We start from the raw sequence: 56207 nt of genomic DNA on the forward strand, positions 1-56207 counted from the left end.
ACTCAACGACCGACCCCGCAAAACCCACGACTGGCATACTCCAACCGAGAAGCTCAACGAACTACTTGATGTTGCGATGACCGCATGAATCCGCCTAGCTGCAGCTACCAGAAAGGCGCACGGGTGCTACGCGCCTACCGCGATCTCGATCACCGGACGCTTCGCCGGGTCGAGCCTCCCGAGGAGGTAGGTCAGCGTGTCGCGGTCGGTGGCAACGCAGCCCTCGGTGGTGGTGCCGTCGGTGACGTGCAGGAACATCGCCGAACCCGCTCCGGGGATCCGGGCGGCGTTGTAGCCGATCGCCACGGCGTAGTCGTACAGCGGACCCGCGTCGTAGAGGTTCTCGCTCATGCCGCCGGGGGTCGCGTCCTGACGGACGTGCGTGTTGTACGTCGGCGAGAGCGGGTTCGAATCCCACCAGTCACGCCGGTCCGATTGGAAGTACGGCATCGCCGTCGCCGGTGCGGGCTGGCGGCCGAACGCCTGCGTCAGAGGAAAGACACCGGCCGGCGTGCGGGTGGAGAACTCGTTGGCCGCGCCGATCCCTTCCGCGCCGAGGTCGGCGGCCACGGGACCGGCGAACACCCGCCATGCACCGTCGGCGCCGCGTTCCCAGCCGGTCAGCCGACCGACCACCGCTCCCGCGGATGGGACGTGCACCGTGACCACCTGCTCGGCGTCACCCGAGAAGGCTGTACCTTCCGGAGCCGCGGAGGCGACCGGAGCGAGCACCATCCCGCTCAGAGCCGTCATCAGTCCCAGCACGCACGATCGACCCAGCCGCAACCTCGTCATGGGCCGAGTGTTCCATCCCCGGGTATTCGTCGCGGGATGTTCGAAGGGGGTCCTACACCCGGCACAGGATCTCGCTGTGCAGGAGCGCGAACCAGCCGTCGTCCTCCCGCACCCACGCACGCCACCCGGCAGCGATGCGCGCGAGGTCGTCCTCGGTGGCGAGTCCGAGTTCGAGCGCCCGTTCGGCGTAGGTGGACCGAAGTGTGCGGTCGGCCCAGGACCCACCCCACCACTCGCGTTCGTCGACGGACGAGAAACACCAGGTGCTCGCGGTGTTCTCGACGTCGCCGAGACCCGCCTCGTGCGCCCAGGCCCGCAGGCGCCGGCCGGCATCCGGTTCGCCGCCGTTCGCCCGGGCGATGTCCTGGTAGAGCACCAGCCACTCGTCGAGTTCGGGTGTCACCGGAAACCAGGTGAAGGTGCCGTAATCCGCGTCACGGGCGGCGACGAGTCCGCCGGGCCTGCACACTCGCTTCATCTCCCGCAGCGCCTGCACCGGATCGCCGACGTGCTGCAGTACCTGGTGTGCATGGACCACGTCGAAACTGTCGTCGGGAAAGTCGAGTGCGTGCGCGTCCGACACGGCGGTCTCGACATTCGCCACCCCGCGTTTCGCGAACTCGTTCCTGGCCAGGGACAGCGCTTCGTCGTTCATCTCGACGGCGGTGACGACTCCGGGGGCGACGACTCTGGCGAGGTCGGCGGTGATGGTGCCGGGTCCGCATCCGACGTCGAGCAACGTCATCCCTTCGCGCAGATGCGGGAGCAGATACGCGGCGGAGTTCTCCGCAGTGCGCCACCGGTGATTGCGCAGTACCGATTCGTCGTGTCCGTGGGTGTAGACCGTGTCCTCGCCGCTCACCCTTCCGACGCTAGCAACACTTGTCACCTAATGGGATGACCATCTCAACTGTCGAGATATGACGATCGCGGCCCGCGGCGGTTCGTGGGTGTTACGTTGGTGCACAGCAACACGGCTACCGAGGGACTGCCATGACTTTCAGCCTCGCTCTCACTCCGGCTCAGCGAGATCTCGTCGAACGGACGCACGCCTTTGCGGAGAACGTGATCCGCCCGGTGGCGGGCGAGCACGATCGCGCGCAGGAGTTTCCGTGGGACGTCCTCGAGAAGGCCGCGCAAGAGGGCTTCTACAGCCCGCTGTTCTACCGCGACCTCATCGGCGACCCGACCGGTCTGTCCCTCCCCCTGTTCATGGAGGAACTGTTCTGGGGTTGCGCCGGCATCGGGCTCGCCGTGGTGATGCCCGCGCTGGCGTTGTCGTCGATCGGGCAGGCCGCGACGCCGGAGCAGATGCTGCGCTGGGCACCCGAATGCTTCGGCGAGCCGGGCAACCTGAAACTCGCCGCCCTGTGCATCTCGGAACCCGAGGGCGGCAGCGACGTCCGCAATCTGCGGACCACCGCGACGCGCGACGGCGACGAGTGGGTGATCGAGGGGCACAAGATGTGGATCGGCAACGGCGGCATCGCCGACGTGCACGTCGTGAACGCGACCGTCGACCCGAATCTGGGCCACCGCGGGCAGGCCCTGTTCGTGGTGCCCGGCGGAACTCCGGGGATCGAACTCGTCCGCAAGCTCGACAAGCTGGGCTGCCGTGCGTCGCACACGGCGGAGCTGAAGTTCCATCAGGTGCGGGTGCCCGCGGACCATCTGCTCGGCGGCGACGAAAAGCTGCAGAACCGAATGCGGAAGGCCCGCGAGGTGCAGGAGGAGGTGGCCACCGGCGCCCCGCGGCGGAAGTCGGCGACGCTCGGCACCTTCGAGCAGACACGTCCGATGGTGGCCGCTCAGGCGCTGGGTATCGCCCGCGCCGCACTCGAGTACGCCACCGAATACGCGAATCGTCGTGAGGCGTTCGGCGGTCCGATCATCGACAACCAGGGCATCGCGTTTCCCCTCGCCGACCTCGCGACACAGATCGACGCCGCGCGGCTGCTCACGTGGCGGGCGTCGTGGATGGCGGCGACCGGCGTGGAATTCCGCCACGGCGAGGGCTCGATGGCGAAACTCGCGGCATCCGAGGTCGCGGTGAAGACCACCGAACGGGCACTGCAGACGATGGGCGGGTGGGGCTACATCAGCGACCACCCCGTCGAGAAGTGGTACCGGGACGCCAAGTTGTACACCATCTTCGAGGGCACCAGCGAGATTCAGCGAATGGTGATCGGGCGCGCTCTCGGCGCCGCGGACGGCGCCCCACCTCTCCACTTCGATCAGCCGACCGAGGGGTCCGCCCTCAACCGGCGGTTCGGCCGGGGCACCTCGGTACGCACGAAGGCCGGCGAGTTCGCGCTGTCCGTGAAAGACCGGATGCCCGAGTCCGTGCAGCGGCTCGCGATGAAAATCCTTGCTCCACCGAAGAAGTGAGCTACGGCGGGATCAGGTCCAGAGTGCGGCCACCAGCACGGTGACGATGCCCAGTCCCCCGACCACATGGACGAGCGTCGGGTTGTCCTGTCCCTTCTTCTGCCTGCCGCGGACGATCTCGGCGAGCGCGACCACCACGAGCGAGAGCACGAGCTTCACGGCGATCTTCACGTGGTTGTAGTCCTTGTCGAGGGCGGACTCGCCGAGCCCGACGAGGATCAGCCCGGTCACGAACTGGAGGCGCGCACCCCACACCATCACCTCGGAGATCCGCGGCGACCCGAGCACGGCGAAGTAGCCCCCGACGAGGGCGGCCATACCGAGCAGATGGCAGACGAAGAGGAGGTTGTAGACGACGGTCATCTCCGCAGCCTAGCGACCTGTCCGGTCAACCGGAGACGATTCCCGCCCGGGTCGCCGCCTCCCGGTACGACGCCGCCAGGGTGGCGACCGTCTCGTGGGCGTTGAGCCCACTGGGATTGGGCACCAGCCACAGTTCCGCGCCCTCGAGATCACTCGGTTGCCTGCCCTTCTTGGCCGCACGCTCCCCGAAAGCCGTGCGATAAGCGGTGATCCCGGCGACGGCGACCACCCGCGGCGCGGTGTCACGGACCACGCCGCGCAGGCGCTCGGCTCCCACGGCCAGTTCCTCGCCAGTCAACTCGTCCGCCTTCGCGGTGGCGCGCGGGGCCAGGTTGGTGATGCCCACGCCTCGTCCGATCAGGTGATCACGATCCTCGTCGGACATGCCGGACGTGGGATCGATCGCCCGCTCGATGATCCCGGCGGCCAGCAGTGCCGGATAGAAGCGGTTGCCCGGCCGCGCGAAATGCGCACCGGTCGCGGCCGTCCACAGTCCTGGGTTGATACCGACGAACAGCAGGCGGCATCCCGGTCCGATGAGATCTGCGACCTCCGCGTCCCGGAACGACTCCAACTCCGCCCGCGTGAAACTCACAGCCGACCCGCGTCCTTCAGCCCCGCGACGGTATCCGCCAGTGTCTCGGCGGAATCGCGGTACTTCACACCCAATTCACGCTCGCTCGGTCCGTCGTCCGTGTCCGGCATCCGCGTGTAGTACTCCATCGCGGCCTCCGAGACGGGTGAGTCGAACGGAATGAACCGGTCGACCGCGTCCACCAGCCTGCCCACCAGACGCAGAGCGGTGTCCGGCACCGGGAGCACACCCATCCGTTTGCCGGTGATCGCGCCGAGCATGTCGGAGATCCCGGCGATCGGAACCCGCGGACCGCCGAGCATGTATCGCCGGGCGCGATGCCCCGGTTCCAGCAGGGCCGCGTGCGCGCTCGCCACCTCCCGGACGTCGACCATGGTCCACGCGGCACTGCGACCGGGGAGAAAGCGCAGACGGACAGCGGCCTCGACGCCCTGGGCTGCTTCACCGAACTGATTGCCGGCGGGCGGACCGACGACCATGCCCGGGTAGGTGATGGCGAGCGGGGCTCCACCGGCCTGCAGGTTGCGCGCGTAGTGCTCGACGCGCGCCTTGCTCCGGCCGTAGGCGTCGGGCGGTCCGCACACCGGCAGTTCCGGGGTGAGCACCCCGACTCCCGGCTGGAACAGGGCGGCGATGCTCGAGACGTACACGATCGGGTCGAGACCCATCTCGACCGCGGTTCCCAGCACGTTCCGCGCGCCGGCGAGGTTGGTCTGCAGCATCTCGTCCGCGCGCCGCGGGTCGACCGCGACCACGGCGGCGGCGTGGATGACGGCGTCGCAGCCGTCCAGCGCACGCCGCACCGATTCCGCGTCCGTGATGTCACCGACGACGTGATCGGACGTGTCGAGTCCGAGCGCCGCCGCACTGGTCACGAGGCGAGCCGGATCCCGGACGAGGAACCGCACCCGGTGGCCGGCGTCCGCCGCCGCCTTCGCGCTCCACGCCCCGATGAAACCCGTTCCCCCCGTGACCAGGACCAGCAAGGGTTCTACACCGTCCTGGCGAGGCGGTTGGCGAGCATCGTGGTGAACCGGGCCGGATCGTCGAGTTCGCCGCCCTCGGCCAGCAACGCCATGCCGTAGAGGAGTTCCGCGGTCTCCCCCAGCGCCGGATCCTCGTCGCGCGCGCCGTGCGCGTCCCGCAGTCCGGTGACGAGCGGGTGGGTCGGGTTCAGCTCGAGAATGCGCTTGGTGGTGGGGACGGGCTGCCCCGACGCGCGGTACATCCGCTCGAGCGCCGGCGACATGCTGAACGCGTCGCCGACGATGCAGGCCGGAGACGTCGTCAGCCGGGACGACAGTCGCACCTCCTTGACCTGCTCGCTCAGCGCGTCGGCCATCCAGGAGAGCAGGCCGGCGAAGTCCTTCTCCTGCTCCTCCCGCTCGGACTCGTGCGCTTTCTTGTCTTCCTCGGTGTCGAGATCGACCTCGCCCTTGGCGATCGACTGGAACGACTTCCCGTCGAACTCCGGAACGGCACCGACCCACATCTCGTCCACCGGGTCGGTCAGCAGCAGCACCTCGAAGCCCTTCGCACGGAACGCCTCCATGTGCGGCGAGCTCTCCAGCAGCTGCCGGGAGTCGCCGGTCGCGTAGAAGATCTGCTCCTGGCCGTCCTTCATCCGTGCCACGTAGTCTTCGAGGGAAGTCAGTTCCTCATCGCTGTGCGTGGACGCGAACGACGAAATGCCCAGGAGCGCATCCCGATTGTCGGCGTCCGACATCAGGCCTTCCTTGACCGCGCGGCCGAACTCCGCCCAGAACGTGCGGTAGTCGTCGGGCCGTTCCGCCTTCAGATCCTTGATCGTGGTGAGGACCTTCTTGGTGAGCCTGCGCCGGATGGCGCGGATCTGCCGGTCCTGCTGGAGGATCTCACGCGACACGTTGAGGGAGAGATCCTGCGCGTCCACGACACCCTTGACGAAGCGGAGGTATTCCGGCATCAGCTGGTCGCAGTCGTCCATGATGAAGACGCGCTTGACGTACAGCTGCACACCCGTCTTGCCGTCCCGCATGAACAGGTCGAACGGCGCGTGCGAGGGGATGAACAGCAGGGCCTGGAACTCGAACGTGCCCTCCGCTCTCATCGGGATGACCTCGAGCGGCTCGTCCCAGGCGTGGGCGATGTGCTTGTAGAACTCCTTGTACTCGTCCTCGGAGACGTCGTCCTTCGAGCGCGCCCACAGCGCCTTCATGGAGTTGATCGTTTCCGAGGTCGTCGTGACCTCGTCCTCGCCGTCGCCCTCCGCGGGGACTCGGCGTTCGACGTCCATCCGGATCGGCCACGCGATGAAGTCGGAGTACCGCTTGACGAGTTCCTTGATCTTCCGTTCCGACGTGTAGTCGTGGAGGTGATCCTCGGCGTCCTCGGGCTTGAGGTGCAGGGTGACGGAACTGCCCTGTGGCGCGTCGTCGACCGCTTCGATCGTGTACGTCGCCTCGCCGCTCGACTCCCAGCGCGTGGCCTCGCTCTCGCCGGCCTTCCGCGTCAGCAAGGTCACCTTGTCGGCGACCATGAAAGTCGAGTAGAAGCCGATGCCGAACTGTCCGATCAATTCCTCGGATGCGGCGGCGTCCTTCGCTTCGCGCAGCTTGCGACGCAGATCCGCCGTGCCGGACTTGGCCAGCGTGCCGATGAGGTCGACGACCTCTTCGTGCGACATGCCGATGCCGTTGTCACGGACGGTGAGTGTGCGGTTCTCCGCGTCGGCCTCGATCTCGATGTGCAGGTCCGACGTATCGACGTCGAGGTCCTTGTTGCGGAACGCTTCGAGCCGCAGCTTGTCCAGCGCGTCCGAGGCGTTGGAGATGAGCTCCCGCAGGAACGAGTCCTTGTTGGAGTACACCGAGTGGATCATGAGGTCCAGGAGCTGGCGGGTCTCCGCCTGGAACTCCAGTTGTTCGATATTCGTGCTCACTTCGATTCCCTTCGACAGCAGAACCCTCGACACCAGATTCGTCGTCGGAATGATAGCCCGCGCCGACAACCCGGATTCCGTGCGGCGACGGGTCCGGGATCTCGGTGCACCCGCCGTCAGCCGGCGGCGTCCTCCTTCAGGGTGTACGCCACCAGTGCGTTGGCATGGCCGTGACCGAGCCCGTGCCCGGACTTCAGCCAGCTCACCAACTCCATGTGCCCGGTCAGCTCGGACGAACGGATGAGCGTCTGCCACTCGCTGATCGGCCGGCCGTACTTCTCCTCGATCGACGGGAAGTACGACGCAGGGCCCTTCACTGGTTCAGCCATGCGCCGGAGACTATCGGCACCCACCGACACGTACTGTCCGACAAGCACCTTCGAGGCGTCGGCACTCGGACGACGGAACCACACCGTCACCGCGCAAGGCGGTCCAGCAAGGATGCATACCGGACGCGGCCGTGCTCAGGGCCATGCCGGACCGACGTGATTGTTCTTCATCGCGCAGAAGCGTCCTCGAAGTCGTGCCGGGATCCGTAGGCTGATCGCATGTATCGGTCACGCGTGAATGTTCCGGCCTGGTGACGTCGTGGCGGAGTTGATTCTGGGGCCGCTGCTCAGGCATGTCGGCACGTCCGATGCGACGGTGTGGGTCGAGACCTCCGAGGCGTGCACCGTGAGGGTGCTCGGCCACGAGGAACGTACGTGGAACGTATCGGGCCACCACTATGCGCTCGTCGGCGTGGAGGGGCTGGAGCCCGGGTCGAGCACGCCGTACGAGGTGACGCTCGACGGCCGCCCGGTGTGGCCGCTGCCGAACGCGGTGCCGTCCCGCATCCGCACCCTCGACGAGGACGACGACACGCTCGTGCTGGCGTTCGGGTCGTGCCGGTTCGCGACGATGTCGTCGACGGAGGACAACCGGCATCTCGGCGCCGACGCCCTGGACGCGTACGCGGTGCGGATGGCGGAACAGTCCCCGGAGCAGTGGCCCGACGCCCTGTTGCTGCTCGGCGATCAGGTGTACGCAGACGAACTGTCCCCGGAGACGGAGGCCCGCGTCGCCGAGATCCACGACGTGAACGAGCCGCCGGGACCACAGGTGCGCAATTTCGAGGAGTACACCTGGCTCTACGCCGAGTCGTGGTCGGACCCGCAGGTGCGGTGGCTGATGTCGACGGTGCCCACGTCCATGATCTTCGACGACCACGACGTCCGGGACGACTGGAACACCTCCCAGTCCTGGCGCGACGAAGTCGAGGCCACCGCGTGGTGGGAGGAGCGCATCGTCGGCGCCCTGTCCTCGTACTGGGTCTACCAGCACCTCGGCAACCTGGCCCCGAGCCATCTCGCCGAAAACGACCTGTACCAACGTGTTCGGAAGCATGGCGGCGACGTCGAACCGATGCTCCGCGAATTCGCGTCCGCCGCCGACGAGGAGGCGGACGGGGCCAAGGGCACGCAATGGTCGTATCGCCGGGACCTCGGGGTCGCGCGGCTCCTCGTCATCGACTCACGGTGCGGTCGCGTCCTCGCCGGCGGTCGCCGCGAGATGGTGTCGGATGCCGAATTCTCGTGGATCGAGCGTGAGACCGAAGGCGACTACGACCATCTGCTCGTCGGAACGTCGCTGCCGTGGTTGCTGCCGCGCGCGCTGCACGACCTGGAATCGTGGGACGAACGCCTCGCCGGCGGATCGCGTGGTCCTCGCGTGGCGGCCCTGGCGGAGAAGATTCGGCGGGGCGCCGACCTGGAGCACTGGGCGGCGTTCCGTGATTCGTTCGACCGCCTCGCCCGCCTCCTCGCCGAGGTCGGACGAGGACGGAAATCCGGCCCCGGCGGCCGGGCGCCGTCCACCATCTCGGTGCTGTCCGGCGACGTCCACCACGCGTACGCCGCGCAGGCCCACTACCCCGAGTCGGTGCAGTCGCGGGTCTATCAGCTGACGTGCTCTCCCCTGCACAACTATGTTCCGGCCGCGATGAAGGTGACGTTCCGGATCTCCTGGCGGCGCGCCACCGAGCGGACGGTGCGTTTCATCCTCGGCCGGGTCTCGCGGGTACCGCCGGTCCCGCTCGACTGGTCCAAGCTCGCCGGACCCTTCTTCGGCGATCAGGTGGCGACCCTCTATCTGAAGGGGCGGTCCGCCCGCCTCGTGATGGAGCAGGCCACCGACGGCGGCGACGGCACACCCCGATTCAGGACCATGACCGATCTGAACTTGGCGACCGAGTAGGACGTCTACCGTTCCTCGGCCGTCGCCTTCAGCCGCGCGAGGCCCTTCTCGAAGTCCTTGCCCACCATCTTGTCCATCGAGAAGAACGCTCCGAGGAGCTTGAAGAATCGGTTGTTCTTTCCGGTCATCTGCCAGCGAACGGTGGTCCCGGCGCTGTTCGGCTCGAGGAGGAACGTCGTGACGTTGTCCGCCTTGAACGGTTTGAGGAACTTCAGGTCCAGCACGACCTTCGAGCCCGGCACCGACTCGGTGATCACCATCGATCCCGCGCCCGCCTTGCGGTTGCCGTCCCACGCGTAGGCGGCGCCGACCCCGGACGCGGGGCCGGTGTACGTGCGCTTCAGGTCCGGATCGACGCCCTCCCACGGCGACCACGACTGCCACTGCCGGAAGTCGTCGAGAAGCGGTTGAACGACCTCGGGGCTCGCATCGATGACGGTGGAACGTTCGACGAGGAACTCGTCCGGTGCCATGTCGGTCTCCGTTCGGGTCTCGGGGGTCTGCGGACAGAAGATAACGCCTCATCGCCGGTGGCGCGCGCGGTATCGTCGGGGACGACCCATAGACAGTGCTGCGGTGGGGGTAGCCGTGACGACCGAGACCGATCTGATCCGCAATATCGCTCTGGTGGGACATCAGGGCAACGGCAAGACGACGCTCGCGGAGGCGATGCTGTACCGCGCCGGAGTGGTCACGCGGCCGGGCCGCGTCGAAAGCGGCAACACGGTGCTCGACACCCAGCCGGAGGAGCACGACCGCACCCAGTCGCTGGCGCTCGGCCTGGCGTCGTTCTCGTGGGGCGACTACCGGATCAACCTGCTCGACCCGCCGGGGTACGCCGATTTCGTGGGCGACGCGACGACCGCGCTCCGCGTCGCCGATGTCGCCGTGTTCGTGATCGACGGCGTCAGCGGTCTGCAGGTGAACGACGAGTTGCTGTGGCAGGCGGCCGGTGAGCGTTCCATCCCGCGCATCTTGTTCGTGAACAAGATGGACAAGGAGCGGGCGTCGTTCGATGCCGTCCTGTCGGGGATCCGCGACCATTTCGGGTCCGGGGTCGAGCCGGTCGACCTGCCGGTGGGCGAGGCATCGGCGTTCACCGGGGTCGCCGACCTGCTCACCGAACACGTCATCCTCTACGACACCGGGTCGGCGAACACGAGCGACGAGCTGCCCGCCGACATCGCGGACCGCGAGCACGAACAGCACGAGCACCTCGTGGAGGACGTGGTCGAGATCGAGGACGATCTGCTCTCGAAGTATCTCGACGGCGAGGACATCTCCGTCGCCGAACTCGAGCACGCCCTCCGCGCGGGTTTCGCCGGGGGCTCGCTGTGGCCGGTGCTGTGCGGGTCCGCCGTCGACGCGATCGCCGTCGACCGGTTGCTCGACTTCGTGTGCCGGATCGCGCCGGCGCCGTCGGAGGCTCCGGGCATCGAAGTGGACGGTGACGGGGTCACCACGGTGACGTGTGACCCGACCGGCGATCCGCTCGCGTACGTCTTCAAGACGCAGACGGACGAATATGTCGGGCAGGTGGCGCTGGTGAAGATCCTGTCCGGCACCGTGCACGCCGACGACGTCCTCGTGAACCAGCGCACCGGCGCGAAGGAGCGTCTGCACAATCTGCTGCGCGTCCTCGGCAGCAAACACACCGCGATCGATACGGCGGAGGCGGGCGACATCGTCGGGGCGATCAAACTCACCGACGTCGCGACGGGTGACACGCTCGCGCCGATCGGTGCCGCGCTGACCGTGCCGGCGATCGAGCACCGACGTCCCGTGTACGGGATCGCGGTGGCCGCCGAAAGCGCGGGCGACGAGGACAAACTCGCGACCGCCCTGGCCGAACTCGTCAGCGACGACCCGACGCTGGAGGTGAGCCGCGACAGCGAAACCCACCAGACGGTGGTCCGGGGCGCCGGCGACGTGCACGTGCAGGTCGCGCTGACCCGGTTGAAGCGCCGGTACGGCATCACGCTCCAGACCGAGCCCGTGAAGATCGCCTATCGCGAGACGCTGCTCGGTCCGGTGGAGACGGAGGGCCGGCACAAGAAGCAGAGCGGCGGGCACGGCCAGTTCGGGGTGGCGACGGTCCGCTTCGAACCGCTCCCCCGGGACGAGGGCTACGACTTCGTCGACGAGACCCGCGGTGGGGTGATTCCCAAGTCGCTCATTCCGGCGGTCGGCAAGGGGATAGCGGAATCGATGGGACGCGGAGGGCGGCACGGGTTTCCGCTCGTCGACCTGCGGGCCACCGTCCTCGACGGCAAGCACCACTCGGTCGACTCCGACGACTTCAGCTTCAGGATGGCGGGGGCGCTCGCCCTTCGCGCCGCCATCGACAAGGTCGGCACACTCGTCCTCGAACCGGTCGACCACGTCGAGGTCACGGTGCCCGCGACACTGCAGGGTGACGTGATGGCCGATCTCGGCCGGCGGCGCGGCCAGATCGAGGGCACTGAACCGGCAGGTGACGGCGAGATCACCGTCATCGCCTCCGTCCCGACGAGCGAGATCACCGACTACCCCGTCGCCCTGCGCTCCATGACGCACGGGCGCGGCCGCCTCGCACTCGAATTCAAGTGTTACCAGGAGCGGCCCGAACCGCGCTGACAGTCGCCTTCCAGCGTGCACGCAGTGTTCTCCCAGCCTCCCGCGGTGTAGTGGTGTCTCACTCACAGAGGGAAGGGCATCGATCATGCGTTCACAATTGGTTCGCGGCCTCGGTGGAGCGGCGATGGCGGTAGGCCTCGCGTGTTCCGTCGTCGCGTGCAGTTCGGGCGAGTCTTCGTCCGGCACTTCGTCGACGGGCACCGGCAGCACGGTCGTGCAGGACGGCACCGCGCCCGCGGCGATGAGCGACGAACTCCAGGCCTGCCTGGAGGAGAACGGCGTGCCCGCGCCACCCGACCAGGCCGCCGGCGGCGCACCGGGCGGAATGGCCCCGCCGAGCGGCGAGATGGCACCGCCCGGTGGCGGCGAGGGTTCCGCCCCGCCGCAGGGGGGCGCGCCGGACGCGTCGGCCGCACCTCCCGGCGTCGACAGCACGACATGGGCGACAGCGCAGGCGGCGTGCTCCTCGCCGGCAACCGGCACCACCGGGTCGTGAGCCGTCGCTAGTTCTCGCGACCGGTCCGCAGCCGTGCGGCGAGTTCCGCGCGGCTGCGGACCCCCGCCTTCGCGTAGACCGATTTCAGGTGGTCCTGGACGGTGTTCACCGTGATCCCGCGGCGGTCCGCGATCTCGGACGTCGCGTAGCCGGCCAGCACGTCCGCACACACGTCTCGTTCGCGGGCCGTCACCGCATAGGCCGCGAGCAGCAGCCCGGTGAGCTCACCGTCGCCCGCAGGTTCGACGGTCACCACCGTCTGCGGTTCGCCGGCTCCGATCAATGCCGTGGCGCGCACCAGAACCCAGCCGCCCTCGGCATCGCGGATCCGCGCCTTGAAGATTCCCGTGCTGCTGGAACGCGCACCGAAGGTCGCGGCCCGCAGCACCAACGCCAGCCTGCCCGGAGCGACTTCGTCGAATCGGTCCTTCCAGCCGTGAGCGGCGGCGGTCAGGGCAACCGGGTCGCCCGCCGCATCCGTGAGCACCACTGCCGGACCCTGATCGCAGGCGCGGGACACCGCCGGGGCGTGCACGGATGCGGACCGAGTCGCGGCCGCCAACCCGGGGGCCGCAAGCGTCAGGAACTCGAGGTCGCGGTCGGTAAAATCCGGCCCGGACCGCACGAATCCGGCTGCGCCCCAGCACACACCGTCGACGCGGAACACCATACGGACCTCGTTGCGCAGCCCCAGCGGCCCCCAGACTGCAGCGTGCCGGAGGCTGTGCGCGACCTCGGCAGCGGGCAGGTCGGAGGCACGGGCGACGGTGCGGCCGCTGCGGGCGAGTTCGGCGAACGTCCCCGGATCGTCGCCGTTGTACTCCGATTCAGCGAGCAGAGGTTCGTACCGCTGCGCGATCCGGCAGCGTCCGCTGGTCATCGAACTGATCGCGAGTGTCTCGGGGTCGAGCATCGCCCAGCACGTCAGGTCGCTGCGCACCGTGTCACCGACCAGTTCGATGGCCCGCTCGTGGAGTTGCGTGACACCGGTGCCCGCTCCCGCGAAGGCGAGCACCTCGCGGCGCAGTTTCCCCGCCCGAACCTCCAGCATGAACACAGTATGCGCTGGTCACAGACGTACCACCATCCCAGATTTCGGGGATGGGCTGCGGCATCGGGCGGTCATAGCGTCGCAGTATGTCCAGCAACGTTCACGTAGTCAGAGCAGGCGACGGCCGGCGCCTCACCGTGCCGGACGCCGACATCACGGTCCTGGTCGGCGGTGGTCGCGCCGGTGGTGCATACGAAGTGTTCCTCGTCGAAGCACCCCGCGGAGCGCCCGGCCGGCTCCACGCCGAGCCGTGGTCCAAGTCGTATCACGTGCTGCGCGGCCGGATCCTCGTCCAGGCCGGCGACACCGGATACGAACTCGAGCCCGGTGAAACCATCGTCATCGAGGCGAGGACGATGAATACGTTCACGGTCCTCTCCGAGGCAGCCGGCTTCCTCCTCGTCGTCGCCGGGACGGCCAACAGCGGTTTCTTCGCCGAACTCGACGCGGTCGGGCACGGCCACGCGCCGGAGGAAGCGGCCCCACTGCTGCGCGACGTCGCCGACAGATACGGCGTCGCACTCGCGACCGGGTCGGGTGCGTCATGATCCTCGTCGGTCAGATCGCCACCCTGGTCGCCGCGGGAGTGCACCTGCTGGCGTTCGTGTGGGAGTCGTTCCTGTTTCGCAGGCCATCGGTGCACGAGGGCATCTTCCGCATTCCGGACAGCGACGTGCATGCCGCCCATCTCTGGGCGTTCAACGTCGGTTTCTACAACTTCTTCCTCGCGGCCGGAGCCGCCGCCGGCGTGGTCCTGTGGTGGGCCGGTCAGGACACTCCGGGCCGCACCCTCGTCATCTACGTATGCACGTTCATGTGCCTGGCGGGCATCGCGCTGGCCGTCTCGGACCGCATGGCACTCAGCCGCCGGCGTGGCGACGGCGTCGTCGGCGCACTGGCCCAAAGTGTGCCTCCGCTGGTCGCACTGATCGCGCTGGCGATCGGGTGACAACCTCGGCCGTTCGATTGCCAGGAACTTCTCAGGATCGACCGAACGGATCCTTACTCCCGGTCGGCATGATGGAAGTCATGCCCCAGGTGACCGTTCTCGCCGTCGGTGGTACCGGAGAATCCCACCCCGACGACCACCGGCGCCACGTGTCCGGACTGCTGCGCGAGGTCACCGACGCCCTCGACGACCGTTTCGCGTCCCGGTGGGTCGGCTATCCGGCGTCGTACGGGCCGGTCGCCGCCGGCGGACTCAGTTACCGTCACAGCATCGAGGTCGGGGTGCGCCGGTTGATCGACGCCATCGACGACGCACCCGGACAGGTCATGCTGGTCGGGTATTCGCAGGGATGCACGGTGATCCGTGAGGTCCTCGGGCAGATCGCCACCGGCGCCCTCCGCGCCGGCAACCTCTGCGCGGTCGGTCTGGTCTCGGACCCCGAGCAACCGGCGGGTGCGGTCCCGGGATGCGGTGGACGGGGTGTCGCCGGCGTGGGGCCCCCGCTTCCCGACACCGTGCCGGTCCAGTGGATCGCGCACCCCGACGACATGATCTGCAATGCCAGCGAAGACAGCTATGTGCGCGACATCGCGGACCTGACCCGGTGGATGTCTTTTCGCACGCGGCGGACGTGGCTCACGCAGACGTGGGAGTTGCTTCGGCACAACAGCTTCCAGAACGCACACAAGACGCGGGTCAGCCCCCGGCAATGGCGCACCGACCTGCGACGTTGCCGGACCGCCGTGAACGAGGTGCTGGGCTACCTGCCGCCGCGCCTGGCCTGGCGCGGCATGCGCATCGTCAATGCGCGGGGCGGTCGGCACATCGCGTACGCCAGCGAACCACTGGACGCGAGCGGGCTCACCGGATGCCAGATCCTCGCCCAATGGCTGCAGGTGCGGGCCACGTTCGAACCGCCCGTGCGCATCGCGGCGTAGGACTCACGCCCGTCAGTCTCACGCCACGGTGCGCGGATGCAGCGGGGTGAGCATCCGGCGGGGCTGACGCAACACCACGGCGACGGCGTCGCTGCGAGGATGCACCGCCTCCCCCGGCCCGGGCGCGACCACCAGGTCTTCCGGCCCCGGGATCGTGCCGCAGTCGGGGCACCGCCCGAAACGGTCGAGCCGGGTGCCGCACTCCGCGTGCGAGAATACCCGGCCGGGGTAGCTGCCGGGCGACGCATACTGCTCACCCCACTGCGAGAGCGCATAGATGCTCGGCCACAGCGCCTTTCCGGCCTCGGTGAGTTCGTACTCGGGATGACCGCCGTCGACCACGCGGACGAGCACTCCGGCGTCGACGAGAGCAGCCAGTCGATCGGTCAGGACGGCGCGGGAGATGTCGAGGTGGGCGAGCAGATCGCTGAAGCGGCGGACGCCGTAGAAGCAGTCGCGGAGCACGAGCATCGTCCACCGCTCACCCACCACTTCGAGGGCGCGAGCGAGGTTGCAGTTCTGCTGTGAGTACCCGGTTCCCAGTGCCACTCCCACATGCTAGCGCAATTCAGTCTTGTCATCAGACCAAAATAGTTCTAAGTTCAGTCTTGTGAACAGACCAACTGCGGTTGCCTCGCCGATCCCCACACGCTCACCCCGCCCGGGGACCACGTTGTCCGTCGCGTCCCTCGGGACGTTCGTCGCGCTCGTCGCGTTCTGCGCCCCGCTCGGCAACATGCCCACAGTCGCCGCAGCACTGTCGGCGGGCCCGGCAGCGCAGACATGGATTCTCAGTTCGATGAGCGTGGGCCTCGCCGCGGTCCTGCTGACCGCGGGCGCGCTCGCCGACGACTACGGACGGCGCCGGGTGTTCCACTGGGGTGCCTGGCTTCTCGCCCTGGGCGCGGTGATCGGCGCGGTCAGTCAGGAACCCGTCCTGTTCATCGTCGGGCGACTGATCCAGGGTGTCGCTGGCGCAGCCCTGATCGCGGCCAGCCTCGGCGCCGTCGCGCACGCCTTCACCACACCGGCGGCCCGCGCGACCGCGAGCGGAATCTGGGGCGCGAGCGTCGGCGCCGGAATCGCCGTCGGCCCCGTGCTCGCGGGCCTCCTCGACCTCGCCGGATGGTGGCGCGGCCTGTACTGGGCGCTCGCCGTCGCGTCTCTCGTGATCGGACAGGTCGCCACCCGTTCGCTGGCGGAGTCACGCTCCGCCGTCCCGAAGCGGATCGACGTGCCGGGCGCGGTCACACTGTGCGCCGCGATGGTCCTGGTGCTCGTCGCACTCGTCGAGGGCAGGCAGGGCAACACCACCGCCACCGTGTTCTGCGGCGTGGGCGCGGCCGTGTTCACGATCGCCTTCGTCGCGGTCGAGCGGCGACGGCCCTACCCGATGCTCGATCTCGCGTTGTTCCGCCGACGCGACTTCCTCGCCGCCACTCTCGCGGCCCTTGCGACCGGGGCCGGCATCATCGGGCTGATGTCGTTCGCGTGCACGTTCCTGGTCAAGACGATGCACGTCAGCACGCTCGCGGCCGCCGGCGTGATCGCGCTGTGGTCGGGCACGAGCGTCGTCGCGTCGCTGCTGGCGCGGAACCTCCCCGCGCGGCTCGCCGGGTCACCGCAACTGGTCATCGGGCTCGCCGGCGTCGGCGTCGCCATGCTCACGATGACGGGCCTCTCCCCCGACTCGTCCCTCCTGCGACTGGTCCCGGGACTACTGCTCGCCGGCGTCGCCAGCGGACTGCTCAACGCCGGCCTCGGACGCCAAGCCGTCGCCGGCGTCCCCGCCGACCAGGGCGGACTCGGCAGCGGCGCCAACAACACCGCCCGCTACCTCGGCTCGTCGATCGGCGTCACCGTAGTCAGCATCATCGCCCTCGACCCGGCAGGCACCGTCGACGGCATGATGTCGGGCTGGAACCACGCCGCCGTCACCACCGGGCTGATCTCGCTCATCGGCGCAGCGCTCGTCGGAGTACTCGTGCGGGGAAACGCGTTGCGACGGTGAAGCGGAACACGGTGCCGGTGTTTCGCGTCACCATGTCGGCTCCCCGGCTGAATCGGCGGGTCACCCACGTGCCGGGGCCAAGTTCAGTATCTTGAGCTAGTCACTATATGTTTCACGAAGGGTAGGCCCATATGACCCGCACCATCGCAGTGGTCAACCATAAAGGTGGCTCCACCAAAACCACGAGCACGGTCAACCTCGCCCAAGCCCTCGTCGAAGCCGGTTACACCGTCCGCGTCGTCGATCTCGACCCACAATGCAACGCCACCACGTGGCTCGGGGCCACACCCGAAGCCGTCGACAACGACGTCCTGTCAGTACTCATGATGGTGGCGAGCATCGAAGAAGCCACCACCATGACCGCGTCCGGGATCCACCTCGTTCCCGGAACCAAGGAGCTCGATTCCGTCGGTCCCTATTTCCTCAAGAAGCCCGGTGCACACGGCATTCTGCGCAAGACCCTCGCCGGCGCCGACGACGTCGACTTCAACCTCCTCGACTGCCCGGGTGACTTCGACCACCTGACCATCAGCGCACTCGTCGCCTCCACCGAAGTGCTCGCCGCCGTCATGACGGGAGCCATGGAACTCGAAGCGCTCATGCGGATCGAGAACTACATCACCCAGCAGGTCGAGCTGCTCAACCCCACTGCACGGCTCAATCACATTCTGTGCGGCCGTGTCGAACTCGGCCAGATCATCGACCAGCAGGTCCTGGCCGCGCTCCGCGAGACCTACCCCGAGCAGACGATGCACACCATCATCCCGAAGTCCGTCCGCGTCAGCGAAAGCTACAGTGCCGAAGAACCCGTCGTCAGGTGGGCACCGTCCTCCTCCGCCGCACGCGCCTACCGCGACGCCGCCCAAGAACTCGTCGAAAGGGACCCCCGATGAGCGCGACTCGTAAAGCCGGACTCGCCAACAACCCCCTCGAACGCCGGCAGCCCCGCACAAGCGCCCACCAGGACGAGACGTACTCGAGAACCCGTCGCAAGGACCTCCTGACGGGTGTGACACGTAAACCTGGACTCGTCAACAACCCCCTCGAACGCCGCAAGCCGCGACTGCCGAACCTCATCGAACAGTGCGCGGACATCGGACAGGACGCAGCCGCCATCGCCGAAACCCAATCCGGGTCGGTGGCCCTCCGCGAGGACAAGAGGACCACCAGACGGGTCGCCGCGGACAAGAGACAGGAATCCGTCTCCATTACCCGCGCCAAGGCCGAGAACGGCAAGAATGCCGTCGCCGCCATCGGCCACATCACTGGCGCCCCCGACAGTTGGACCAACCTCGTCGACGAAGCCCTCACCCACTACCTCACCGTTCTCGAACACAGGTACAACAACGGCGAACCCTTCCCGCCGCGCGGCGCCGAGCTCGCCCGGGGTTCACGCATCACGTAGCGCGCTCAGGAGTAGCCACGACGACATCGAGCGCGACCCACCGGCTCGGCGGTGGGTCGCGGCGGGTACCCGGCTACGGACGATCAGGCCAGTTCTAGACGTTGAAGCGGAACTCCACCACGTCGCCGTCGGCCATGATGTAGTCCTTGCCCTCCATGCGGACCTTGCCCGCGGCCTTGGCGGCGGCCATGGATCCGGCGGCGACGAGGTCGTCGAAGGACACGATCTCGGCCTTGATGAAGCCGCGTTCGAAGTCGGTGTGGATGACGCCGGCGGCCTGGGGGGCGGTGTCGCCCTTGTGGATGGTCCAGGCGCGGGATTCCTTGGGACCTGCGGTGAGGTAGGTCTGCAGGCCGAGGGTGTGGAAGCCGGTGCGGGCGAGGGCGTGCAGTCCGGGCTCGGACTGTCCGATCGAGTCGAGCATCTCCTGCCGGTCCTCTTCGTCCAGCTCGAGCAGCTCCTGCTCGACCTTGGCGTCGAGGAACACGGCATCGGCCGGGGCGACGGAGGCGCGCAGTTCGGCGACCTTCGCCTCGTCGGTGAGCACCGACTCGTCGGCGTTGAACACGTACAGGAACGGCTTGGTGGTGAGCAGGCTCAGCTCGCGCAGCAACGAGAAGTCCAGCTTGTCCTTCGCGCTGAAGAGGGTCTTGCCCTCGTTGAGGATGTCCTGCGCCTTCAGCGCCTCCTCGTGGAGGGGCTTGAGTTCCTTGTTCTTCTTCGCTTCCTTCTCCAGCCGCGGCAGGGCCTTCTCCAGCGTCTGCATGTCGGCGATGACGAGCTCGGTCTCGATCACCTCGATGTCGGATGCCGGGTCGACGCGCCCGTCGACGTGCACGACGTCGTCGTCGTTGAATACGCGAACCACCTGGCAGATCGCGTCGGCCTCGCGGATGTTGGCGAGGAACTTGTTGCCCAGACCGGCGCCCTCGGAGGCGCCCTTCACGATGCCGGCGATGTCGACGAACGACACCGTCGCGGGCAGGATGCGCTCGGAACCGAAGATCCCGGCGAGCGCGGACAGCCGCGGATCGGGCAGTTCGACCAGGCCGACGTTGGGTTCGATGGTCGCGAACGGGTAGTTCGCGGCCAGCACGTCGTTGTTGGTCAGCGCGTTGAACAAGGTGGACTTGCCGACGTTGGGCAGTCCGACGATTCCGAGGGTAAGGCTCACGGTCGTTGGATTCTACGGCGTCGGGGCCGTATCAACGACCATCGCCCTCACCAGCTGTTGGTATTGCTGTTCGCGACGAGGGCGACGATCAGGATGGCGTACCCGATCACGAACACGACGATCAGCGCCACCCAGATCCACAGGGCGATCTTGCCCAGGGCCTTCGCGCGGTCGGACGCGTACTGAGCGCCCTGGTAGTCGCCCATCGCCCACTTCGGGTAGACGTCGTGGACGTGGTTGAACGCGGCGAACGCGAGCGGCCAGAAAAAGAGGACGGCCGCCACCGCCCACCCGGCGTTCGAGGGCGGCAGAGGCGGTGGCCCGTACTGGCCCGGGTAGGGCTGCGACTGCGGCTGTTGCTGCGTCGGGTACTGGTATCCATACGCGCCCGTGTCGCCCGGCTTCGGCGGAACCGGATTGCTCGACGATTCCGGATTGTTCGGTGACTCCGTCATGACATCCCCCGGTCGTGGCAGTTGACCTCGTGCGTCCACTATCCCACCCGTCCCCCATGTGAGTGGGAAAGTGCGCCGGAGTACACGTCGGCACTCACGTGAGGTTCTAGTCTCAGCGAGTGACCCGCTGGTTGATCGTCTTCGCGACAGGGATCCTCGGACTGGGCGCTCTCGCCCTGGCCCTCGGTGTGGCGACCGGGTGGTGGTTCGCCGCGGTCCTCCTTCTCGCGACGGCGGCCCTGGGGACGTGGGATCTGCTGCAACGGCGGCACAGCATTCTGCGGAACTACCCGGTGCTGGGGCACGCGCGGTTCCTGCTCGAGAAGATCCGCCCCGAGATCCAGCAGTACTTCGTCGAATCGTCCACGGATGGAACGCCCTTCGACCGCGACACCCGCGACCTCGTCTACGAGCGCGCCAAGGGCACCCTCGCCGAGGAGCCGTTCGGCACCGAGCGGGACGTGCACGCCGTCGGCTACGAGTTCATGGTCCACTCGTTGCGAGCGAAGATGGCACCGCCGGAGCAGCCCACCGTGCGCCTCGGCGGCCCCGACTGCACACGCCCCTACGACATCGCCCTCCTCAACGTGTCGGCGATGAGTTTCGGCTCACTCTCCGCCAACGCCATCGAAGCGCTCAACGCCGGCGCGGCGCGGGGTGGGTTCGCGCACGACACCGGCGAGGGCGCCATCAGCCCGTACCACCGCAAGCACGGCGGCGACCTGATCTGGGAGATCGCGTCCGGCTACTTCGGCTGCCGCACCGACGACGGCCGCTTCGATCCCGCCAAGTTCGCCGAACACGCAGCACTCGATCAGGTGAAGGCAATCTCGATCAAGCTCTCACAGGGCGCGAAACCCGGGCTCGGCGGCGTGCTTCCCGGGGCGAAGGTGTCGCGCGAAATCGCCGAGACGCGCGGCGTGCCGGTCGGGAAGACGGTGATCTCCCCGCCCGCCCACACCGCGTTCGCCACCCCGAACGAGCTGATCGACTTCATCGTCACCCTGCGAGAGCTGTCCGGCGGCAAACCCGTCGGGTTCAAGCTGTGCGTCGGATCGCGCATCGAGTTCCTCGGCATCTGCAAGGCGATGCTCGAACGCGACATCACCCCGGACTTCGTCATCGTCGACGGGTCGGAGGGCGGAACCGGTGCAGGTCCAGTGGAATTCGAGGACAACATGGGCATGCCCCTCACCGAGGGACTGATGCTGGTACACAACGCGCTGACCGGCACCGGCCTGCGGAACCGCATCAAGATCGGCGCGTCCGGGAAGGTCGCCAGTGCTTCCGACATCGTCAAGAGAATCATCCAGGGAGCCGACTTCACCCTCGCCGCCCGCGCCATGATGTTCGCCGTCGGATGTATCCAGGCCCAGATGTGCCACACCAACCGCTGCCCCGTCGGCGTGACCACCCAGGACCCGGCGCGGACCCGCGCACTCGACGTCCCCGACAAGGCGGCCAGAGTGTTCCGGTTTCAGAAGTCGACGGTGGCCGGCGCCCAGCAGATGGTGGCATCGATGGGTCTGGACAGCTTCGACCAGCTGACCGCGGCGATGCTCAACCGTCGCATCGACGGCGTCACCACCCGCACCTACGCCGAACTGTACGAGTGGCTGATGCCGGGCGAACTGCTCGACGATCCGCCGTCCGATTGGCTCACCGACTGGATCGATGCCGACTCGACTCGCTTCTGACGTCGTTTTTTCGTCGAACGGAACGTCGGCGCAATAGGGTGACGGGGGCCACAAAAGATGTGGCATCTGTCGACAGCGTTCCTCCTGGCACACAATGAGTACGGGGACGTTGGGAAGGAGTTCGCGATGGCCCTGAGAGCCGCCCCCGAATCCGAGGTCGAATACCTGAAGACGGATCCGGATCTGCCCCCGGTGGGCATCGTGGACCGCACTCCCATCTCTCCGACCGCCAAAATCGTGTTCGCCGTCCTCGGCATCCTCGGCGGCATCGCCTGGGTGATGATCGCGTTCGTGCGCGGCGAGAACATCAACGCCGTCTGGTTCGTGGTCGCCGCCGTCTGCACGTACCTCATCGCGTACCGCTTCTACGCGCGGCTGATCGAACGCAAGATCGTCCAACCACGCGACGACCGCGCCACCCCCGCCGAGATCCTCGAGAACGGCAAGGATTACATGCCGACGGACCGGCGGGTGCTGTTCGGGCACCACTTCGCCGCCATCGCCGGCGCGGGACCCCTCGTCGGCCCGGTCCTCGCCGCGCAGATGGGATACCTGCCGGGCACCCTGTGGATCATCATCGGCGTCGTCTTCGCCGGAGCCGTCCAGGACTTCCTCGTGCTGTGGATCTCGACGAAACGCCGCGGACGCAGCCTCGGACAGATGGCCCGTGACGAACTCGGCGTCGTCGGCGGAGTCGCCGCCATGATCGGCGTCTTCGTCATCATGATCATCCTCATCGCGGTGCTCGCCCTCGTCGTCGTCAATGCACTCGCGGAGAGCCCCTGGGGCGTCTTCTCCATCGCCATGACCATCCCGATCGCACTCTTCATGGGCGTCTACCTCCGCTACCTGCGTCCCGGCAAGGTCGCCGAGGTGTCGCTGATCGGCGTCGTGCTGCTGCTCCTGGCCATCGTGTCCGGCGGCTGGGTGGCCGACACCGGATGGGGCTCCGACTGGTTCACCCTCTCCAAGGTCACCATCGCCTGGCTGATGATCGCGTACGGTTTCGCCGCATCCGTCCTCCCCGTGTGGCTGCTGCTGGCACCGCGCGACTACCTGTCGACGTTCATGAAGATCGGCACGATCCTCCTGCTCGCCATCGGCATCCTGGTCGCCCGGCCCACCATTCAGATGCCCGACGTCACCACGTTCGCGATCCAGGGCAACGGTCCCGCGTTCGCCGGATCGCTGTTCCCGTTCCTGTTCATCACCATCGCGTGCGGCGCGCTGTCCGGCTTCCATGCCCTGATCGCGTCCGGCACCACCCCCAAACTGCTGGAGAAGGAGAAGCAGACCCGCCTGATCGGCTACGGCGGCATGCTCACCGAGTCGTTCGTCGCGATCATGGCGCTCGTCACCGCGTGCATCATCGACCAGCACCTGTACTTCGCGCTCAACGCGCCGGCCACCCTCACCGGGGGCACCCCGGAAACCGCGGCCGCGTACGTGAACGGGCTCGGGCTGTCCAGTCCCAACATCACCGCGGACACCCTCTCGCAGGCCGCGGCGAGTGTCGACGAGGAGTCGATCATCTCGCGCACCGGCGGTGCCCCCACCCTCGCGTTCGGCATGTCGCAAGTGCTCAGCCAGTTCCTCGGCGGCACCGCCCTCAAGTCGTTCTGGTATCACTTCGCGATCATGTTCGAGGCGCTGTTCATCCTCACCACCGTCGACGCCGGAACCCGGGTGGCGCGGTTCATGCTGTCGGACTCGCTCGGCAACTTCGGCGGCGCCGCCCGCCGGTTCAAGGATCCGTCGTGGCGGGTCGGAGCCTGGGTGTGCTCGCTCGCCGTCGTCGGCCTGTGGGGAGCCATCCTCCTGATGGGTGTCACCGACCCGCTCGGCGGAATCAACACGCTCTTCCCGCTCTTCGGGATCGCGAACCAGTTGCTCGCCGCGATCGCCCTCACCGTGGTCCTCGCCGTCGTCATGAAGAAGGGTCTCTTCAAGTGGGCCTGGATTCCCGGTGTGCCCCTCGTCTGGGACCTCATCGTGACCATGACCGCGTCGTGGCAGAAGATCTTCTCCGCCAACACGTCCGTCGGCTACTGGTCCCAGCACGCCGCGTTCAAGGACGCGAAGGAAGCCGGAAAGACCAGTTTCGGCTCGGCCAAGACACCCGAAGCCATCGACGCCGTCATCCGCAACACGTTCATCCAGGGCACTCTGTCGATCGTGTTCGCCGGGCTCGTCCTCGTCGTCGTCGTGGCCGGAGCACTCGTGTGCATCAAGGCGTTCCGGGCCGGTGGACTCCCGACCACCGAGTCGCCGGAGGAACCGTCGAAGATCTTCGCCCCGGCCGGGTTCGTCCCCACGTCCGCCGAGAAGGCGCTCGACAAGGAATGGAACGAACTGATCGCTTCGGGCGCGGTGCGCGCGCCCGGCGCGGCGCACACCCACACGGACAGGGCGCATCACCATGATGAATAGGGTCGTGGCCGCGGTGCGGACCGCGTGGTGGTGGACGGGATCGCTGATGGGCGACCACGACTACAGCCGCTACGTCGAGCACCTCCGCCGGAACCATCCGGAGGCGGAGGTGCCGACCGAACGCGAGTACTGGAAGGCGCGCTACGCGGACGCCGACGCCAACCCGGGTGCCCGCTGCTGCTGACCTCACCGCGCCTCCCCGCCGACCCCCAGTACTGTCAGTACTGATCGGCTGAGCAGACACGGTAGGGAGGACCATCTGTGACGGAGAAGGAAACCCCGGCACCGTCCGGGACCACAGTCACGAAACCGGACCGCGGCCACCTCATCGGGGTCGGCGCGATGTGGCTCGCCAAGTGGTCGCTGGTCCTGGTCGCGATCGCCCTGGGCGCGTTGCTGTTCGGGTGGATCATCCAAAAGCTGTGGGTGATCGTCCTCCCCGTTCTCCTGGCCATCGTGGTGTGCACGGTGCTGTGGCCGCCGACGCGGGCGATGACGAAGCGTCGCATCCCCCCGGCTGCGGCCGCCGCGACGACGCTCGTCGTGTTCATCGCCGTCGTGGCGGGAATCATCGCGGGCATCGTGCCGTCGGTCGTCAGCCAGGCTCCCGAGCTGGCCAACAAGGCCACCCAGGGCATCAACCAAGTACAGGACTGGTTGAAGGGCCCGCCGATCAATCTGCAGGACGATCAGATCGACCAGGGCATCCACACGATCATCGTGAAGGTCCAGGAGAGTGGAACGGTCATCGCCTCCGGGGTGTTCACCGGTGTCAGCACCGCCAGTTCCCTGCTGATCACGCTCGGCCTCGTGCTCGTGCTGTCGTTCTTCTTCATCAAGGACGGACCCCGCTTCATCCCGTGGCTGCATTCCGTCAGCGGCGGCCGCGCCGGCCGTCACCTCAAGGTGGTTTTGGGCCGCATGTGGGACACGCTCGGCGGATTCATCCGGACGCAGGCGCTGGTCGCCCTCGTCGACGCCGTCTTCATCGGCGCCGGACTGCTGATTCTCGGCGTGCCGCTCGCACCGGTCCTCGCGATCCTGACGTTCATCGGTGGCTTCATCCCGATCGTCGGTGCGTTCGTCGCCGGTGCCCTCGCGGTGCTCGTCGCGCTGGTGGCCAACGGTCTCACCACCGCGGTGATCGTGCTGATCATCATCCTCGTGGTGCAGCAGATCGAGGGCAACGTGCTGCAACCGGTTCTGCAGAGCAAGAGCATGAAACTCCACGCCGTCGTGGTGCTGCTCGCCGTCACGGCCGGCGGTTCCGTGTTCGGGATCGTCGGCGCATTCCTCGCCGTGCCCGCCGCCGCCGTCGCTGCCGTGGTGGTGCGCTACATCGGTGAACAGATCGACAAGCACAGCGCCGAGAGCAACATCACCGACTCCGCCGCCGCCGGCGAAGATCTCGGCGACGCCGAACAGGAAGGCGTCACCGTCGACCAGTCCGCCGTCGCCCCGACCGCGGACTGACCGCCGGTCAGCCGGCGACGACCTCCACCGTCGACCCGGTGCGTCCGCGAATCACGTGCAGCCTGCTCGGGATTCGCTGACGCATCTCGTCGACGTGACTGACGATCCCGACCACCCGGCCACCGTCGCGCAGCTCGTCGAGAACACCCATCACCGAGTCGAGAGTGTCCGCGTCGAGGGTGCCGAACCCCTCGTCGATGAAGATCGTGTCGAGCACGACTCCCCCGGATTCCGCCGCGACCACATCGGCGAGACCGAGCGCCAGCGACAGCGACGCCAGGAACACCTCGCCGCCGGACAGGGTCTTCGCCGACCGCACCACCCCCGTGTAGTCGTCGCGGATGTCGAGCCCCAGACCACCGCGGCGGCCGCGCGGACCGGCCTCGTCGCTGTGGACGAACTCGTAGCGCCCGGCGGACATCCGGCCGAGTCGCGCGGACGCCGACACCGCGACCTCTTCCAGCCGGGCCGCGAGCACATACGACCGCAGCGACATCTTCCTGGCGTTCTGGCCACGGCCCGCGATCACCTCGGCGAGCGCAGCCAACTCTTCGTGCGCGGCCTGTATCGGGGCAATCGTCTCGGCGGTCTTGTCGAGCTGACCGACGTACCGTTCCAGATCGAGCAGTCGGCGCTCGGCGTCGGACGCCGCCGCGACGGCGACGTCCACGACCTCCGCCGCCGCGTCGTGGGCGTGCTGGACGGCCGCCAATTCCACGGGTTCCGCGTCGGCGACAGCGGCGACCTCGGGGTCGTCGAGCACTCTGCGCGCCCACACCTCCGCGTCCCGCGCCGCCGTGAGGGCGGCCTCGATCTCATTGCGGCGGGCGGCGGTGCGGACCGCGGCGACAGCGTCGTCGACACTGCCGAAACCGGCATCCCCGGCGAGCACCTCGGCCTTGGCCGCGAGTTCACGGGCCGCCGACTCGGCACCGGCGCCGGCGTCCCGCGCGTCCAGCAGTTCCGATGCCGCCTCGGCGAGGGCGTCGAGTCGTGCGCGGCGATCCTCGACGCTGGGGTCGTCGCCCGCGGCCGCGGCGACGCGGGCCCGGATCTCTCCGAGTTGTGTCGTGCTCGCCGCGATCTTCTCCGCGACGGTGGCGGCGTCGACTCCCACCTCGCGGAACTGCTCCTGCAGCCGGTTCTCCCGGTCCCGCAGTTCGGCGAGCGATCCGGTTCGGCGTTCGACCTGATCGGCGAGCGCCGTCGCCTCCTCCACCGCCTCCTCCGCGGCTGTCAGTGCCTGCGCGAGTTCGTCTGCGGCGCCGTCGCCGCCGCGCTGGATCAAGACGTCGATCGCCCGCTCGACCGCGCCCAGCTTTTCGGTGGCGGCGGTCAGGGCCGTCGCGGCCATCTGCTCCGCGACACGTGCCGCGTCCTCGTCGGCCTTCGTGACCGACAGCTCGGACGGTTCGGCAGGCTGCGGATGCTCGAGTGAACCGCAGACCTGGCACGCCGCACCGTCCTCGAGCGTGCCCGCCAATTCTGCTGCCATGCCCGCGATCCGCCGTTGCAGCAGGTCGAGCCAGTGCTCCCGGGCGTCCTGATGCTTCTGCCGGGCATCGAGCACGCCACGGTCGCGCCGACCGTGCTCGGCGCGGCACGTGCGGAGATCCGTCGCCGCGGAGGCGGCGTCGGACGCACGATCGCGAGCGTCCACCAGGGCGGGCAGTGCGGCGCGGGCCTTCTCGGCAGTGTCGAGGGCCTTCTCGGCTTCCCGGAGCGCGAGGGGAAGTTGTTCCCGTTCCCGGGACAGCGTGGCGCCGGTCTCGGTGAGTTCGGCCTGCCGGGCCCGCAGCCGATCGAGTTCGACGGCGAGCCGGTCGGCGGCCGCGGATTCTGCGAGTGCGCCGTCGAGCCGCACGATCTCGTCGCGCCAGCGCCGGATGCTCGACCGGATGTGCTCCCGTTCGTCCGGGGCCGGTGGCCACGACAGTCCAGCCACGAGATCGGCGCCGCCCGCCGTGGAGCGCAGGCCCTCGGTGATGGCCTCGACGGTGCGCGCGGCGGCCGCAGCCTTTTTCCGCGCGGAGTCGGCGTCCCGTGCCACGGCCGCCACCGGTTCGGCCCGGCGTGCGTCCGCCAGTTCGGCGACGAGAACGGCCCGTGCGTCCGCCCCCGCGGCGTGGGCGTCGAGTTCCGACTCGGCTCGACGTTTGCGGTTCTGCAGTTCCAGGACCCGGCGCGCCTCGGTCAGCGCGTCGCGGGTGACGTTCGCCCGCGCCTTGGCCTGCTCGAGGTCGTCCGCTGCCAGGTCGCGGGTTTCGCGCGCCTCGTTCTCGAGCTTGTGGGCCCAGGTCACCGGATCGGCGTCGGCGCCGCCCTCGATCCCGGCGGCGGTCGCGACCCTCGCGAGCAGCACGTCGACGGCCCGCTGGTGCTCGTCCAGTTCGTGGGCGCTGGTGCGCCTGCGGTCGAGGAACCATTCCTCCACCGTCTCGAATCGCGTGGTGTCGAACAGCCTCTCCAGCAGCTGACCGCGCTCCTCGGTGTCGGCGCGCAGAAACTTCGCGAACTCGCCCTGCGGCAGCAGCACCACCTGGAAGAACTGGTCGGCGCTCATGCCCATCAGCCGCCCGACCTCGTCGGCGATGTCGGGAATCCGCGACAGGTTCTCGCCGTGACCGTCGAGCCAGGTGAGCGTGGCCTTCGCGTTCTCCTTGATCGTCCCCGACCCGCGACGCTTGCGTCGTTCGAACTCCGGGCTGCGGACGAGCCGCAGATGCCGGCCGGCGATCGTCGCCTCGAGCGTCACCGTCGGAACGGCACCGGCGGGTGCGTGGTCGGACAGCAGGCGCTTGCCGTCCTTCCGCGCCCCGGGCACGGTGCCGTACAGCGCGAACGCCACCGCGTCGAGGACCGTCGTCTTTCCGGCGCCGGTGTTACCGTGCAGCAGAAACAGCCCGTCGGCACCGAGCCGATCGAAGTCGACTTCCACGGATCCTGCGAACGGCCCGAAGGCTTCGACCTCCAGTCGATGCAGCCTCATGCGGTCTGTTCCAGCGCGACGACCGCGGCGGTGTTCTCGCCGGCCCGGTCGGCGTAACCGAGGGCGGCCTCCACCAGCCGGATCTCGCCTGTCGACGGTGCGTTGCGCACATCGGTGAGGAAGCTGCGCGTGATCTGCAGATCACTGCGCCCGTGCACCTTGTCGCGGTAGCGCAGATCGTCCGCGCCGTCCGGGCGTTGCCACTCGAGATGGACGGCGAACGGAAACCGGGCCTGCAGCGAGCGCATGGCGTCGACCGGACGTTCCGGGTCGGTGAGCACCGCCGACACATAGCAGTCCTCGGCGTCGCGGAACGCGTCGTCCTCGAGCAACTGCTGCACCGTCCCGGTCAGTTGCCGCAGACCGCGGACCACGGGCAGGTCGACGCGTTCGACCGTTCGCAGTCCGTCTGCGTCCAGATCCACGAGGTACACGGCCTTGCCGTGGGTGCGCTCACCGAAGGAGTACGGCAGCGGCGAGCCCGAGTAGCGGATGTTTTCGGCAAGGGTCTGCGGTGAGTGAAGGTGGCCCAGCGCAACGTAGTCGACATCGCCGAAGGCCGACGCCGACACCGTCTCGACACCGCCGACGGAGATCGACCGTTCGGATCCGGTGGCCTCGGCTCCCACGACGAATGCGTGGGCCAGCACCACGGACCTGGTGCGCGGACCGGTGTCGTTGCGCACGTCCAGGTTGGTGCGGACGCGACTCATCGCGGCGTCGAGGATTTCGGCGTGCGAGCGGGCGGCCGGCACGTCCAATTGCGCGCGGGTGATCTCGGGTTCGAGGTAGGGGATGCCGTAGAACGCGACGGGACCGTGCGCGTCCTCGAGCACGACGGGTGAGCCGATGCCGGCGACCGTCGTCATGAGGTGCAGTCCGCCGGCCCCGGAGAACGCCGCGCCCGCGCCGAGTCGTGCGGCGGAGTCGTGGTTGCCGGACGTAGCGACGATGACCGCGCCGGCGTCCCGGATCGCCTCGAATCCGCGGTTGCACACGGTGACGGCGTCGGCGCTGGGGATGGACCGGTCGTACACGTCTCCGGGGACGACCACGACGTCGACGCCGTGGTCGGTGACGAGCTCGGCGATCGCGTCGAGCACCCGGGCCTGGTCGGCGAGCAGGTCCACCCCGTGGAACGTGCGTCCAATATGCCAGTCCGAAGTGTGCAGGATCCTCATGTCCCGAGACCGTAGAGCACCCCGCCGACAACCTCGAATACCTCCGCCGCGTGGCGTCGGGCCGATTCGACCTGTCGGTGGGGCGGTGCACCATGAGCCCCACGAATGCACTCGCTGCACTCGGCATCCTCTCGGCGCCGGCCGCGGGCACTCGGGTGGCTGCTGCACGTGGCGCGGAGCGGCGTCACCGTCGCGGCGATGGAGTCCCGGGTCACAGTTACCGCGCGCAAGTTGCACGACCTCGACGTGTTCGACGGCGACGTCACCGAGGTCAGCGCCGTCGATTCGTGGCCGCAGCGCACAAATCTCGAGGTTCTCTCAGGCTCCACCGGTCACGCCAACGAGGCTAGTTAACAAGTTGCCGCTACTGTCGTTGTGTGTCTGCAACCCAACGTGCTCGCTCTGGGGTGCCGCTCGACAGGCGGTCGATTGTCCCTACGGTTCCCGGTCTCCCCTGGTGGGGTGTCGTTCTCCTGGCCGTCGGAGTCGCCTTTGTCGGATTCGCTGTCGATGCGGCTCGCGGCACGGAACTCACGGCGGCGTTCTCCACGTTCTATTTTCTCGGCTGTGTCCTCGCCGTGGCGGCCGCCAGCAATCGCGCGCTGTTCACCGCGATCGTCCAGCCTCCGCTGATCCTGTTCGTCGCCGTGCCGCTCGGGCAGAGCCTGATCGCGGACGAGAACAGCACCGCGCTGCGGGACCTGGCGATCAACGTCGCGTACCCGCTGGTCAACCGGTTTCCGGTGATGCTCGCCGCCACCGTCGTAGCACTGCTGATCGGCGGACTCCGCCTCTTCTTGTTGCAGCAACGCAAGACCGGTCCCGCCCGCACGTCCGAACGGCGACGCTCCCAGCGCGCTCCGCGCTCCGCCCGCCCACGCCGTGCGGCGGAGGACTCGGAGCCGACTCCACCGCCGCGCAGGGAGTCGCCGCGCACGGCGCGGAACACGGACACGGCCCGGGAGCACCCCCGTTCGTCGCGCCGGGCAGCCACGCCTCCCCCGCGCCGATCTGCGTCGTCGGGCGGCCGCACGGCGCCGCCCCCGCCGATGGTCGACCGGGCAGCACAGGCCCCCCGCTCGGCACCGCCGCGCGCTACCCAGGCGCAGCATTCGGTCCCACCGCGCGCCACCCCTCGGCCGCGCCCCAACCCTGACGTTCCGGCGCACCCCATTCCGCAGGTGCGCTACCGCGACCGGTACGAGCCGCCGTTCGAGACGGAGCAGCCCCGCTAGAGCTAGGTAGAGAGCGCGGCGATCAGGTCCGCGCCGCGCGCAGCTCGCGCGGCAGTGCGAAGACCAATGTCTCGTTGGCGGTGGTGACCGACTGGACATCGTGGAATCCCTGCTCGTCGAGCAGGTCGATCACACCACGGACCAGGATCTCCGGCACGGACGCGCCCGAGGTGATTCCCACCGTCCGGACGCCGTCGAGCCACGCCGGATCGACCTCGCGCGCGTAGTCGACCAGGTACGACGCCTTCGCGCCCGCGTTCAGTGCGACCTCGACGAGGCGAACGGAGTTCGACGAGTTCCGGGAGCCGACGACGATCACGAGGTCGCACTCGGGTGCCATCGCCTTGACCGCCACCTGACGGTTCTGGGTGGCGTAGCAGATGTCGTCGCTCGGCGGGTCCTGAAGATTCGGGAAACGTTCCCGCAGGCGCGCGACCGTCTGCATCGTCTCGTCGACGCTCAACGTGGTCTGCGACAGCCAGATGACCTTCGATTCGTCGCGGACGGTCACGGTGTCGACGGAATCGGGGCCGTCGACGAGTTGCACGTGGTCGGGGGCCTCGCCGGCCGTGCCCTCCACTTCCTCGTGGCCTTCGTGGCCGATGAGGAGGATGTCGAAGTCGTCTCGGGCGAAGCGCTTGGCCTCCTGGTGAACCTTCGTCACCAGCGGGCAGGTGGCGTCGATCGTGCGCAGATTGCGCGCCGCGGCCGATTCGTGGACCGCGGGAGACACGCCGTGGGCAGAGAATACGAGCAGCGCACCCTCGGGGACCTCGTCGGTCTCGTCGACGAAGACGACACCCTGATCGGTGAGTGTCTCGACGACGTGCCGGTTGTGCACGATCTCCTTGCGCACGTAGATCGGGGCGCCGTGCTTCTCGAGAGCCTTCTCCACCGTCTCGACGGCGCGGTCGACGCCGGCGCAGTAGCCGCGGGGCTCCGCGAGCAGCACGCGCTTCTCGCCGTCGGCGCGCGACGCTCCCGAATCTGCCGAACGTGTGATACCCACATTGAGTGGAACAGCCGAAGACATGGCTCCAGACTACGGGTCACCCCCGGCGGACGACACTTTCGCGGGGCCACGGCGGGGTACTGTGCGCAGCGTCGCACCCGAGTCGTCGACGCTGTGGGCACGTCGGCTACCCAAACGTGCCGTTCTCAGGCAGGCTGTGGGAATGATTCGTCCCCCGTTCGTGGCGCGCGTCGCCGCTGGAATCGCCGTGACGGCCGTCGAAGAGGCCAGGAAATTGCCCACCACCGCGGCCACCCTGCCCATGACCGCGGTCAGTCAGGTGCTGCAGACCACGATGCGGGTTCAGCAGACGATGACGGCGCTGGCCATCAAGGGCGACCAGGCGTTCGCACTCATCCACTGGACACACGACGACGAGCAGCCCGCGTGGGCCGTCTTCGACGAGGACACCGCCCCGGAGCCCGCCGCCGACGGCGGGTCCGACGACCGCCCGGCCGGACCGGGCCGGTTCGCCCTGTACTCGCTGAGTCCGCAGGACGAGGGCACGTCCGCGAAGATCTCGACCCCGAAGGCCGCGCCCGCCGCCACCAACGGCGCCTCCCCCGTCACGTCGGCGACCACGAAGTCCGCCACCTCCACATCGGTCGTCGCCGAACCGGAGATCGCCGTCGTCCTCGACTACGGCTCGCTGACCCTCGCCCAGCTGCGGGCGCGCCTGCGCAACCTGTCGGTCGAAAACCTCACCACACTGCTGGACTACGAGAACGCGACCCTGGCACGAGCGCCGTTCCAGACGATGCTGACCAACCGCATCACCACCGCCAAGGCCAAGTGACCTCCGCACAGCCCCGCGCAGCCAGTACCGGACCGAGCACCGCCGAGCAGCCCTGGCCTGTCCGCACCGTGTCGGCGAAGGTCGCGCAGTGGATCGACCGACTCGGAAGTGTCTGGGTGGAGGGACAGATCACCCAGATCAACGCACGCCCCGGCACTCGGACAGCGTTCCTGGTGCTGCGGGATCCGTCCGTCGACATGTCCCTGTCGGTGACCTGTTCCCCGCAGTTGCTGCAGAACTCCCCCGTGCCGCTCACCGAGGGCAGCCGGGTGGTCATGTTCGGCAAGTTGTCGTTCTACACCGGCCGCGGGTCGGTGTCGCTGCGGGTCACGGAGATCCGTGCGATCGGGATCGGTGAACTCCTGGCCAGGATCGAGCGGTTGCGCGCGCTGCTGGCCGCGGAGGGCCTGTTCGACCCGCGGCTGAAGCGTCCGTTGCCGTTCCTGCCGGGCACCATCGGGTTGATCACCGGTCGCGCGAGCGCTGCCGAGCACGACGTTCTCAGCGTGGCGCAGCGCCGCTGGCCCGCGGTGCGGTTCGAGGTGCGCAACACCCCGGTCCAGGGCCCCACAGCCGTTCCGCAGATCCTCGATGCGCTGAAGGAGTTGGACGCCGACCCGCACGTCGACGTGATCATCCTCGCGCGCGGCGGCGGCAGCGTGGAGGACCTGCTGCCATTCTCCGACGAGACCCTGTGCCGCGCGATCGTCGCCTGCACGACCCCGGTGGTCAGCGCGATCGGGCACGAGCCGGACAGCCCGCTCAGCGACCACGTCGCCGACCTGCGTGCGGCGACCCCCACCGACGCCGCCAAGCGAGTGGTCCCGGACGCCGTCGCCGAACAGGCGCTGGTCGGGGAACTGCGCGCGCGGAGCGCGGCCGCCCTGCGCAACTGGGTGCAGCGCGAATCGCACCTGATCTCCCAGCTGCGGAGCCGCCCGGTGCTCGCCGACCCCCTGCGCGCACTCGACCACCGGTCGGACGAGGTCCAGCGACTGCGCGAGGCCGGACGACGCGACGTCAGCCGGGCGATCGCGGCGGAGAGCACGACCGTCGAGCACCTGCGCGCGCGGCTCACGACCCTCGGACCGGCGGCGACACTGGCCCGCGGCTACTCCGTGGTCCAGCGGATCGTGCCCGACGGCGACCCCGAGGTGCTGCGCTCGGTCGACGACGCCCCGCCGGGCACCCAGATTCGCGTTCGAGTCGCCGACGGTGCAGTCCGTGCCGCGGTGATGGGAAAGGACAAGTAGGACATGAGCAAGCCCACCGTAAACGACGGCGACATCGCGGAGCTCGGGTACGAGGCGGCGCGCGACGAACTCGTCGACGTGGTCAAGGTGCTCGAGCAGGGCGGCCTCGACCTCGACGCGTCGCTCGCGTTGTGGGAGCGCGGCGAGGCCTTGGCGAAGCGGTGCGAGGAGCACCTCGCGGGGGCCCGCAAGCGCGTCGAGACGGCGCTGTCGCAGGCCGACGACGAGGGCTGACGCCCCCGGGTCGTCAGGCGGCGAGGATCGGCGCGTCGGCCGCGGCGGTCGTCAGCTGCGTGAACGCCTCGGGTGACGCACTGCCCGTCACGAGCAGCCGGACGTCGCCGAAGTCGGAGACCCAGATCGGTTCGACACCCTCACCGCCGTACACGATCCAGCTGTGACCTGCGACGTCCTCGGTTCCCGTCGCCGTGCGCGGGCCACCCGCGACGAACGGCACGAGCACCGTTTCGGCGGCGTTGCTCTGGGTGAGTTGGATGTAGCGGCCTGCCTCGGTGATGAATCCGACGGTGCTCGAATCTCCGCCGTTGTCGCCGCTGACGATGCTGCGGCTGCCCGAGTTGGGCGTCCAGCCCTCCGGGGTCGCCGGTTTACGCACCGGGAACGGAAGGTCCTGCGCGTCGTATTTCAGCGCCGCATCGATGTCGAAGCTGGGAATCGGGCCGCTCGTCGGACCGCCCGGGCTGAATGTGCACTGGCTGGCGATACCCGCGATCAGTACGCAGAACAGGACAAGGGGTAGGAGCGACCACACCATGTCGCGGTTGTTGTGCAGGATGCGGGGTTTATCAGATGCCACGCCCACCAGTATCCAGGGTCGGTCCCGGAACAACGATTCTCGGTCCCGTGATTCACGCCCCAGGAGCGCACGTCACCCATCTTTCTGGGAGAATCAGCAGGCGAGATCCACCCGACCCTCGGTGGCCGAGAGGCCGCCGACACAGCGTCGGCGTACAACGTCGACCGTGACAGCACCAGGAGGCACTGCCCATGACGGCTAGCACCACTTCGAGTCGCCGCGAGGCCCCGGACCGAAATCTTGCTCTGGAATTGGTCCGAGTCACCGAGGCTGGTGCGATGGCTGCCGGTCGCTGGGTCGGCCGTGGCGACAAGGAAGGTGGCGACGGAGCCGCCGTCGACGCCATGCGCCAGCTGGTGAGCTCGGTGTCGATGCGCGGTGTCGTCGTCATCGGCGAGGGCGAGAAGGACGAAGCCCCGATGCTGTTCAACGGCGAGGAGGTCGGCAACGGCGACGGGCCCGACTGCGACTTCGCCGTCGACCCGGTCGACGGCACCACGCTGATGTCGAAGGGTATGCCCAACGCCATCTCCGTTCTCGCGGTCGCCGAGCGCGGCGCGATGTTCGACCCGTCCGCCGTCTTCTACATGGAGAAGATCGCCGTCGGTCCCGACGCCGCCGATGTGATCGACATCACCGCACCGGTCGCGGAGAACATCAAGCGCGTCGCCAAGGTGCGCAAGGCGTCCACGTCCGACGTGACGGTCTGCATCCTCGACCGACCCCGGCACGCCGGGCTCATCCAGGAGGTCCGGGACACCGGCGCCCGCATCCGGCTCATCTCCGACGGTGACGTCGCGGGTGCGATCGCCGCCGCCCGCCCGGAGTCGGGCACCGACATCCTGCTGGGCACGGGTGGCACACCCGAGGGCATCATCGCCGCCGCCGCGATGCGCTGTATGGGTGGTTCGCTGCAGGGCCGGCTGGCCCCGACCGACGACGCCGAGCGTCAGAAGGCCATCGACGCCGGCCACGATCTGGATCGTGTGCTGACCACCGAGGATCTCGTGTCCGGCGAGAACGTCTTCTTCTGCGCCACCGGTGTCACCGACGGCGACCTGCTGCGCGGAGTCCGCTACTACGGTGGCGGCGCGGCGACCCAGTCGATCGTGATGCGGTCGAAGTCGGGCACGGTCCGCATGATCGACGCGTACCACCGTCTGGAGAAGCTGCGCGAGTACTCGTCCGTGGACTTCACGGGTGAGGACGGCGCCATTCCGCCGTCGTTCTAGGCAGCTTCGCTACTCGTGCGCCTTTCCGGTTGCTGCGGCGACCGGAAAGGCGCACGGGAGCATCCCCACTCGGCGCCCGGAAGTGGCATGTTTGACGCATGACCGAGAGCAGCGAGCAGCAGTACCGGATCGAACACGACACCATGGGCGAGGTGCGGGTGCCCGTGGATGCCCTGTGGCGCGCGCAAACTCAGCGTGCCGTCGAGAACTTCCCGATCAGCGGTCGAGGTCTCGAGCGCACCCAGATCCGCGCGATGGGGTTGCTGAAGGCAGCCTGCGCGCAGGTCAACAAGGATCTCGGCCTCCTCGATGCCGACAAGGCGGACGCCATCATCGCCGCGGCGGGCGAGATCGCCGAGGGCAAGCACGACGACCAATTTCCCATCGATGTCTTCCAGACCGGCTCGGGCACCAGTTCCAATATGAACGCCAACGAGGTGATCGCCTCGATCGCGGCGGCCAACGGTGTGGTGGTCCACCCCAACGACGACGTCAACATGTCGCAGTCGTCCAACGACACCTTCCCCACCGCGACGCACGTCGCGGCCACCGAGTCCGCGGTGAAGGATCTCCTCCCCGCCCTCGACCATCTGCGGCTGGCGCTGCTCGACAAGTCCACCGAGTGGCGGACCGTCGTGAAGTCGGGCCGCACCCACCTCATGGACGCCGTCCCGGTGACCCTCGGCCAGGAGTTCGGCGGTTACGCCCGGCAGATGGAGGCGGGAATGGAGCGGGTCGTGGCCTGCCTCCCCCGCCTCGGTGAACTTCCCATCGGTGGCACCGCGGTCGGAACGGGACTCAACGCCCCCGACGGCTTCGGCCCGAAGGTCGTTGCCGAACTGGTCAAGGCGACGGGCGTCGACGCCCTCACCCCGGCGAAGAACAGTTTCGAGGCGCAGGCGGCGCGCGACGGCCTGGTGGAGGCGTCCGGTGCGCTGCGCACGATCGCGGTGTCGCTGACCAAGATCGCCAACGACATCCGCTGGATGGGCTCGGGCCCGCTCACCGGTCTCGGCGAGATCCGGCTCCCCGACCTCCAGCCCGGAAGTTCGATCATGCCCGGCAAGGTCAACCCGGTGCTCCCGGAGGCCGCCACCCAGGTGGCCGCGCAGGTGGTCGGTAACGACGCCGCGGTCGCGTGGGGCGGTGCGGCGGGCGCATTCGAGCTCAACGTGTACATCCCGATGATGGCGCGCAACCTGCTCGAGTCGTTGACGTTGCTGGCGAACGTCTCACGCCTGTTCGCCGATCGGTGCGTCGCGGGGCTCGTCGCGAACACCGAGCACCTGAAGACTCTCGCGGAGTCGTCGCCGTCCATCGTGACGCCGCTGAACTCGGCGATCGGGTACGAGGAGGCGGCGGCCGTCGCGAAACAGGCGCTGAAGGAGAAGAAGACCATCCGCGAGACGGTCATCGACCGGGGGCTGATCGGAGACAAGCTGACCGAGGAAGAACTCGACAAGCGTCTCGACGTGCTGGCGATGGCGAAGGTGAAGGACTGACCCTGCCGACGGAGAGGGCCCGCACTACATCGAGTGCGGGCCCTCTCGCGCGGACAGTCCCTACAGCAGCGCGGACAGCTCGTCGCGGGCCTTCTCGCCGTCCTCGCCGAGGTCGGTGCGTCCGGCGATGTTCCACGACCGCAGCAGCGGGGTGAACACCTTCTCCCCCTGCTGGGCGGGGTCGTAGATCCCGGCCTCGGCCAGCACGGCGGTGCTGTCGGTGCCGCCGGGCAGGGCCACGCTCGGCACGTCGAACGCGGCGATCCGCGAGGCGATGGCCCGCATCGTCTGGCCGGGGACCAGCTCGAACGCCGCCTCGACGACGTTCCGGTAGAGCAGCGACTGCAGTTCGTCGTCCGCGGCCAGCCGCTCGGCGATCGTAGCCACCAGCGCGTCCTCACCGAGTGCTGCCGTGTTGTGATGACGCACGGCCGCGGCCTTCTCCTCGAAGGCGGAGTTCGCGAGCATCTCGAGGAGATGCATGGGCGGCATCGCGTACCCGCGGACCATCTCGTCCATCCGGGCGCGCTCGAGGGCGACGGGATCGACGGCCCGCGTCACCATCAGGTAGTTCCGGAGCACGATGGAGTGCCGGTTCTCCTCCGCGGTCCAGCGGCCCACCCAGCGCCACCACGGGCCCACCTGGGCGAGGTGCTTCGCGATCTCCCGGTGGTACGCGGGCACGTTGTCCGCCACCAGCACACCCACCGTCAATGCGAGCGATTCCACCTCGCTCAGGGTCGACTGATCTGCCGACCAATCCGTTCCACCCATGAACGCGAAGTTCTTGCCCTGGTCCCACGGAACCAGATCGTGCGGCTGCCAGCCGTCCGCCTCGGCGAGGTGGCGGGTGAGGTTTTCGTCCACCACCGGGGCCAGCTCATTGAGCAGCTGCGAGTCATTCATATCAATCGGCATCCGCACACCGTAGCGCCCGCGGGCGAACGCGGGGTCGACCAGCGGTGGATTCGACGGAACCGGCACGGGTGTTGTGGCGAAAACAGCCAGGTCATGGGCCTGTGGTCGTTAGGCTGGCAGTTCACGACCGTCCCGGGCCCGAGCAGAGGATCGCCAATGCGCAGACATGGGAACCTGACGATACTTCTGTTCGCCGCCGCGATCGGCGCGTCCCTCCTCACGGGATGCGGCTCCGACACGGGCGACTCGTCACCCTCCGGAACCTCCGACGCGAACCCCACGTCCGAGGGTTCCGCGCCGCCCAATCCGGGCACGGTCGCGGGTGTCGACATCCCGGACGGTCAGATCGACGACGCCGTGGGCCGTCTCGACGACCTGGCGAACGAGTTGATGGAGAGTTCCGGACTTCCGGGTATGGCGGTCGCCGTCGTCCACGGCGGGCAGACCGTCTATGCGAAGGGATTCGGGGTGCGTGAGGCGGGCACCGATCAGAAGGTGGACGCCGACACCGTGTTCCAGCTGGCGTCGATGTCGAAACCGGTTGGGTCCACTGTGGTGGCCCATCAGGTCGATGCCGGCGTCGTCGGCTGGGACACGCCCGTGGTGTCGAAGTTGCCCGGTTTCGCTCTCGCCGACCCGTGGGTTACCGAGCACGTCACGGTGGGCGATCTGTACTCGCACCGGTCGGGGTTGCCCGATCATGCCGGCGACCTACTCGAGGACCTGGGGTACAACCAGCAGCAGGTGCTCGACAAGCTCCGGCTCGACCCCCTGAGCCCGTTCCGGATCACGTACGACTACACCAATTTCGGTCTCACGGCGGCCGCTGAGGCTGTCGCGGCGGCGTCCGGAACCGATTGGGCGACGCTCTCGGAGCAGACGCTCTACCAGCCGTTGGGGATGTCGTCGACGAGTTCACGGTTCGCCGACTACCAGGCCCGCAGCGACCGCGCCGTGGCGCACCAACTCGTCGACGGCAAATACGTCGCCGACGCGGTACGCGACCCCGACGCCCAGTCCCCCGCAGGCGGGGTCAGCTCGTCCGTCAACGACATGGGCAAGTGGCTGGCGATGCTGCTGGCCGACGGAACGTTCGAGGGGAGGAAGATCGTGTCGCCCGAAGCCCTGCTCCCGGCCGTGAGCCCTCAGATGGTGTCCAGCCCACCGCGTTCGATGGACAGCCGTCCGGGATCCTACGGATACGGATTCAACGTCTCGACCACCCCGGCGGGCCGGGTCTCCCTCAGCCACTCCGGCGGGTTCCAGCTCGGGGTGGCGACGAACTTCGTCGCGATACCGTCCGCCGACGTCGCTATCGTCGCCCTCACCAACGGGTCGCCCGTCGGAATCCCCGAGACCCTCACCGCCGAGTTCGCCGACCTCGTCCAGTTCGGGGAGATCCGGGAGGACTGGAGATCGCTGTACCGGCAGGCCATCTCGCCGATGTCCGAGCCCGAGGGCAGCCTCGTCGGCCAGACGGCCCCCGCGAACGCGGCACCACCGCAGCCGCTCCCGACCTACGCGGGGACGTACAACAACGCGTACTGGGGCCCCGCCGTCGTCACCGAGAGCAACGGGGCGCTGACGCTCGGACTCGGGCCCGCCGGGCAGACATACCCCCTGACGCACTGGGACGGTGACACCTTCACCTTCACACCCAGCGGTGAGAACGCCCCACCCGGAACCATTTCGAAGGCCACGTTCACCGGCAACGGCGTCACACTCGAGTTCTACGACACGGAAGGCCGGGGGACATTCGTCCGCTGAGCCGAAACATCGACGGGGAGAAGATCATGAATTCGAATTCGCACGCGCCGACGGGAACCACGCGGAACGCCACCGATGTCGAGGTGGTTCGGGCGTTCCTGGACGCACTCGTCGCCGGCGACCCGGATGCCGCACAGCAGTATCTCGACCAGGACATCGTGTGGCACAACGTGTCTCTGCCCAAGATCCGCGGAATCCGCGCCGTGATGCGCATCCTCAACGGCATGAGCCGGCCCGGTGTCGGATTCGACGTGCGCCTGCACCACATCGCGAGCGACGGAACGGCGGTGCTCACCGAACGCACCGACGTCCTGATCTACAAGCGGGTGCGCAGCGAGTTCTGGGTGTGCGGCACGTTCGAGATGAAGGACGGCAAGATCGCCGTCTGGCGTGACTATTTCAGCAACCGGGACGTCCTGTGGGGCACGCTCAAGGGAATCCTGCGCGCCTTCTGACGGTCCCGGTTCCGCCCGATGTCACCTCGGTCCACTACGACTGTGTGACATCGGGCGGATCACGCTGCGGGACAGCCGCCTACGGCGTCGGCCCGAACTCCTCCAGCATCTCCGTCACGAGCGCCGCGATCGGCGAGCGCTCACTGCGGGTCAACGTGATGTGCGCGAACAGCGGATGACCCTTCAGCTTCTCGATCACCGCTGCCACACCGTCGTGACGCCCGACCCTCAGATTGTCACGCTGTGCGACGTCGTGCGTGAGGATCACCCGGGAGCCGCTACCCAGCCGGGAGAGCACCGTGAGCAGCACGTTGCGTTCCAGCGACTGCGCCTCGTCGACGATCACGAACGAATCGTGCAGTGATCGTCCGCGAATGTGCGTGAGCGGCAGCACTTCCAGCATCCCACGGCTGATGACCTCGTCCATCACCTCGGGACTGGCGAGGCCGTCGAGGGTGTCGAAGACCGCCTGGGCCCACGGGCCCATCTTCTCGCTCTCACTACCCGGCAGGTAGCCGAGTTCCTGACCACCCACCGCGTACAGGGGCCGGAAGACGACGACCTTCCGCTGGGTGCGCCGCTCCAGCACCGCCTCCAGTCCCGCCGTCAACGCCAGCGCCGACTTTCCGGTACCCGCCTTGCCGCCGAGCGACACGATGCCCACGCTGTCGTCCAGCAGGATGTCCAGGGCGATCCGCTGCTCGGCCGAACGTCCGTGCAGGCCGAACGCTTCACGCTCCCCGCGCACCAACTGCACCCGCTTGTCGGCGTTCACCCGCCCCAGCGCGCTCGACGAACCACCCAGCAGCCGAATGCCCGTGTGGCACGGAAGCTCCCGGGCCTCCTCCAGGTCGACGACGCCCTCGGCGAACAGCTCGTCGATCGACGACGACGCCACATCCATTTCCGTCATACCCGTCCACCCGGACGGCACGACGTCGTGAGCGTGGTATTCGTCGGCGGGCAGACCCACCGCACCGGCCTTCACACGGAGCGGGATGTCCTTGCTGACGAGGACGACGTCACCACCCTCCGCCTCGAGATTCAAGGCACAGGCGAGGATCCTGGAATCGTTGCTGTCCGTGCGGAATCCGACCGGCAGAACCGACGGGTCGGTGTGGTTGAGCTCGACCTGCAGGGTACCCCCCTCCGTGCCGATCGGCACGGGCTGATCGAGACGACCGTATTCCAGCCGGAGATCGTCCAGCATACGCAGCGATTCCCTTGCGAACCATCCCAACTCGTGGTGGTGCCGCTTCCCTTCGAGCTCGCTGATCACGACGAGGGGAAGCACCACACGGTGCTCGGCGAACCTGGTGACGGCCCAGGGGTCGGACAGCAGCACGGACGTGTCGAGCACGAACGTACGAACAGCCGAGTCCGAGGATTTCCTGGGTGCGGCGGACGAATGTCCGGCGCGGGCTGAGACGGAGCGTGAAGCAGTCACGTTGGCTCCTAGGTTTGCGTGGCACCCACGCAAACTCGGTTCGCTGGACCGGTCCGTCCCTGGTGTGTCAATCCACACGGGGGCCGGGCGCCGGCCCCCTCGCACTGAGTCTTTCAGCCACGATCAGGACCTCCCGTACAAGCAACTTCCCCGCTGCCTGTTACCCCCGACGGTACTGCCAAACACGCCGGACGGCCGCGCGAGCGGCGGGCGTGTCGGTGAACATCAAGTTACGCGGAGAAGGCGCTTCGCACCCGTGCGCCTTTCTGGTTGCTCCAACGACCAGAAAGGCGCACGGGCGGCGGAGCCGCCTAGATGAGGCGCCACTCCTCGAGGCCCTCGTACAGCGGGAAGTCGGCGGCGAGCTTCGACACGCGGGCCTTCAGCGTCTCGACGTCGGACGCACCGGCGAGCGCGGTGCCGATGATGTCGGCGACCTCGGTGAACTGCTCGTCGCCGAATCCGCGGGACGCGAGGGCGGCCGTGCCGATCCGGAGGCCGGACGTCACCATCGGCGGGCGCGGGTCGAACGGCACGGCGTTGCGGTTGACGGTGATGCCGACCTCGTGGAGAAGGTCCTCACCCTGCTGTCCGTCGAGCTGGGAGTTGCGCAGGTCGACGAGGACGAGGTGGACGTCGGTGCCGCCGGTGAGGACGCTGACACCCTTGTCCACGACATCCGAGCCGGTCAGGCGCTCGGCGAGGATCTTCGCACCGGTCAGGGTGCGCTGCTGGCGGTCCTTGAACTCGTCGGTGCCCGCGATCTTCAGGGAGACGGCCTTGGCGGCGATGGCGTGCATCAGCGGTCCGCCCTGCTGGCCGGGGAAGACGGCGGAGTTGAGCTTCTTCGCCCACTCCTGCTTGGCGAGGATCAGGCCGGAGCGGGGTCCGCCGAGCGTCTTGTGGACGGTGCTGGACACGACGTCGGCGTAGGGCACGGGCGACGGGTGCAGCCCGGCCGCCACCAGGCCCGCGAAGTGCGCCATGTCGACCCACAGGTACGCGCCGACCTCGTCGGCGATGGACCGGAACGCGGCGAAGTCCTCGTGCCGCGGGTACGCAGACCAGCCGGCGACGATGACCTTCGGCTGCGCGGCGACGGCGATCTTGCGGACCTCGTCCATGTCGATGCGGTGGTCTTCCTTGCTGACCCCGTACGACTCGACGTCGTAGAGCTTGCCCGAGAAGTTCAGCTTCATCCCGTGGGTGAGGTGACCGCCGTGGGCCAGGTCGAGACCGAGGAGCTTCTCGCCCGGATTCATCAGGGCCATCAGGACCGCCGCGTTGGCCTGGGCGCCGGAGTGCGGCTGAACGTTCGCGAAGTCGGCGCCGAACAGTTCCTTGGCGCGGGTGCGGGCGAGGTCCTCGACGACGTCGACGTGCTCGCAGCCGCCGTAGTAGCGGCGGCCCGGGTAGCCCTCGGCGTACTTGTTGGTGAGCACGCTGCCCTGCGCCTGGAGGACCGCGCGGGGAACGAAGTTCTCCGAGGCGATCATCTCGAGCGTGTCGCGCTGACGGGCCAGCTCACCTGCCATGGCCTGGGCGACTTCGGGGTCGAGTTCGGCGAGGGGGGCCGTGTTGACGTCGGTACCGGGCACAGCGGTCATCGAGGGATCTCCAAGCTGGATGCGGAAACGAATGCTCCCAGTCTACGAAGAACCCGTGAGGAGTACCTAACCGCCCGCGGCGAGGTAGCCCTCATCGGCGCGCAGGACGCTGGGAACGAGCGGCTCGTCGAGCAGGCGGCGGAACCGTTCCGACCGCTCCGCGCCGACGGGCACCTCGGCCAGCCAGCCGCCGAGCAGGCGGTACCCCTCCACGTAGGTGCTGGTGTACGCCCGCCACAGCGGCGACGACAGGAAGCGCAGCGACTGCCGGGCCCGCTCGGGGGTCGACAGGCTCCACCGCTGCAGGAATGCCGCGACGTCGTCGTGGCTGCGGCCCTCGTCGTGCAGCATCATCGCCGCGTCCTGCCGCACGCCGAGCAGCTGTCCGGACGCTCCCGACAGGCGTTGCGCCTGCTCACCGTCGAATCTGAGGCCGAGGTCGGCGTAGATTTCCTGTGCCCAGAGCCCCCAGTCGGCCCCGACGATGGATTCCAGCGCGAGGTCGGCGAGGCCCTCGGCCATCAGGCATTGCGGGGTGTTGACGACGAACAGCGTCTGCTCGAGCTGTCCGGTGCCGACCAGTCCGGCTTCCTTCCGGCAGTGCTCAGTGTGGTGGCCGGGGTACGACTCGTGCGCGATCAGCCGCGGCAGGTTCGCCATGTGCTGTTCGAGGTCGGAGTTGATCGCGACCTTCGACCGGTAGTCGCCGAGGTAGTAGTTGAACCCCGACCACGGCTTGTCGCCCACCACCTCGTACTCGACGACCTCCGAGTCGGGCAACGCGTAGTGCTGCCGCACGAGGTCGCGGAGGGCGCTCGAGAAGGCGTCGACACATTCCTGCAACCGGTCGGCGGGAATCGCGTCCTTCGCCCGGTGGACGCGGACGCGTTCGGCGAGCGGTGCCGTTCCGGGGAGCACGGCGTCCATCTTCCGGTGCGCCTCCCGGTACTGCTCCTCGTCGCCGCGTTCGATGTGGACGTCGAAGTACGCCTCGACCTCGTCGACGAAGCCGATGTCGTCGCCCGCGAACTTGCGTCCCGAGCATTCGAGGGCGCGGAGGTGGACGTCGAGGAACCGGGCGCGCTCGTCGGGCAGTCCCGCCGACGACAACTCCGCGCGGAGGTGCGCCGCCGTGCGCGCGAGGTCACGCGGGTCGGGCTTCGGCGCGTTCTCGACCTGCCTGCGCAGCGCGGGATCGCCGGTGTACGCGTCGACGAATCCTTCCTCCAGCCGGTCGAAACCCAGCCCGAGCAGCAAGTATTCGCGGACGAACGAAACGGATTCCATGCCGTCCGACCTTAGTCGCAGACACGTCTTCCCGACCCGCCGACAGCGCAGCCTGTGGCACCAAGCACAATCCGACTATGCAACCGCTACTCGCCAGCGCGACGACGACGGCAGAGATTCTGGGCATGGGCCGCTCACTCCCCCTGGTACCCGAGTGTGAGCGGAACTGATGGCGCGGACGAGCGAGTCCAGTCCGTACGTCGAATTCGACCGGAAGCAGTGGCGCACACTGCGTAAGTCGACGCCGCTCGTCCTCACCGAGGAAGAGCTGTACGGACTGCGGGGCCTCGGCGAGCAGATCGACCTCGAGGAGGTCGCGGAGGTCTACCTGCCGCTGTCGCGTCTCATCCACCTCCAGGTGGCGGCCCGGCAGCGACTGTTCGCCGCGACCGCGACGTTCCTCGGCGAGAAGCATCCCGACCAGCAGGTGCCGTTCGTGATCGGCGTCGCCGGCAGTGTGGCGGTCGGCAAGTCGACCACGGCGCGTGTCCTGCAGGCGCTGCTCGCGCGCTGGGAGCACCACCCGCGGGTCGACCTGGTGACGACGGACGGCTTCCTGTATCAGACGGCCGAACTGAACCGTCGCGGGATCATGCACCGCAAGGGCTTTCCCGAGAGTTACGACCGTCGGAAGCTGCTGCGGTTCGTCACCGAGGTGAAGTCGGGGGCCGAAGAAGTGGCCGCGCCGGTGTATTCACACATCTCGTACGACATCATCCCCGGTCAGTATCACCTGATCCGGCAGCCGGACATCCTCATCATCGAGGGTCTCAACGTGCTGCAGACCGGCCCGCGGCTGATGGTGTCGGATCTGTTCGACTTCTCGATCTACGTCGACGCGCGGATCGAGGACATCGAGAACTGGTACATCCAGCGGTTTCTGGCGCTGCGGAAGACGTCGTTCTCGGATCCCGACGCGCATTTCCACCACTACGCCGGACTGTCGGATCGGGATGCGACGTCTGCCGCGCAGGAGATCTGGCACAACATCAATCGGCCGAATCTGGTGGAGAACATCCTGCCGACGCGTCCGCGCGCCACGCTCGTGTTGCGCAAGGACGCGAATCATTCGATCAACCGGCTGCGGCTCCGCAAGCTGTAGGTGAGTGGCGAAGTGTGTTCCGGCACGCTTCGCCGCTCACGTCAGACGCCGAACCTGCGATGCCGGGCGGCGTAGTCGCGCAGCGCGCGGAGGAAGTCGACGCGGCGGAACTCGGGCCAGTACGCCTCTGTGAACCAGATCTCGGAGTACGCGCTCTGCCACAGCAGGAACCCCGACAGCCGCTGCTCCCCCGACGTGCGGATCACGAGGTCGGGGTCGGGCTGGCCGGACGTGTAGAGGTGGCCGTCGATGCCGTCGATCGTGATCGATTTCACGAGTTCGTCCCCCGCCAGTCCCGCGAGGAGCTTCTCGCTCAGTAGCGACTGGACGGCGTCGGCGATCTCCTGCCGACCGCCGTAGCCGATGGCGACGTTGACGTGGGTGCCGGTGCGGCCCTCGGTTCCGGCGGCCGCGTCGCGCAGCCGGCGCGACTGCGCGGCGGGCAGGAGGTCGAGTGCGCCGACGATCTTGACGCTCCAGTTCTTGTCCGGGCCGGAGATCTCCTCGACGACGTCCGTGATGATCTCGAGCAGGGTGTCGAGTTCCTCGGGGTCGCGGCGCAGATTCTCGGTGGACAGCAGGTAGATGGTGGCCATCTCGATGCCCGCGGCGTCGCACCAGCCGAGCAACTCGGAGATCTTGAGGGCGCCCATGCGGTGGCCGTGGCTGACGTCCTCGAAGCCGTTCTCCCGGGCCCACCGCCGGTTGCCGTCGCACATCACGGCAATGTGCCGAGGGTGCTGTAGTCCGTCGAGCCGCTTCAGTAGCCGACGCTCGTAGATGCTGTACAGCAGTCCTCGCGCACTCACCTGGAGATCACCATGACAGGCAAGACTACGCCGCAGCCGAAGGTGATCCGCGACGGCCGTCACACAGCGCGCGACTTACTGCTACCGACGGGTACGCTCACACCACGAGCTAACCTACGGTTCCGTAGGTTAGTGCCACGCACAGCGAGAAGAGGTGTTCAGTGACCGCTTTCGGCCTCGACGAACTACCCGTCAAGCCCCGAATGCGAGGGTGGATCCACCTGTGGGCGTTCGGCGTCTCCGTGATCGCCGGCCTCGTCCTCGTCACACTCGCGGGCCTCCGGGTGTCCGGACAGGCGGCCCTCGCGACCGCCGTCTACAGCCTGACGGTGTGCGGTGTCTTCGGGGTCAGCGCCACCTATCACCGCATCCACTGGAACACCGTGTCGGCGCGCACCTGGATGAAACGCGCGGACCATTCGATGATCTTCCTGTTCATCGCCGGCAGCTACACCCCGTTCGCGGTACTCGGGCTTCCGTCCGGCACCGGCCGGACGCTGCTGATCGTCGTGTGGGCGGGTGCGCTCGCCGGGGTCGCGCTGAAGATGCTGTGGCCGACGGCGCCGCGATGGGTGGGTGTGCCGCTGTACCTGCTGCTCGGCTGGGCGATCGTCCCGGTCGCACCCGAACTGACACGCGAGGTCGGCGTTCTCCCGATGCTGCTGCTCCTGATCGGCGGCATCCTGTATTCGGTCGGCGCGATCCTCTACGCCACCAAGTGGCCCAACCCGTGGCCGACGACGTTCGGCCATCACGAGTTCTTCCACGCCGCCACCGTCGTCGCGGCGCTGTGCCACTACATCGCAGTGTGGCTGGTGGTGTTCCGGTAGCAGGCCGGTTACCGGCTCAACGCGTCGGCGAGGTCCTCGGCCGTCGACACCGGGCGGTCGCAGACGAACCCGCGGCACACGTACGCCGCCGACGTTCCCCCGACCAACGGCCGGTCGGCGAGCAGGGGTGACGAGTCCGGTTCGCCCCCGACCACGACGGCGCCGCCGGGGGCGAGTCTGCGGGCCTGCGCGAGCAGCGCGGGGTCGCCGTCGGTGGCCACCGCCACCTGGATCGGGCCACGCACCGACGCCTCGGCCACGGCGAGCCAGTGCCCGGCGGATCGCGGTGCACGCTGCAGGAGCAGCGCGACCCGGTCGAGCGAGTGGGCGGCAGCGGCCGCGTACCGTCCCGACGCCTCCGGGTCGGCCACCGCGGCCGCGGTGAGCAGCGCCTCGGCCAGGCACGACGCTCCGGACGGCGTCGCTCCGTCGACGGGATCCCGGGGTCGAGTCACCAGCGTCTCGGCGTCGTCCGCGGTGTCGAACCAGCTGCCGGGCCGCTGGGCGTCGGCGAAGTGGATCAGCGCGCGGTCCAGCAGCGCCTGCGCGTGCGTCGACCAGTCGGGGTCGCCGGTCGCCTGGTACAGCGCGAGGAGTCCCGTCGCCAGGCACGCGTAGTCCTCGAGCACGCCGGCAGATTCGCCGACGGAGGTTCCCAGGGACGCCCTCCGCAGGCGCCCGTCGACGACGTGCAGTCCGAGGACCGCTCGCGCGCACTCCGCGGCGGCGTCCACCCATTCCGGCCTGCCGAGTCCCGCGCCCGCCTCGGCGAGTGCGGTGATCGCGAGGCCGTTCCAGGCGGTGACGACCTTGTCGTCGCGTCCGGGCTGCGGCAGGGTCGCCCGCTGCGCGAGGAGCGCGTCCCGCACCCGTCGCCAGCGGTCCCGGTCGTCCGGGTCGCGCGGGAGCTGCAGGACGGACGCGCCGGCCTCGAACGTCCCGGCGGGAGTCACCGCGAACACGTCCGCCGCCCACTGCCCGTCGTCGGGCCCGAGGAGGTCGGCCAGCTGTTGCGGGGTCCACACATACGTGAGCCCCTCCACGCCCTGGGTGTCGGCGTCGAGGGCCGACGCGAACGACCCGTTCGCGGTGCGCAGATCGCGCAGCAGGAACTCGACGGTCTCCTTCGCGACCCGGACGGCCAGGTCCGAGCCGGTGCGGCGGCCCAGGTGCGCGTACGCGCGCAACAGCTGGGCGTTGTCGTAGAGCATCTTCTCGAAGTGCGGCACCACCCATGCGGCGTCGACCGAGTAGCGGGCGAATCCACCGCCGAGCTGGTCGTAGATGCCGCCGCGGGCCATCGACGACGCCGTGCGCTGCACCACGCCGAGCACGGCGTCGTCGCCGGAGCGCTCGTACGTGCGGAGCAAGCCCTCCATCAGCGCGGACGGCGGGAACTTGGGGGCGCCCCCGAATCCGCCGCGCTCGGCGTCCTCGTCGCCGCACACGCTCCCGGCGGCGGCGTCCAGCAGAGCCGCGTCGACCCGGACGTCGCCCTCGGGGATGCCGCCGGCGCCGCGTCGCAGCTCTGCGACCACCGAGGCGGCCGCCTCGTCGACGTCATTGCGGCGGTCACGCCACGTGTCGGCGATGGCATCGAGCAGCTGGGTGAACGACGGCATGCCGCCACGCGGCTCCGCCGGGTAATACGTGCCGCAGTAGAAGGGGGCGCCGTCCGGGGTGAGAAAGCACGTCATCGGCCAGCCGCCCTGACCGGTCATCGCGACCGTGGCGTTCATGTACACCGCGTCGAGGTCGGGTCGCTCCTCGCGGTCGACCTTGACGCAGACGAAATGCTCGTTCATCAGCGACGCCACCGCCTCGTCCTCGAAGGACTCGTGGGCCATCACGTGGCACCAATGGCACGCCGAATACCCGATCGACAACAGGATCGGGACGTCCCGCTCCCGCGCCCACGCGGTGGCCTCCGGACCCCACTGCTGCCAGTGCACGGGGTTGTCGGCGTGCTGTCGGAGATAGGGGCTGGTGGACCCACCGAGTGTGTTGCGCGCGCGTGGGTCCATCTCCAGCTCCCGTTCGACTACTTCTGCAGGTTCGGTGGGGTGTCCGTGGGCTTCGGCGGTTCGGTGGTGCTCGCGCTGCCGCCGTGAATCGCACCGCGGTCGGTGCCCTCGTCCGCTTCCTGGTCGGGTTCGGGATGCTCCGGCTCGAACGTCTCGGGCAGATTCTTGAGCTTCTTGTTCATCGACCGCACCAGCAGCACCACACCCGCGAGCAGCGCGAGAATCACCACGAGGCCGATCGGCGACGCCTTGCCGAACTCGGGGCCGGACGGCGTGCTCGGCGTCTGCGCCAAGATGTCTGCCGCGCCGGTCACGATGCCGGCCGTCAACACATTCACAGCCGGCCGTCCTCGTCGATGCCCGCGAACAGATCGTTCTCCGGGATGGAGGTGGTGACCCGCGTCTTCGCCAGCTCGAATTCCTCGGTGGGCCAGATCTTCTGCTGGATCTCGAGCGGAACCGCGAAGAACGAGCCGTTCGGGTCGATCTGGGTGGCGTGGGCCCGCAACGCGTCGTCCCGCTTCGGGAAGTAGTCGCCGCACGTGATCTGGGTGGTGACGCGCGCCATCAGGTCACCCTGCTCGGTCTTCCACTTCTTGAGCCACTCGGCCATCGGGAACTCTTCGCCGCGGCGGTCGTACTCCTCCTGGAACTGCAGCAGGCGCTTCCGGATGAAGCCGTGCGAGTAGTAGACCTTCTGCACCTGCCACGGTTCGCCGGCGTCCGGGAACTGCGCGGGGTCGGCGGCTGCCTCGTACGCGGCCATCGACACCTCGTGGCACCGGATGTGATCGGGGTGCGGGTAGCCACCGTTCTCGTCGTACGTGGTCATCACGTGCGGGCGGAATTCGCGGATCGCGCGCACCAGCACCTCGGTCGACTCCTCTAGCGGAACGAGCGCGAAGCATCCCTCCGGCAGCGGCGGCTTCGGGTCGCCCTCCGGCAGACCGGAGTCGACGAATCCCAGCCACTGATGCTGAACGCCGAGGATGCGCGCCGCCTCGGCCATCTCCTCGATGCGCACCTCGTGGATGCGGTCCCGCACCCCGGGCACGTCCATCGCGGGGTTGAGGATGTCGCCACGTTCACCACCGGTCAACGTCACGACCTTCACTTCGTTGCCCTCTGCGGCGTAACGGGCCGTCGTCGCGGCGCCCTTGCTCGACTCGTCGTCGGGATGGGCATGGACGGCCATGAGCCGGAATCCGCTCACGTATTCGTTCACCTCAACTTCGCCAGTAGCCGTTGCCGGCTTGTCCGTGTCGCGCGCTCTCGCCCCCGCCATCGCTGGCGGCGCACTGACGCACGTCCTCTATAGTTCCACCCGAGAGTTCCGCTTGCAGCCGTGCCCCCGCTCGAGTGCTGTGAGTTACAGGGAACCGGAGCGGTACGAGAGTTGAGAGATGACGAGAACGCTTCCCCCCGGCCGATACACAGCCGCGGCAAAGCCCGCGCGTTCGAAGCGCTGGCTCGTGTGGGCGCTGTCCGCAGCAGTCGTAGTGGTCGGCGTGATCGTGGCGTTCGTCGCATACGACAAGTTCGCCGTCTCCGAGATCGACAGTGAAGCCACGTCGTTCGATCTGGTGAGTGATTCGCAACTCGACATCACGTTCACCGTCACACGCGAGGATCCGTCCCGGGACGCGGTCTGCATCGTCCGATCCCGCTCCAAGGACGGTTCCGAAACCGGCCGCCGGGAGGTCTTCATCGCCGGCGGCGAGGATCAGACGGTGAAGGTCACCGCACCCGTCTACACGTCGCGACCGCCCGCCATGGGCGACATCTACGGCTGCAGCCTGGACGTTCCCGCCTATCTCACCGGCGGCTGACACCCCCGAACCCGAGCGACCGTTCGGATTATTCGGGGGTTGCACTCTCCGATCGTGCTAGAATCGCCTGATACACGGTTCCGTTTGGAACCGTGTATTGCTGCATTGGCGGCAAGGCGGAACCCGAACGGCTAAGGCCCTCGAATCCGCCGAGCCGTTGATCACTGCTGTTGCAGTGGTCTGTCGAGGGAGCCCGGCGGCTCCAACTACGAGGGAGTGATCGAGATGACCGAGACCCAGGTGACCTGGCTGACCCAGGAGTCACATGACAGGCTCAAGAGCGAACTCGACCAGCTCATTGCCAATCGTCCGGTCATCGCCGCCGAGATCAACGAGCGTCGCGAAGAGGGCGATCTGAAGGAGAACGGCGGCTACCACGCAGCCCGCGAAGAGCAGGGTCAGCAGGAGGCGCGCATCCGCCAGCTTCAGGAACTCCTGAACAGCGCGAAGGTCGGCGAGGCCCCCACCCAGTCCGGTGTCGCACTGCCCGGTTCCGTGGTGAAGGTCTACTACGACGGCGACGAGAAGGACACCGAGACGTTCCTGATCGCCACCCGCGAAGAGGGTGCCCGCGACAACAAGCTCGAGGTCTACTCCCCCAACTCCCCGCTGGGTGGCGCACTGCTCGAGGCGAAGGTCGGCGAGACCCGCGAATACACGCTGCCCAACGGCAGCAGCATGAAGGTGACGCTCGTCAGCGCGGAGCCCTACCACAGCTGATCTCGGATCCACCGCCGAAAACTCCGGTCCGGGCCCAGCGCCCGGGCCGGAGTTTTGTGCGTTGATCCGTCCCACGGTTCTCAGAAGAGCCTGCGGGCCTTCATGTCGGCGAACACGGGTCCGATGCGCACGACGTCCCCGGTGGTCGGCGCGTGCAGCATCAAGCCGTTACCGACGTAGATCGCTACGTGCCCCGGCCCACCCGACTGCCAGTTGCCGAACAGCAGATCCCCGGGCCTGGCCTCGGACAGCGGCACCTCGACGCCGACACCCCACTGTGTCTCCGACGTACGGGGCAGCTTGATGCCGGTGGCGGCGTACACGGCGAACGACGTCAGACCGGAGCAGTCGAACCCGCCACCGGACGGCCCGTTGATGTTGCCGCCGCCCCACACGTAGGGCAGTCCGATGAACCGCATGGCCGCCTCGACGACACGGCTCGTGTCGCCGGCTGCGGCGCCGTAGAAGAACGGTGACAGCATCCGCGCGAACGAGTCCTCGAGCGAACGGATCCGTGCGACGTACGGCTGGGTTTCGTGCTCGTAATCGAACTTCCCGGCGGGCATGCCACCGGCCGACCGGACCGCGCCCGCGCCCGCGTTGTAGGCGGCGATCGTGAGGTCGAGGGTGTCGCCCTTGACGACTCCCTCCTTCTTCCAGCCGTCGATCTGCCCGAACAGGTCGCACAGCATCTGGCCGGACGCCATCATCGGGTCGGCGACGCCGTTGATGTCGACCTTGCCGTCGCCGTCGGCGTCCTTGCCGTACTTGGCCCAGGCCGCGGGCATGAATTGCCCGGGCCCGCGGGCGCCTGCCCGGGACACGGGCGACGTGGCACCGTAGCGGAAGCCGTTCTCGACCGAGTACAGGGCCGCCAGTGTCGGCGGCTTGATGCCCTCGCACAGCGACCCGGCCTTGCGGATCCACGGCGCGAAGACGGCGATGGCGCCGACCGGCGCGAGCGAGACACCGGGAAACCCGGCGGGGACGGACGGGATCAGCGATCCGAGACCACTGATGAGCGCCGGGACGCCAGGTAGGGCGGCCAGACCCCCGATCGCCGTTCCGACGTCGGGCGCACTCAGCGCGGGAGGCTGGTCGAGTGGTGTGTCCGGGAGCACCAACGGTGCGACCGGGGCGGGCGGCGGTGCCGCTTCGAGGGCGGGCGGCGGCGGAATGTAGGGGTCGGTTGCCTGCTTCACCACATCCGAAGCCTGGGTAACCATCTGCTCGGCCTGTGCGCGGGCCGGCTCGGGGAGGGACGATATCGCGTTGTCAACTTGTTTCTGAACGTCGGGTGAAGCCTGCTGGACCACCTGAATTGCTTCGGCTGCTTGATCTTTCACCGGCTGCGGTATGTCCGCTCCCTGAACGATGGCCCCCGCTGCGGTGGTGATCGCCACGATGATCGCCGCTGCATCAACTGACATACGTGCGCTCCTCCTCCTCGGTGCACCTAACCGAGTGAGTTCACGTTACGACGGGGCACAGCAGGTGCGAGGCGATTCTGCGGGATTGCTCGGTTTCCCACTGTGACCTGCGGGATAGCGGCACCCGGGCGATTCACGCCTTCGGAACCGACTGCGCACTGAGGGAGGAGAGACAGATTCTTCCCAGGTTGTTCTAAGGTTCGTCGGGGAAGCTGGTCGGCATGAGTGAAGACCGACGGATCACCCGCCTGCTTCCCGTTCGCCGCGTCTTGGCAGCAGCCGGAATCGCCGGACTCGTCGCAGGTGGTGGTATGGCGGCAGTCGCCGCCGACCCCGCGACCCCCGATTCGACGGTGGCAGCGCCCCTCGTCTCGGCTGGATTCGGCGCACCGGACGCCCTGTCCAGCGGTTCCTGAAACAACCGGAGATCCACCGATGACCAGTGCGCGCAGCGCAACCGAATGGTCCACCTGGGGTGTGCACGCCCGCATCGTCGTCACCGACCCGGACGCGCTGAGTTCGGCATCGAACCTGATCCGCGGCTACCTCGCCGCCGCCGACGCCGCCGTCAACCGGGACCGCGCGGACGCCGAGATCCACTCGCTCGGCGAGGGCCGGAACACGGTCACACCGATGTTCGCCCGGTTCCTCGCCGACGCCCTCGCCGCGGCGCGCACCACAGAAGGAGCACTCGACCCCACAGCCTCGTCCCCCGCCCCGTACGCGTGGCGGTCGATCACCGTCGACGGCACGGAGGTCACGCTTCCCGCCGGAGTGGAACTCGACCTGACGGCGACCGCGCGGGCGAGTTCGGCAGATCACTGTGCGTCGACGACGGCCGAGCTGCTCGGGTGCGGCGTGCTGGTGGCCCTCGGCGGCGACATCGCCACCGCCGGGACCACACCGCCCGGCGGCTGGCAGGTCCAGGTCCAGGACCTGCCCGGCGACCCCACCTGCCAGGTGTCGATCCCGTCGGGTGCGGCCGTCGCGACCGCCAGCACCGTCAAACCGCTGCACCCCGACTCGATCTCGTTGTGGCGCACCGTGTCCGTGGTGGCCGCGTCGTGCACCACCGCGCACGCGTCGAGTGCTGCGGCGGTGGGGATGGGCGGCGGCGCCGTCGACTGGCTCACCAACCTCGAACTACCCGCCCGGCTGGTGGACCAGGAGTTCCGGGTGATCACCCTCGGCGGGTGGCCGAACTAGATCCGGCTATTCCTGCAGTCGGACGGAGTACCGGGCGTCGCGGAGGGCGTCGAGAAGATCCTGCCGGTGACCGGGCCCGCGGGTCTCGACGGTGAGGAACACCTCGACCTCGTCGAGCGCGAGCGCGCCGCCGGTGCGGGAATGGACGACGTCCACGACGCTGGCGCCGTTGCCGCTGATCACACCGAGCAGGCTCACGAGACCACCCGGCCGGTCCGGGATGGTCACGTGCACACCGAGATACCGTCCCGCCGCTCGGAGACCGTGATTGACGACGTGGGTGAGCAGCAACGGGTCGATGTTGCCGCCGGAGAGCACCGCGCACACCGTCCCGGTGAGTCCCAGCTCGTCCGTATCGCAGCTGATCAGTGCGGCCACCGCCGCAGCACCCGCCGGCTCCACGATGAGCTTCGCGCGCTCGAGGCACAACAGCAGCGCCCTGGACAGGGCGTCCTCGCTGACCGTGACGATGGCGTCGACCTGCGTGCCGACATGCGCGAACGGCACGTCCCCGGGTCTGCCGACCGCGATGCCGTCGGCCATCGTCGACATGGTCTCCAGCGGAATCGGGCGGCCCTCCGCCAGCGACCGCGGCCACGCGGCCGCCTGCTCGGCCTGGACGCCGACGATCCGCACGTCGGGGCGGGTGGCCTTCACCGCCGCGGCGATGCCCGCGATCAGGCCACCGCCCCCGGTGGGGACGACGACGGTTCCGACGTCGGGTTCCTGCTCGAGGATCTCGAGCCCGACGGTCCCCTGCCCCGCGAC

Annotated in this window: 55 protein-coding genes (1 of these 55 running past the window's edge); 29 read left to right on the forward strand and 26 right to left on the reverse strand. The window is 68.4% G+C overall.

The window, feature by feature from the left end; all coding sequences use genetic code 11:
• Positions 1-126: 126 nt before the first annotated feature.
• Both ACFTWF_RS40295 and ACFTWF_RS40300 read right to left on the reverse strand, forming a co-directional pair.
• On the reverse strand, positions 127-795 hold the full coding sequence (locus ACFTWF_RS40295; protein WP_378466672.1) for a L,D-transpeptidase: 669 nt from the start codon (positions 793-795) through the stop codon (positions 127-129).
• 52 nt (positions 796-847) lie between these two features.
• The gene (locus ACFTWF_RS40300; RefSeq protein ID WP_378466673.1) at positions 848-1657 is read right to left on the reverse strand and encodes a class I SAM-dependent methyltransferase; all 810 of its coding nucleotides are present in this window, start codon (positions 1655-1657) and stop codon (positions 848-850) included.
• Between the two features lie 131 nt (positions 1658-1788).
• On the opposite strand from ACFTWF_RS40300, the gene ACFTWF_RS40305 reads away from it, so the two are divergent.
• Positions 1789-3183 carry an acyl-CoA dehydrogenase family protein gene (locus tag ACFTWF_RS40305; protein WP_378466674.1) on the forward strand — a complete coding sequence of 465 codons (1395 nt, stop codon included), beginning with the start codon at positions 1789-1791 and terminating at the stop codon, positions 3181-3183.
• A gap of 12 nt (positions 3184-3195) precedes the next feature.
• Here ACFTWF_RS40305 and ACFTWF_RS40310 read toward each other — a convergent pair whose 3' ends face one another.
• The 5 genes from ACFTWF_RS40310 to ACFTWF_RS40330 form a co-directional block, all read right to left on the reverse strand.
• A complete protein-coding gene (locus tag ACFTWF_RS40310) occupies positions 3196-3546 on the reverse strand; it encodes a hypothetical protein (protein WP_378466675.1) in 351 nt (116 codons plus the stop codon).
• A 25-nt stretch (positions 3547-3571) separates the two neighbouring features.
• Positions 3572-4141, reverse strand: coding sequence for a mismatch-specific DNA-glycosylase (locus ACFTWF_RS40315; protein WP_378466676.1), 570 nt, complete (start codon positions 4139-4141; stop codon positions 3572-3574).
• Positions 4138-5127, reverse strand: a complete 990-nt coding sequence (locus ACFTWF_RS40320; RefSeq protein ID WP_378466677.1) for an SDR family NAD(P)-dependent oxidoreductase — start codon at positions 5125-5127, stop codon at positions 4138-4140. Before ACFTWF_RS40320 ends, ACFTWF_RS40315 begins: the two co-directional genes overlap by 4 nt.
• 5 nt (positions 5128-5132) lie before the next feature.
• Positions 5133-7061: a molecular chaperone HtpG gene (htpG, locus tag ACFTWF_RS40325; RefSeq protein ID WP_378466678.1), complete on the reverse strand. Its 1929-nt coding sequence runs from the start codon at positions 7059-7061 to the stop codon at positions 5133-5135.
• A gap of 116 nt (positions 7062-7177) precedes the next feature.
• Entirely contained in the window at positions 7178-7390 is a 213-nt protein-coding gene (locus ACFTWF_RS40330) for a DUF4287 domain-containing protein (protein WP_378466679.1), read from the reverse strand.
• Positions 7391-7649: 259 nt separating this feature from the next.
• Here ACFTWF_RS40330 and ACFTWF_RS40335 point away from each other — a divergent pair, with 259 nt between their 5' ends.
• Positions 7650-9296, forward strand: a complete 1647-nt coding sequence (locus ACFTWF_RS40335; RefSeq protein WP_378466680.1) for an alkaline phosphatase D family protein — start codon at positions 7650-7652, stop codon at positions 9294-9296.
• 5 nt (positions 9297-9301) lie between these two features.
• Here the strand turns inward: ACFTWF_RS40335 and ACFTWF_RS40340 are convergent, their stop codons facing one another.
• Entirely contained in the window at positions 9302-9769 is a 468-nt protein-coding gene (locus ACFTWF_RS40340) for an SRPBCC family protein (protein ID WP_378466681.1), read from the reverse strand.
• 115 nt (positions 9770-9884) lie between these two features.
• Between ACFTWF_RS40340 and ACFTWF_RS40345 the strand changes: the two genes are divergently transcribed.
• Together ACFTWF_RS40345 and ACFTWF_RS40350 are read left to right on the forward strand one after the other, a co-directional pair.
• On the forward strand, positions 9885-11912 hold the full coding sequence (locus ACFTWF_RS40345) for an elongation factor G (protein WP_378466682.1): 2028 nt from the start codon (positions 9885-9887) through the stop codon (positions 11910-11912).
• 85 nt (positions 11913-11997) lie between these two features.
• Positions 11998-12408 carry a hypothetical protein gene (locus ACFTWF_RS40350; protein WP_378466683.1) on the forward strand — a complete coding sequence of 137 codons (411 nt, stop codon included), beginning with the start codon at positions 11998-12000 and terminating at the stop codon, positions 12406-12408.
• A gap of 7 nt (positions 12409-12415) precedes the next feature.
• Here ACFTWF_RS40350 and ACFTWF_RS40355 read toward each other — a convergent pair whose 3' ends face one another.
• Positions 12416-13459: a LuxR C-terminal-related transcriptional regulator gene (locus ACFTWF_RS40355; protein ID WP_378466684.1), complete on the reverse strand. Its 1044-nt coding sequence runs from the start codon at positions 13457-13459 to the stop codon at positions 12416-12418.
• 86 nt (positions 13460-13545) lie between these two features.
• On the opposite strand from ACFTWF_RS40355, the gene ACFTWF_RS40360 reads away from it, so the two are divergent.
• From ACFTWF_RS40360 to ACFTWF_RS40370, 3 genes are all read left to right on the forward strand, one after another.
• Entirely contained in the window at positions 13546-14007 is a 462-nt protein-coding gene (locus ACFTWF_RS40360; RefSeq protein WP_378466685.1) for a hypothetical protein, read from the forward strand.
• Positions 14004-14408: a DUF1304 domain-containing protein gene (locus tag ACFTWF_RS40365; protein ID WP_378466686.1), complete on the forward strand. Its 405-nt coding sequence runs from the start codon at positions 14004-14006 to the stop codon at positions 14406-14408. Before ACFTWF_RS40360 ends, ACFTWF_RS40365 begins: the two co-directional genes overlap by 4 nt.
• Positions 14409-14476: 68 nt before the next feature.
• The gene (locus ACFTWF_RS40370; protein WP_378466687.1) at positions 14477-15346 is read left to right on the forward strand and encodes a PE-PPE domain-containing protein; all 870 of its coding nucleotides are present in this window, start codon (positions 14477-14479) and stop codon (positions 15344-15346) included.
• An 18-nt stretch (positions 15347-15364) separates the two neighbouring features.
• On the opposite strand, the gene ACFTWF_RS40375 is transcribed toward ACFTWF_RS40370, so the two are convergent.
• On the reverse strand, positions 15365-15901 hold the full coding sequence (locus ACFTWF_RS40375; RefSeq protein WP_378466688.1) for a winged helix-turn-helix transcriptional regulator: 537 nt from the start codon (positions 15899-15901) through the stop codon (positions 15365-15367).
• 55 nt (positions 15902-15956) lie between these two features.
• On the opposite strand from ACFTWF_RS40375, the gene ACFTWF_RS40380 reads away from it, so the two are divergent.
• The 3 genes from ACFTWF_RS40380 (at position 15957) to ACFTWF_RS40390 (ending at position 18762) form a co-directional block, all read left to right on the forward strand.
• The gene (locus tag ACFTWF_RS40380) at positions 15957-17357 is read left to right on the forward strand and encodes an MFS transporter (protein ID WP_378466689.1); all 1401 of its coding nucleotides are present in this window, start codon (positions 15957-15959) and stop codon (positions 17355-17357) included.
• Positions 17358-17488: 131 nt separating this feature from the next.
• Positions 17489-18250: a ParA family protein gene (locus ACFTWF_RS40385; RefSeq protein ID WP_378466690.1), complete on the forward strand. Its 762-nt coding sequence runs from the start codon at positions 17489-17491 to the stop codon at positions 18248-18250.
• The gene (locus tag ACFTWF_RS40390) at positions 18247-18762 is read left to right on the forward strand and encodes a hypothetical protein (RefSeq protein ID WP_378466691.1); all 516 of its coding nucleotides are present in this window, start codon (positions 18247-18249) and stop codon (positions 18760-18762) included. Before ACFTWF_RS40385 ends, ACFTWF_RS40390 begins: the two co-directional genes overlap by 4 nt.
• Before the next feature lie 94 nt (positions 18763-18856).
• Here the strand turns inward: ACFTWF_RS40390 and ychF are convergent, their stop codons facing one another.
• Together ychF and ACFTWF_RS40400 are read right to left on the reverse strand one after the other, a co-directional pair.
• Positions 18857-19936 carry a redox-regulated ATPase YchF gene (gene ychF, locus ACFTWF_RS40395; RefSeq protein ID WP_185728592.1) on the reverse strand — a complete coding sequence of 360 codons (1080 nt, stop codon included), beginning with the start codon at positions 19934-19936 and terminating at the stop codon, positions 18857-18859.
• Between the two features lie 47 nt (positions 19937-19983).
• Complete coding sequence (locus ACFTWF_RS40400) at positions 19984-20391, reverse strand: CD225/dispanin family protein (RefSeq protein WP_378466692.1); 408 nt, start codon at positions 20389-20391, stop codon at positions 19984-19986.
• A 119-nt stretch (positions 20392-20510) separates the two neighbouring features.
• Between ACFTWF_RS40400 and ACFTWF_RS40405 the strand changes: the two genes are divergently transcribed.
• From ACFTWF_RS40405 to ACFTWF_RS40420, 4 genes are all read left to right on the forward strand, one after another.
• The gene (locus ACFTWF_RS40405; protein WP_378466693.1) at positions 20511-22088 is read left to right on the forward strand and encodes an FMN-binding glutamate synthase family protein; all 1578 of its coding nucleotides are present in this window, start codon (positions 20511-20513) and stop codon (positions 22086-22088) included.
• Positions 22089-22214: 126 nt separating this feature from the next.
• The gene (locus ACFTWF_RS40410) at positions 22215-24518 is read left to right on the forward strand and encodes a carbon starvation CstA family protein (protein WP_378466694.1); all 2304 of its coding nucleotides are present in this window, start codon (positions 22215-22217) and stop codon (positions 24516-24518) included.
• Positions 24511-24702, forward strand: coding sequence for a YbdD/YjiX family protein (locus ACFTWF_RS40415; protein ID WP_378466722.1), 192 nt, complete (start codon positions 24511-24513; stop codon positions 24700-24702). The genes ACFTWF_RS40410 and ACFTWF_RS40415 overlap by 8 nt, the downstream gene beginning before the upstream one ends.
• A gap of 77 nt (positions 24703-24779) precedes the next feature.
• A complete protein-coding gene (locus ACFTWF_RS40420; protein ID WP_378466695.1) occupies positions 24780-25991 on the forward strand; it encodes an AI-2E family transporter in 1212 nt (403 codons plus the stop codon).
• A gap of 7 nt (positions 25992-25998) precedes the next feature.
• On the opposite strand, the gene ACFTWF_RS40425 is transcribed toward ACFTWF_RS40420, so the two are convergent.
• Positions 25999-28980, reverse strand: coding sequence for an AAA family ATPase (locus ACFTWF_RS40425; protein WP_378466696.1), 2982 nt, complete (start codon positions 28978-28980; stop codon positions 25999-26001).
• A complete protein-coding gene (locus ACFTWF_RS40430; RefSeq protein ID WP_378466697.1) occupies positions 28977-30161 on the reverse strand; it encodes an exonuclease SbcCD subunit D in 1185 nt (394 codons plus the stop codon). Before ACFTWF_RS40430 ends, ACFTWF_RS40425 begins: the two co-directional genes overlap by 4 nt.
• Before the next feature lie 105 nt (positions 30162-30266).
• Here ACFTWF_RS40430 and ACFTWF_RS40435 point away from each other — a divergent pair, with 105 nt between their 5' ends.
• Positions 30267-30515, forward strand: coding sequence for a hypothetical protein (locus ACFTWF_RS40435; protein WP_378466698.1), 249 nt, complete (start codon positions 30267-30269; stop codon positions 30513-30515).
• A 23-nt stretch (positions 30516-30538) separates the two neighbouring features.
• A complete protein-coding gene (locus ACFTWF_RS40440) occupies positions 30539-31396 on the forward strand; it encodes a DUF6542 domain-containing protein (protein WP_378466699.1) in 858 nt (285 codons plus the stop codon).
• Positions 31397-31418: 22 nt separating this feature from the next.
• Here the strand turns inward: ACFTWF_RS40440 and ACFTWF_RS40445 are convergent, their stop codons facing one another.
• A complete protein-coding gene (locus ACFTWF_RS40445) occupies positions 31419-32429 on the reverse strand; it encodes a 4-hydroxy-3-methylbut-2-enyl diphosphate reductase (RefSeq protein ID WP_378466700.1) in 1011 nt (336 codons plus the stop codon).
• A 142-nt stretch (positions 32430-32571) separates the two neighbouring features.
• Here ACFTWF_RS40445 and ACFTWF_RS40450 point away from each other — a divergent pair, with 142 nt between their 5' ends.
• The 3 genes from ACFTWF_RS40450 to ACFTWF_RS40460 are packed head-to-tail and all read left to right on the forward strand — an operon-like array spanning position 32572 to position 34691.
• On the forward strand, positions 32572-33204 hold the full coding sequence (locus ACFTWF_RS40450) for a lipid droplet-associated protein (protein ID WP_378466701.1): 633 nt from the start codon (positions 32572-32574) through the stop codon (positions 33202-33204).
• Positions 33201-34457, forward strand: a complete 1257-nt coding sequence (xseA, locus tag ACFTWF_RS40455) for an exodeoxyribonuclease VII large subunit (RefSeq protein ID WP_378466702.1) — start codon at positions 33201-33203, stop codon at positions 34455-34457. The genes ACFTWF_RS40450 and xseA overlap by 4 nt, the downstream gene beginning before the upstream one ends.
• 3 nt (positions 34458-34460) lie before the next feature.
• Positions 34461-34691, forward strand: a complete 231-nt coding sequence (locus ACFTWF_RS40460) for an exodeoxyribonuclease VII small subunit (protein WP_378466703.1) — start codon at positions 34461-34463, stop codon at positions 34689-34691.
• A gap of 13 nt (positions 34692-34704) precedes the next feature.
• Here ACFTWF_RS40460 and ACFTWF_RS40465 read toward each other — a convergent pair whose 3' ends face one another.
• Positions 34705-35274 carry a DUF4245 domain-containing protein gene (locus tag ACFTWF_RS40465; RefSeq protein WP_378466704.1) on the reverse strand — a complete coding sequence of 190 codons (570 nt, stop codon included), beginning with the start codon at positions 35272-35274 and terminating at the stop codon, positions 34705-34707.
• 191 nt (positions 35275-35465) lie between these two features.
• Between ACFTWF_RS40465 and glpX the strand changes: the two genes are divergently transcribed.
• Positions 35466-36506, forward strand: coding sequence for a class II fructose-bisphosphatase (glpX, locus tag ACFTWF_RS40470; protein ID WP_378466705.1), 1041 nt, complete (start codon positions 35466-35468; stop codon positions 36504-36506).
• 98 nt (positions 36507-36604) lie between these two features.
• Complete coding sequence (locus ACFTWF_RS40475) at positions 36605-38008, forward strand: class II fumarate hydratase (RefSeq protein WP_378466706.1); 1404 nt, start codon at positions 36605-36607, stop codon at positions 38006-38008.
• 60 nt (positions 38009-38068) lie between these two features.
• On the opposite strand, the gene ACFTWF_RS40480 is transcribed toward ACFTWF_RS40475, so the two are convergent.
• Complete coding sequence (locus ACFTWF_RS40480) at positions 38069-38926, reverse strand: acyl-ACP desaturase (RefSeq protein ID WP_378466707.1); 858 nt, start codon at positions 38924-38926, stop codon at positions 38069-38071.
• Between the two features lie 156 nt (positions 38927-39082).
• Between ACFTWF_RS40480 and ACFTWF_RS40485 the strand changes: the two genes are divergently transcribed.
• Both ACFTWF_RS40485 and ACFTWF_RS40490 read left to right on the forward strand, forming a co-directional pair.
• A complete protein-coding gene (locus ACFTWF_RS40485; protein WP_378466708.1) occupies positions 39083-40693 on the forward strand; it encodes a serine hydrolase in 1611 nt (536 codons plus the stop codon).
• Positions 40694-40719: 26 nt separating this feature from the next.
• Positions 40720-41148 carry a limonene-1,2-epoxide hydrolase family protein gene (locus ACFTWF_RS40490; protein ID WP_378466709.1) on the forward strand — a complete coding sequence of 143 codons (429 nt, stop codon included), beginning with the start codon at positions 40720-40722 and terminating at the stop codon, positions 41146-41148.
• A gap of 79 nt (positions 41149-41227) precedes the next feature.
• On the opposite strand, the gene ACFTWF_RS40495 is transcribed toward ACFTWF_RS40490, so the two are convergent.
• From ACFTWF_RS40495 to ACFTWF_RS40505, 3 genes are all read right to left on the reverse strand, one after another.
• Positions 41228-42595: a PhoH family protein gene (locus ACFTWF_RS40495; protein ID WP_378466710.1), complete on the reverse strand. Its 1368-nt coding sequence runs from the start codon at positions 42593-42595 to the stop codon at positions 41228-41230.
• 311 nt (positions 42596-42906) lie between these two features.
• Positions 42907-44202, reverse strand: coding sequence for a serine hydroxymethyltransferase (gene glyA / locus ACFTWF_RS40500; protein WP_378466711.1), 1296 nt, complete (start codon positions 44200-44202; stop codon positions 42907-42909).
• A 66-nt stretch (positions 44203-44268) separates the two neighbouring features.
• On the reverse strand, positions 44269-45489 hold the full coding sequence (locus ACFTWF_RS40505; RefSeq protein WP_378466712.1) for a DUF885 domain-containing protein: 1221 nt from the start codon (positions 45487-45489) through the stop codon (positions 44269-44271).
• Positions 45490-45658: 169 nt separating this feature from the next.
• Between ACFTWF_RS40505 and coaA the strand changes: the two genes are divergently transcribed.
• Positions 45659-46591, forward strand: a complete 933-nt coding sequence (coaA, locus tag ACFTWF_RS40510; RefSeq protein WP_072940683.1) for a type I pantothenate kinase — start codon at positions 45659-45661, stop codon at positions 46589-46591.
• 41 nt (positions 46592-46632) lie between these two features.
• On the opposite strand, the gene ACFTWF_RS40515 is transcribed toward coaA, so the two are convergent.
• Positions 46633-47400, reverse strand: a complete 768-nt coding sequence (locus tag ACFTWF_RS40515; protein WP_378466713.1) for an isoprenyl transferase — start codon at positions 47398-47400, stop codon at positions 46633-46635.
• Positions 47401-47561: 161 nt separating this feature from the next.
• Between ACFTWF_RS40515 and ACFTWF_RS40520 the strand changes: the two genes are divergently transcribed.
• A complete protein-coding gene (locus tag ACFTWF_RS40520; protein ID WP_378466714.1) occupies positions 47562-48230 on the forward strand; it encodes a hemolysin III family protein in 669 nt (222 codons plus the stop codon).
• Between the two features lie 8 nt (positions 48231-48238).
• Here the strand turns inward: ACFTWF_RS40520 and ACFTWF_RS40525 are convergent, their stop codons facing one another.
• From ACFTWF_RS40525 to mca, 3 genes are read right to left on the reverse strand one after another with little or no spacing between them, the layout of a single operon-like run.
• Positions 48239-50254 (reverse strand): thioredoxin domain-containing protein, encoded by a 2016-nt coding sequence (locus ACFTWF_RS40525; RefSeq protein WP_378466715.1) that lies wholly within the window; start codon positions 50252-50254, stop codon positions 48239-48241.
• Positions 50255-50271: 17 nt separating this feature from the next.
• Positions 50272-50592 carry a hypothetical protein gene (locus ACFTWF_RS40530; protein WP_378466716.1) on the reverse strand — a complete coding sequence of 107 codons (321 nt, stop codon included), beginning with the start codon at positions 50590-50592 and terminating at the stop codon, positions 50272-50274.
• Positions 50589-51467: a mycothiol conjugate amidase Mca gene (gene mca / locus ACFTWF_RS40535; RefSeq protein ID WP_378466723.1), complete on the reverse strand. Its 879-nt coding sequence runs from the start codon at positions 51465-51467 to the stop codon at positions 50589-50591. The genes ACFTWF_RS40530 and mca overlap by 4 nt, the downstream gene beginning before the upstream one ends.
• Before the next feature lie 190 nt (positions 51468-51657).
• On the opposite strand from mca, the gene ACFTWF_RS40540 reads away from it, so the two are divergent.
• A complete protein-coding gene (locus tag ACFTWF_RS40540) occupies positions 51658-52083 on the forward strand; it encodes a DUF4307 domain-containing protein (protein ID WP_378466717.1) in 426 nt (141 codons plus the stop codon).
• A gap of 225 nt (positions 52084-52308) precedes the next feature.
• Positions 52309-52803 (forward strand): transcription elongation factor GreA, encoded by a 495-nt coding sequence (gene greA / locus ACFTWF_RS40545; RefSeq protein WP_005238978.1) that lies wholly within the window; start codon positions 52309-52311, stop codon positions 52801-52803.
• A gap of 80 nt (positions 52804-52883) precedes the next feature.
• Here greA and ACFTWF_RS40550 read toward each other — a convergent pair whose 3' ends face one another.
• Positions 52884-54233, reverse strand: coding sequence for an NlpC/P60 family protein (locus ACFTWF_RS40550; RefSeq protein WP_378466718.1), 1350 nt, complete (start codon positions 54231-54233; stop codon positions 52884-52886).
• Between the two features lie 221 nt (positions 54234-54454).
• Here ACFTWF_RS40550 and ACFTWF_RS40555 point away from each other — a divergent pair, with 221 nt between their 5' ends.
• Positions 54455-54649 carry a hypothetical protein gene (locus ACFTWF_RS40555; RefSeq protein WP_378466719.1) on the forward strand — a complete coding sequence of 65 codons (195 nt, stop codon included), beginning with the start codon at positions 54455-54457 and terminating at the stop codon, positions 54647-54649.
• Between the two features lie 19 nt (positions 54650-54668).
• Complete coding sequence (locus ACFTWF_RS40560; protein WP_378466720.1) at positions 54669-55439, forward strand: FAD:protein FMN transferase; 771 nt, start codon at positions 54669-54671, stop codon at positions 55437-55439.
• Positions 55440-55445: 6 nt separating this feature from the next.
• Here ACFTWF_RS40560 and ilvA read toward each other — a convergent pair whose 3' ends face one another.
• Positions 55446-56207 carry the 3' portion of a threonine ammonia-lyase gene (ilvA, locus tag ACFTWF_RS40565; protein WP_378466721.1) on the reverse strand. It continues 471 nt past the right edge of the window, so 762 of the gene's 1233 nt are visible here — the last part of the coding sequence; its start codon lies off the right edge, out of view; it ends in the stop codon at positions 55446-55448.

Origin of the sequence: Rhodococcus sp. NPDC056960 (genome assembly GCF_042674125.1) — a bacterium.
In the GTDB taxonomy this organism is placed as follows: Bacteria; Actinomycetota; Actinomycetes; order Mycobacteriales; family Mycobacteriaceae; genus Rhodococcus_F.

Excerpts from the sequence above, each read along its gene's own strand:
- ACFTWF_RS40450 (WP_378466701.1), top strand. The coding sequence starts at position 32,572 with ATGATTCGTCCCCCGTTCGTGGCGCGCGTCGCCGCTGGAATCGCCGTG.
- ACFTWF_RS40295 (WP_378466672.1), bottom strand. The coding sequence starts at position 795 with ATGACGAGGTTGCGGCTGGGTCGATCGTGCGTGCTGGGACTGATGACG.
- ACFTWF_RS40525 (WP_378466715.1), bottom strand. The coding sequence starts at position 50,254 with ATGGACCCACGCGCGCGCAACACACTCGGTGGGTCCACCAGCCCCTAT.
- ACFTWF_RS40480 (WP_378466707.1), bottom strand. The coding sequence starts at position 38,926 with ATGCCGATTGATATGAATGACTCGCAGCTGCTCAATGAGCTGGCCCCG.
- ACFTWF_RS40390 (WP_378466691.1), top strand. The coding sequence starts at position 18,247 with ATGAGCGCGACTCGTAAAGCCGGACTCGCCAACAACCCCCTCGAACGC.
- ACFTWF_RS40505 (WP_378466712.1), bottom strand. The coding sequence starts at position 45,489 with ATGGAATCCGTTTCGTTCGTCCGCGAATACTTGCTGCTCGGGCTGGGT.
- ACFTWF_RS40430 (WP_378466697.1), bottom strand. The coding sequence starts at position 30,161 with ATGAGGATCCTGCACACTTCGGACTGGCATATTGGACGCACGTTCCAC.
- ACFTWF_RS40340 (WP_378466681.1), bottom strand. The coding sequence starts at position 9,769 with ATGGCACCGGACGAGTTCCTCGTCGAACGTTCCACCGTCATCGATGCG.
- ACFTWF_RS40365 (WP_378466686.1), top strand. The coding sequence starts at position 14,004 with ATGATCCTCGTCGGTCAGATCGCCACCCTGGTCGCCGCGGGAGTGCAC.
- ACFTWF_RS40370 (WP_378466687.1), top strand. The coding sequence starts at position 14,477 with ATGATGGAAGTCATGCCCCAGGTGACCGTTCTCGCCGTCGGTGGTACC.
- ACFTWF_RS40330 (WP_378466679.1), bottom strand. The coding sequence starts at position 7,390 with ATGGCTGAACCAGTGAAGGGCCCTGCGTCGTACTTCCCGTCGATCGAG.
- coaA (WP_072940683.1), top strand. The coding sequence starts at position 45,659 with ATGGCGCGGACGAGCGAGTCCAGTCCGTACGTCGAATTCGACCGGAAG.
- ACFTWF_RS40305 (WP_378466674.1), top strand. The coding sequence starts at position 1,789 with ATGACTTTCAGCCTCGCTCTCACTCCGGCTCAGCGAGATCTCGTCGAA.
- ACFTWF_RS40415 (WP_378466722.1), top strand. The coding sequence starts at position 24,511 with ATGAATAGGGTCGTGGCCGCGGTGCGGACCGCGTGGTGGTGGACGGGA.
- ACFTWF_RS40540 (WP_378466717.1), top strand. The coding sequence starts at position 51,658 with ATGACGAGAACGCTTCCCCCCGGCCGATACACAGCCGCGGCAAAGCCC.
- ACFTWF_RS40550 (WP_378466718.1), bottom strand. The coding sequence starts at position 54,233 with ATGTCAGTTGATGCAGCGGCGATCATCGTGGCGATCACCACCGCAGCG.
- glyA (WP_378466711.1), bottom strand. The coding sequence starts at position 44,202 with ATGACCGCTGTGCCCGGTACCGACGTCAACACGGCCCCCCTCGCCGAA.
- ACFTWF_RS40385 (WP_378466690.1), top strand. The coding sequence starts at position 17,489 with ATGACCCGCACCATCGCAGTGGTCAACCATAAAGGTGGCTCCACCAAA.
- ACFTWF_RS40460 (WP_378466703.1), top strand. The coding sequence starts at position 34,461 with ATGAGCAAGCCCACCGTAAACGACGGCGACATCGCGGAGCTCGGGTAC.
- ACFTWF_RS40400 (WP_378466692.1), bottom strand. The coding sequence starts at position 20,391 with ATGACGGAGTCACCGAACAATCCGGAATCGTCGAGCAATCCGGTTCCG.
- greA (WP_005238978.1), top strand. The coding sequence starts at position 52,309 with ATGACCGAGACCCAGGTGACCTGGCTGACCCAGGAGTCACATGACAGG.
- glpX (WP_378466705.1), top strand. The coding sequence starts at position 35,466 with ATGACGGCTAGCACCACTTCGAGTCGCCGCGAGGCCCCGGACCGAAAT.
- ACFTWF_RS40350 (WP_378466683.1), top strand. The coding sequence starts at position 11,998 with ATGCGTTCACAATTGGTTCGCGGCCTCGGTGGAGCGGCGATGGCGGTA.
- ACFTWF_RS40355 (WP_378466684.1), bottom strand. The coding sequence starts at position 13,459 with ATGCTGGAGGTTCGGGCGGGGAAACTGCGCCGCGAGGTGCTCGCCTTC.
- ACFTWF_RS40555 (WP_378466719.1), top strand. The coding sequence starts at position 54,455 with ATGAGTGAAGACCGACGGATCACCCGCCTGCTTCCCGTTCGCCGCGTC.
- ACFTWF_RS40490 (WP_378466709.1), top strand. The coding sequence starts at position 40,720 with ATGAATTCGAATTCGCACGCGCCGACGGGAACCACGCGGAACGCCACC.
- ACFTWF_RS40435 (WP_378466698.1), top strand. The coding sequence starts at position 30,267 with ATGCACTCGCTGCACTCGGCATCCTCTCGGCGCCGGCCGCGGGCACTC.
- ACFTWF_RS40445 (WP_378466700.1), bottom strand. The coding sequence starts at position 32,429 with ATGTCTTCGGCTGTTCCACTCAATGTGGGTATCACACGTTCGGCAGAT.
- ACFTWF_RS40410 (WP_378466694.1), top strand. The coding sequence starts at position 22,215 with ATGGCCCTGAGAGCCGCCCCCGAATCCGAGGTCGAATACCTGAAGACG.
- ACFTWF_RS40425 (WP_378466696.1), bottom strand. The coding sequence starts at position 28,980 with ATGAGGCTGCATCGACTGGAGGTCGAAGCCTTCGGGCCGTTCGCAGGA.
- ACFTWF_RS40475 (WP_378466706.1), top strand. The coding sequence starts at position 36,605 with ATGACCGAGAGCAGCGAGCAGCAGTACCGGATCGAACACGACACCATG.
- ACFTWF_RS40310 (WP_378466675.1), bottom strand. The coding sequence starts at position 3,546 with ATGACCGTCGTCTACAACCTCCTCTTCGTCTGCCATCTGCTCGGTATG.
- ACFTWF_RS40560 (WP_378466720.1), top strand. The coding sequence starts at position 54,669 with ATGACCAGTGCGCGCAGCGCAACCGAATGGTCCACCTGGGGTGTGCAC.
- ACFTWF_RS40360 (WP_378466685.1), top strand. The coding sequence starts at position 13,546 with ATGTCCAGCAACGTTCACGTAGTCAGAGCAGGCGACGGCCGGCGCCTC.
- ACFTWF_RS40485 (WP_378466708.1), top strand. The coding sequence starts at position 39,083 with ATGCGCAGACATGGGAACCTGACGATACTTCTGTTCGCCGCCGCGATC.